General features: G+C 60.7%; 50 protein-coding genes and 1 pseudogene (2 of these 51 only partly in view). 23 read left to right on the top strand and 28 right to left on the bottom strand.

Features of this window, described 5'->3' with window-relative positions; all coding sequences use genetic code 11:
• A protein-coding gene (locus DNK50_RS11570; RefSeq protein WP_099587417.1) for a plastocyanin/azurin family copper-binding protein crosses the window boundary here: on the bottom strand, positions 1-117 show its 5' end (the start). Its footprint begins 396 nt before the window's first position; the window shows 117 of its 513 coding nt (coding positions 1-117); it begins with the start codon at positions 115-117; the stop codon falls past the left edge of the window.
• A gap of 156 nt (positions 118-273) precedes the next feature.
• Here DNK50_RS11570 and DNK50_RS11565 point away from each other — a divergent pair, with 156 nt between their 5' ends.
• Positions 274-954 carry a heavy metal response regulator transcription factor gene (locus tag DNK50_RS11565; RefSeq protein WP_099587418.1) on the top strand — a complete coding sequence of 227 codons (681 nt, stop codon included), beginning with the start codon at positions 274-276 and terminating at the stop codon, positions 952-954.
• On the top strand, positions 951-2,306 hold the full coding sequence (locus DNK50_RS11560) for a heavy metal sensor histidine kinase (protein WP_112196922.1): 1,356 nt from the start codon (positions 951-953) through the stop codon (positions 2,304-2,306). Before DNK50_RS11565 ends, DNK50_RS11560 begins: the two co-directional genes overlap by 4 nt.
• Positions 2,307-2,359: 53 nt before the next feature.
• Here the strand turns inward: DNK50_RS11560 and DNK50_RS11555 are convergent, their stop codons facing one another.
• Genes DNK50_RS11555 through DNK50_RS11545 form a run of 3 tightly spaced genes read right to left on the bottom strand, consistent with a single transcriptional unit; the run spans position 2,360 to position 5,606 of the window.
• Positions 2,360-3,604, bottom strand: a complete 1,245-nt coding sequence (locus DNK50_RS11555; protein ID WP_099587419.1) for a lipoprotein-releasing ABC transporter permease subunit — start codon at positions 3,602-3,604, stop codon at positions 2,360-2,362.
• 60 nt (positions 3,605-3,664) lie between these two features.
• A complete protein-coding gene (gene lolD, locus DNK50_RS11550; protein ID WP_024074097.1) occupies positions 3,665-4,348 on the bottom strand; it encodes a lipoprotein-releasing ABC transporter ATP-binding protein LolD in 684 nt (227 codons plus the stop codon).
• Positions 4,349-4,355: 7 nt separating this feature from the next.
• Positions 4,356-5,606, bottom strand: a complete 1,251-nt coding sequence (locus DNK50_RS11545) for a lipoprotein-releasing ABC transporter permease subunit (RefSeq protein WP_099587420.1) — start codon at positions 5,604-5,606, stop codon at positions 4,356-4,358.
• 94 nt (positions 5,607-5,700) lie between these two features.
• Here DNK50_RS11545 and DNK50_RS11540 point away from each other — a divergent pair, with 94 nt between their 5' ends.
• Positions 5,701-6,279, top strand: a complete 579-nt coding sequence (locus DNK50_RS11540; protein ID WP_112194098.1) for a PilZ domain-containing protein — start codon at positions 5,701-5,703, stop codon at positions 6,277-6,279.
• A gap of 44 nt (positions 6,280-6,323) precedes the next feature.
• Positions 6,324-7,046 (top strand): glycerophosphodiester phosphodiesterase family protein, encoded by a 723-nt coding sequence (locus DNK50_RS11535; RefSeq protein WP_099587422.1) that lies wholly within the window; start codon positions 6,324-6,326, stop codon positions 7,044-7,046.
• A gap of 42 nt (positions 7,047-7,088) precedes the next feature.
• Here the strand turns inward: DNK50_RS11535 and sthA are convergent, their stop codons facing one another.
• Positions 7,089-8,483, bottom strand: coding sequence for a Si-specific NAD(P)(+) transhydrogenase (sthA, locus tag DNK50_RS11530; RefSeq protein ID WP_003189670.1), 1,395 nt, complete (start codon positions 8,481-8,483; stop codon positions 7,089-7,091).
• A 214-nt stretch (positions 8,484-8,697) separates the two neighbouring features.
• Between sthA and DNK50_RS11525 the strand changes: the two genes are divergently transcribed.
• Complete coding sequence (locus tag DNK50_RS11525) at positions 8,698-9,231, top strand: chalcone isomerase family protein (RefSeq protein ID WP_099587423.1); 534 nt, start codon at positions 8,698-8,700, stop codon at positions 9,229-9,231.
• Positions 9,232-9,405: 174 nt separating this feature from the next.
• Here the strand turns inward: DNK50_RS11525 and DNK50_RS11520 are convergent, their stop codons facing one another.
• Positions 9,406-10,869 (bottom strand): glyceraldehyde-3-phosphate dehydrogenase, encoded by a 1,464-nt coding sequence (locus tag DNK50_RS11520; protein ID WP_099587424.1) that lies wholly within the window; start codon positions 10,867-10,869, stop codon positions 9,406-9,408.
• A 340-nt stretch (positions 10,870-11,209) separates the two neighbouring features.
• Here DNK50_RS11520 and mfd point away from each other — a divergent pair, with 340 nt between their 5' ends.
• The 3 genes from mfd to DNK50_RS11505 are packed head-to-tail and all read left to right on the top strand — an operon-like array spanning position 11,210 to position 17,937.
• Positions 11,210-14,659, top strand: a complete 3,450-nt coding sequence (gene mfd, locus DNK50_RS11515; RefSeq protein ID WP_112194096.1) for a transcription-repair coupling factor — start codon at positions 11,210-11,212, stop codon at positions 14,657-14,659.
• 11 nt (positions 14,660-14,670) lie between these two features.
• Entirely contained in the window at positions 14,671-15,237 is a 567-nt protein-coding gene (locus DNK50_RS11510) for a CsiV family protein (protein WP_099587426.1), read from the top strand.
• Positions 15,238-15,246: 9 nt separating this feature from the next.
• The gene (locus tag DNK50_RS11505; protein WP_112194095.1) at positions 15,247-17,937 is read left to right on the top strand and encodes a DEAD/DEAH box helicase; all 2,691 of its coding nucleotides are present in this window, start codon (positions 15,247-15,249) and stop codon (positions 17,935-17,937) included.
• An 80-nt stretch (positions 17,938-18,017) separates the two neighbouring features.
• Here DNK50_RS11505 and nagZ read toward each other — a convergent pair whose 3' ends face one another.
• Together nagZ and DNK50_RS11495 are read right to left on the bottom strand one after the other, a co-directional pair.
• Positions 18,018-19,028, bottom strand: coding sequence for a beta-N-acetylhexosaminidase (nagZ, locus tag DNK50_RS11500; RefSeq protein WP_099587428.1), 1,011 nt, complete (start codon positions 19,026-19,028; stop codon positions 18,018-18,020).
• Between the two features lie 144 nt (positions 19,029-19,172).
• A complete protein-coding gene (locus DNK50_RS11495) occupies positions 19,173-19,880 on the bottom strand; it encodes a TetR/AcrR family transcriptional regulator (RefSeq protein WP_099587429.1) in 708 nt (235 codons plus the stop codon).
• A gap of 263 nt (positions 19,881-20,143) precedes the next feature.
• Between DNK50_RS11495 and lexA the strand changes: the two genes are divergently transcribed.
• Together lexA and sulA are read left to right on the top strand one after the other, a co-directional pair.
• On the top strand, positions 20,144-20,752 hold the full coding sequence (gene lexA, locus DNK50_RS11490; RefSeq protein ID WP_017137423.1) for a transcriptional repressor LexA: 609 nt from the start codon (positions 20,144-20,146) through the stop codon (positions 20,750-20,752).
• Between the two features lie 10 nt (positions 20,753-20,762).
• Positions 20,763-21,236 (top strand): SOS-induced cell division inhibitor SulA, encoded by a 474-nt coding sequence (gene sulA, locus DNK50_RS11485; RefSeq protein ID WP_099587430.1) that lies wholly within the window; start codon positions 20,763-20,765, stop codon positions 21,234-21,236.
• A gap of 107 nt (positions 21,237-21,343) precedes the next feature.
• Here sulA and DNK50_RS11480 read toward each other — a convergent pair whose 3' ends face one another.
• The 7 genes from DNK50_RS11480 to DNK50_RS11445 all read right to left on the bottom strand — a co-directional run bounded on the left by DNK50_RS11480 (position 21,344) and on the right by DNK50_RS11445 (position 29,808).
• Complete coding sequence (locus tag DNK50_RS11480) at positions 21,344-21,577, bottom strand: hypothetical protein (RefSeq protein ID WP_032889274.1); 234 nt, start codon at positions 21,575-21,577, stop codon at positions 21,344-21,346.
• Between the two features lie 118 nt (positions 21,578-21,695).
• A complete protein-coding gene (locus tag DNK50_RS11475) occupies positions 21,696-22,217 on the bottom strand; it encodes a DUF6586 family protein (RefSeq protein ID WP_099587431.1) in 522 nt (173 codons plus the stop codon).
• Between the two features lie 248 nt (positions 22,218-22,465).
• The gene (gene topA, locus DNK50_RS11470) at positions 22,466-25,087 is read right to left on the bottom strand and encodes a type I DNA topoisomerase (RefSeq protein ID WP_095184112.1); all 2,622 of its coding nucleotides are present in this window, start codon (positions 25,085-25,087) and stop codon (positions 22,466-22,468) included.
• Between the two features lie 114 nt (positions 25,088-25,201).
• Entirely contained in the window at positions 25,202-25,438 is a 237-nt protein-coding gene (locus tag DNK50_RS11465; protein WP_112194093.1) for a DUF1653 domain-containing protein, read from the bottom strand.
• A gap of 97 nt (positions 25,439-25,535) precedes the next feature.
• Positions 25,536-26,711 carry an acetyl-CoA C-acyltransferase FadA gene (gene fadA / locus DNK50_RS11460; RefSeq protein WP_112194091.1) on the bottom strand — a complete coding sequence of 392 codons (1,176 nt, stop codon included), beginning with the start codon at positions 26,709-26,711 and terminating at the stop codon, positions 25,536-25,538.
• Positions 26,712-26,740: 29 nt separating this feature from the next.
• Positions 26,741-28,888, bottom strand: a complete 2,148-nt coding sequence (fadB, locus tag DNK50_RS11455) for a fatty acid oxidation complex subunit alpha FadB (protein ID WP_112194089.1) — start codon at positions 28,886-28,888, stop codon at positions 26,741-26,743.
• 482 nt (positions 28,889-29,370) lie between these two features.
• Positions 29,371-29,808: a hypothetical protein gene (locus DNK50_RS11445; protein WP_112194085.1), complete on the bottom strand. Its 438-nt coding sequence runs from the start codon at positions 29,806-29,808 to the stop codon at positions 29,371-29,373.
• A gap of 105 nt (positions 29,809-29,913) precedes the next feature.
• On the opposite strand from DNK50_RS11445, the gene DNK50_RS11440 reads away from it, so the two are divergent.
• The gene (locus DNK50_RS11440) at positions 29,914-30,354 is read left to right on the top strand and encodes a universal stress protein (protein ID WP_099587437.1); all 441 of its coding nucleotides are present in this window, start codon (positions 29,914-29,916) and stop codon (positions 30,352-30,354) included.
• A gap of 182 nt (positions 30,355-30,536) precedes the next feature.
• Here the strand turns inward: DNK50_RS11440 and DNK50_RS11435 are convergent, their stop codons facing one another.
• Positions 30,537-32,456 carry an ATP-binding cassette domain-containing protein gene (locus tag DNK50_RS11435; RefSeq protein ID WP_099587438.1) on the bottom strand — a complete coding sequence of 640 codons (1,920 nt, stop codon included), beginning with the start codon at positions 32,454-32,456 and terminating at the stop codon, positions 30,537-30,539.
• Positions 32,457-32,669: 213 nt separating this feature from the next.
• Between DNK50_RS11435 and DNK50_RS11430 the strand changes: the two genes are divergently transcribed.
• Positions 32,670-34,598 (top strand): transglycosylase SLT domain-containing protein, encoded by a 1,929-nt coding sequence (locus DNK50_RS11430; RefSeq protein WP_112194083.1) that lies wholly within the window; start codon positions 32,670-32,672, stop codon positions 34,596-34,598.
• Positions 34,599-34,663: 65 nt separating this feature from the next.
• Here the strand turns inward: DNK50_RS11430 and DNK50_RS11425 are convergent.
• Both DNK50_RS11425 and DNK50_RS11420 read right to left on the bottom strand, forming a co-directional pair.
• Positions 34,664-35,431: pseudogene (locus DNK50_RS11425) on the bottom strand (Fic family protein); the annotation flags it as partial.
• A 63-nt stretch (positions 35,432-35,494) separates the two neighbouring features.
• The gene (locus DNK50_RS11420; protein ID WP_162633372.1) at positions 35,495-37,270 is read right to left on the bottom strand and encodes an ABC transporter transmembrane domain-containing protein; all 1,776 of its coding nucleotides are present in this window, start codon (positions 37,268-37,270) and stop codon (positions 35,495-35,497) included.
• A 236-nt stretch (positions 37,271-37,506) separates the two neighbouring features.
• Here DNK50_RS11420 and DNK50_RS28925 point away from each other — a divergent pair, with 236 nt between their 5' ends.
• A complete protein-coding gene (locus DNK50_RS28925) occupies positions 37,507-37,680 on the top strand; it encodes a PA1571 family protein (protein ID WP_032888780.1) in 174 nt (57 codons plus the stop codon).
• Positions 37,681-37,733: 53 nt separating this feature from the next.
• Here DNK50_RS28925 and pdxB read toward each other — a convergent pair whose 3' ends face one another.
• Positions 37,734-38,876: a 4-phosphoerythronate dehydrogenase PdxB gene (gene pdxB, locus DNK50_RS11415; protein WP_112194079.1), complete on the bottom strand. Its 1,143-nt coding sequence runs from the start codon at positions 38,874-38,876 to the stop codon at positions 37,734-37,736.
• A 165-nt stretch (positions 38,877-39,041) separates the two neighbouring features.
• Here pdxB and DNK50_RS11410 point away from each other — a divergent pair, with 165 nt between their 5' ends.
• Positions 39,042-40,436, top strand: coding sequence for an MATE family efflux transporter (locus DNK50_RS11410; RefSeq protein ID WP_112194077.1), 1,395 nt, complete (start codon positions 39,042-39,044; stop codon positions 40,434-40,436).
• On the opposite strand, the gene tusA is transcribed toward DNK50_RS11410, so the two are convergent.
• Entirely contained in the window at positions 40,433-40,684 is a 252-nt protein-coding gene (gene tusA, locus DNK50_RS11405) for a sulfurtransferase TusA (protein ID WP_099587443.1), read from the bottom strand. The two genes, DNK50_RS11410 and tusA, sit on opposite strands and share 4 nt — an antisense overlap.
• 13 nt (positions 40,685-40,697) lie before the next feature.
• Complete coding sequence (gene rlmM, locus DNK50_RS11400) at positions 40,698-41,774, bottom strand: 23S rRNA (cytidine(2498)-2'-O)-methyltransferase RlmM (protein ID WP_099587444.1); 1,077 nt, start codon at positions 41,772-41,774, stop codon at positions 40,698-40,700.
• Between the two features lie 190 nt (positions 41,775-41,964).
• On the opposite strand from rlmM, the gene acnA reads away from it, so the two are divergent.
• Positions 41,965-44,706: an aconitate hydratase AcnA gene (acnA, locus tag DNK50_RS11395; protein WP_112194076.1), complete on the top strand. Its 2,742-nt coding sequence runs from the start codon at positions 41,965-41,967 to the stop codon at positions 44,704-44,706.
• 259 nt (positions 44,707-44,965) lie between these two features.
• Here the strand turns inward: acnA and DNK50_RS11390 are convergent, their stop codons facing one another.
• Together DNK50_RS11390 and cysK are read right to left on the bottom strand one after the other, a co-directional pair.
• Complete coding sequence (locus tag DNK50_RS11390) at positions 44,966-45,904, bottom strand: aspartyl/asparaginyl beta-hydroxylase domain-containing protein (RefSeq protein WP_099587446.1); 939 nt, start codon at positions 45,902-45,904, stop codon at positions 44,966-44,968.
• 85 nt (positions 45,905-45,989) lie between these two features.
• Positions 45,990-46,964, bottom strand: a complete 975-nt coding sequence (gene cysK / locus DNK50_RS11385) for a cysteine synthase A (protein WP_099587447.1) — start codon at positions 46,962-46,964, stop codon at positions 45,990-45,992.
• 125 nt (positions 46,965-47,089) lie between these two features.
• Here cysK and DNK50_RS11380 point away from each other — a divergent pair, with 125 nt between their 5' ends.
• The 3 genes from DNK50_RS11380 to DNK50_RS11370 all read left to right on the top strand — a co-directional run bounded on the left by DNK50_RS11380 (position 47,090) and on the right by DNK50_RS11370 (position 50,295).
• A complete protein-coding gene (locus DNK50_RS11380; RefSeq protein ID WP_112194074.1) occupies positions 47,090-48,166 on the top strand; it encodes a DUF748 domain-containing protein in 1,077 nt (358 codons plus the stop codon).
• Between the two features lie 105 nt (positions 48,167-48,271).
• Positions 48,272-49,117 carry a MoxR family ATPase gene (locus DNK50_RS11375; protein WP_112194072.1) on the top strand — a complete coding sequence of 282 codons (846 nt, stop codon included), beginning with the start codon at positions 48,272-48,274 and terminating at the stop codon, positions 49,115-49,117.
• A complete protein-coding gene (locus tag DNK50_RS11370; protein WP_099587449.1) occupies positions 49,117-50,295 on the top strand; it encodes a VWA domain-containing protein in 1,179 nt (392 codons plus the stop codon). Before DNK50_RS11375 ends, DNK50_RS11370 begins: the two co-directional genes overlap by 1 nt.
• Before the next feature lie 74 nt (positions 50,296-50,369).
• On the opposite strand, the gene DNK50_RS11365 is transcribed toward DNK50_RS11370, so the two are convergent.
• The 3 genes from DNK50_RS11365 to DNK50_RS11355 are packed head-to-tail and all read right to left on the bottom strand — an operon-like array spanning position 50,370 to position 52,255.
• A complete protein-coding gene (locus DNK50_RS11365) occupies positions 50,370-50,912 on the bottom strand; it encodes a DUF2937 family protein (RefSeq protein ID WP_032888750.1) in 543 nt (180 codons plus the stop codon).
• Between the two features lie 11 nt (positions 50,913-50,923).
• On the bottom strand, positions 50,924-51,700 hold the full coding sequence (locus DNK50_RS11360; protein WP_024074057.1) for a class II glutamine amidotransferase: 777 nt from the start codon (positions 51,698-51,700) through the stop codon (positions 50,924-50,926).
• A 21-nt stretch (positions 51,701-51,721) separates the two neighbouring features.
• Positions 51,722-52,255 carry an MFS transporter gene (locus DNK50_RS11355; protein WP_099587450.1) on the bottom strand — a complete coding sequence of 178 codons (534 nt, stop codon included), beginning with the start codon at positions 52,253-52,255 and terminating at the stop codon, positions 51,722-51,724.
• A 24-nt stretch (positions 52,256-52,279) separates the two neighbouring features.
• On the opposite strand from DNK50_RS11355, the gene DNK50_RS11350 reads away from it, so the two are divergent.
• Positions 52,280-54,322, top strand: a complete 2,043-nt coding sequence (locus DNK50_RS11350; protein WP_112194070.1) for a S9 family peptidase — start codon at positions 52,280-52,282, stop codon at positions 54,320-54,322.
• Between the two features lie 59 nt (positions 54,323-54,381).
• Positions 54,382-54,855 (top strand): cyclic nucleotide-binding domain-containing protein, encoded by a 474-nt coding sequence (locus DNK50_RS11345; protein WP_099587452.1) that lies wholly within the window; start codon positions 54,382-54,384, stop codon positions 54,853-54,855.
• Here the strand turns inward: DNK50_RS11345 and DNK50_RS11340 are convergent.
• On the bottom strand, positions 54,852-55,130 hold the full coding sequence (locus DNK50_RS11340) for a hypothetical protein (protein WP_032888738.1): 279 nt from the start codon (positions 55,128-55,130) through the stop codon (positions 54,852-54,854). The genes DNK50_RS11345 and DNK50_RS11340 overlap by 4 nt on opposite strands.
• A gap of 78 nt (positions 55,131-55,208) precedes the next feature.
• Here DNK50_RS11340 and DNK50_RS11335 point away from each other — a divergent pair, with 78 nt between their 5' ends.
• Positions 55,209-55,895, top strand: coding sequence for a spermidine synthase (locus DNK50_RS11335; protein WP_112194068.1), 687 nt, complete (start codon positions 55,209-55,211; stop codon positions 55,893-55,895).
• Between the two features lie 85 nt (positions 55,896-55,980).
• On the opposite strand, the gene DNK50_RS11330 is transcribed toward DNK50_RS11335, so the two are convergent.
• Positions 55,981-56,901, bottom strand: a complete 921-nt coding sequence (locus DNK50_RS11330; protein WP_112194066.1) for a ParB/Srx family N-terminal domain-containing protein — start codon at positions 56,899-56,901, stop codon at positions 55,981-55,983.
• A 101-nt stretch (positions 56,902-57,002) separates the two neighbouring features.
• Here DNK50_RS11330 and DNK50_RS11325 point away from each other — a divergent pair, with 101 nt between their 5' ends.
• Positions 57,003-57,377: a YajD family HNH nuclease gene (locus tag DNK50_RS11325; protein WP_003210675.1), complete on the top strand. Its 375-nt coding sequence runs from the start codon at positions 57,003-57,005 to the stop codon at positions 57,375-57,377.
• A gap of 96 nt (positions 57,378-57,473) precedes the next feature.
• Positions 57,474-57,671 carry the 5' end (the start) of an RNA methyltransferase gene (locus DNK50_RS11320; protein WP_003189607.1) on the top strand. Its footprint extends 270 nt past the window's final position, so only the first 198 of its 468 coding nucleotides appear in the window; its start codon is at positions 57,474-57,476; its stop codon lies off the right edge, out of view.

Below are 57,671 nucleotides of genomic sequence, written 5' to 3'. Positions count from 1 at the left end.
GGCCTTGTCAGCCGCAGCGGGTTGACCAAACGCGTAGGTATGGGCGGCATCCGCCATCGCATTGAAACTCAACGCCAACAGGCAACCCGCCAACAACAGGGGTGTACGCAACGTCATCTTCGTTCTCCAAAAATATAAAACCAGCCTGCGCGGCACTTTAAGATTACGCCGCTGCCAGCCAGCTGACTGCTAGATTACAACTTTGTCAGGTTGCGCCCTTGCCCTCGCCTCCACGGTATAAAGCCCCTCGTCACCCGCTGCCAAGAGTTGCCCATGAAACTGCTGATCGTCGAAGACCAACCGAAAACCGGCCATTACCTGCGCCAGGGCTTGGCCGAGGCGGGATTTACCACCGAACTGGTGGCCGACGGCACCAGCGGCCAGCACCTCGCGCTGACTGGCGACTACGACCTGCTGATCCTCGATGTGATGCTGCCTGGCCGCGATGGTTGGCAGATCCTGCAAGCCGTGCGCAGCGCGGGCCTGGATATCCCGGTGCTGTTCCTCACCGCCCGCGACGCGGTAGAAGACCGCGTGCATGGCCTTGAGCTGGGCGCCGATGATTACCTGGTCAAGCCGTTTGCCTTCTCCGAACTGCTCGCGCGGGTGCGCAGCCTGTTGCGGCGCGGCAGCAGCGCACCGCAGGAAACCGCCCTGCAACTGGCCGACCTGCGTCTGGACCTGATTCGCCGCCGGGTCGAACGGGACGGCCAACGCATCGACCTGACCGCCAAGGAGTTCGCCCTGCTGGAACTGCTGCTGCGCCGCCAGGGCGAAGTGCTGCCCAAGTCGCTGATCGCCTCCCAGGTGTGGGACATGAACTTCGACAGCGACACCAACATCATCGAAGTGGCGATCCGCCGCCTGCGCCTCAAGGTCGATGACAGCTTCCCGACTAAACTGATCCACACCGTGCGCGGCATGGGCTATGTGCTGGAGGAACGTTGCAATTGATCAAGCACCTGTCCCTCGCCAGCCGCCTGGCGCTGTTGTTTGCCGCCTGCACGGCGGTGGTCTCGCTGATTGCAGGGGTGCTGTTCAATCAAGCCAGTGAGGCGCACTTTATCGAGTTGGACCAGCAGCAACTCGACAGCAAACTGATGGCGTTGCGCAGCACTTTGCAGGGCGTAGACTCGCTGCAAGGTTTCAGCCAACGTGAGGCGCAACTGCGCGCTGAGCTCAACCGACAGCCCGACCTTGCACTACGCATTACCTACGCCGGCCAGCGCTGGCTGGACGATGCGCCGAGCGTCACCCTGCCCTCCGCGCCTGGCCTGCATAACCTGCAAAACGCCGGCACCGACTACCGCGTCTACAACGCGCCCCTCAACGCTGGCCAAGCCGACTCACCGCAACTGAGCCTGATGCTCGACATCACTCACCATCAACATTTCTTGCAACGCATGCAGCATTTGATCTGGCTCACGGTCGGACTCTGCGCCCTGGCCACCGCGCTCCTCGGCGCCTGGGCTGCACGCAGCGGGTTACGGCCGTTGCGGCGCATGGGTGAAGTGGCCGCCAGTGTGTCGGCCCACTCCCTCACCCAACGCCTGCCTCAGCAGCATATGCCGATGGAACTGGCTGAGCTGGCCCAGGCCTTCAACGCCATGCTGGGACGACTGGACGATGCGTTCCAGCGCCTGTCGGCGTTCTCTGCCGATATCGCCCATGAGCTGCGCACGCCGCTGTCGAACCTGCTGACCCAGACCCAGGTCATCCTCACCCAGCCGCGGCCGCTGGAGGACTACCGCGAGGCGCTGCACAGCAACCTCGAAGAGCTGCAATGGATGGCGCAACTGGTCAACGACATGCTGTACCTGGCCAAGGCGGATCATGGTTTGTTGGTGCCCAAGCGCGAACCTTTGGCACTGGCTGATGAAGTGGAGGCGTTGTTGGAGTTTTTTGCGTTGCTGGCGGAGGACGCGCAGGTCTCGCTGGTGCGCGAAGGCACTGCCCATACAGCGGGAGATCGCGGCATGTTGCGCCGGGCCTTGTCGAACTTGCTGGATAACGCGCTGCGGTTTACCCCGGCAGGCGGCGAGGTGCGTGTGCGCATGAGCGAAGATGAACGGGGTGCGAAACTGACCGTGGAGAATACCGGCGCAGGCATCCCGGCGAATGTGCTGCCGAGGCTGTTTGATCGGTTCTACCGGGCCGATCCGGCACGGCATGAAGGCAGCAGCGAGCACGCGGGGCTGGGGCTGGCGATTACCCAGTCGATTGTGCGGGCGCATGGGGGGAGGATTTTTTGTGAGTCCGAGGCGGGGGTTACTCGGTTTGTGATTGAGTTGCCCAACCAGGATTGATGCAAGCTGGGCGGGCGCTATCGGGGGCAAGCCCCCGATAGCGGTCTAAAACACTAGGAGTATCTCAAGGCATGCGCCGGCTCAATCTTCGCCGCCCGATACGCCGGATACAACGTCGCCAAAAAGCTCAACACAAAGCCCGCCGTGCAGATCAGCAGCACATCCCCACCCTGCAGCTCCGAAGGCAGGTTGCTGACGAAATACACATCAGAACTGAAGATATGCTGCCCGCTCACCCGCTCGACCCAGCCCACCAGTTCGCTCACGTTCAGCGCTGCAATCACGCCCAACACGCCGCCGATCAAGGTGCCGACAATGCCAATCACAGTGCCCTGCACCATGAAGATCGCCATGATCTGCCGGGGCGTGGCACCAATGGTGCGCAGGATCGCGATGTCCGCGCCTTTGTCGTTTACCACCATGATCAACGTAGCGATGATGTTGAACGCCGCCACGGCAACGATCATCAGCAACAACAGGCCGATCATGGTCTTTTCCATCTTCATCGCGCTGAACAGGCTGCCCTGGGTGTGGGTCCAGTCATCCGCCTTGTAGGCCGCGCCGAGGCCGGTGGCAATGTCCGTCGACACCTTGGGCGCCGCGTACAAATCCTTCACGGCCAGACGCACGCTCTGCACCTGGTTCGGCTGCCAATGCTGGATTTCCGCCGCGTCAGCCATGTGGATCAACGCCATGGAGCCATCCAGCTCGGCGCCGACCTTGAAGATCCCGACCACGTTCAAGCGCTGCATACGCGGGGTGATACCCCCTGGCGCGGTACTGATTTCCGGCACGATCAGCGTGAGCTTGTCGCCCACATTCAAGCGAAAACGCCGTGCAGTGATTTCGCCGACCACCACGCCGAACTCGCCGGGCTTCAGGTCTTCGAGTTTGCCCTGCACGATGTGCTGGGCCACGATCGACACCTTGCCTTCCTGGGCCGGGTCAACGCCGCTGATCTCGATCGGCTGCATGGCGCCCTTGTAGGAAAACATGCCGTCCATCTGCGTGAATGGCACCGCAGCGGTGACTTGTGGATTCTTCATCGCGGCGGCGGCCACCGGCTGCCAATCATCAATCGGGTTCACACCGACGATAGTGGCGTGGGGCACCATGCCGAGGATGCGCGAGCTCATTTCGCGCTGGAAGCCGTTCATCACCGACAGCACCACGATCATCGCCAACACGCCCAGGGCGAGGCCGATCATCGAGGTCATCGAGATAAATGAAACAAAACGATTGCGGCGCTTGGCGCGGGTATAGCGCGTGCCGATGAAAATCGATAACGGTCTGAACATTCGCGGGCACCGCCTGAAAAATTGAAAAAGCCCGACGCCAGGCGTCGGGCTTGAAACGGGTCAGATGGCGACCAGATGACCTTCCTGCAGGTGCAGCACGCGGTCCATCTGGCGGGCCATGCTCATGTCATGGGTCACCACCAGGAACGCGGTGCGCATCTGGGTGCTCAGTTCCAGCATCAAGTCCTTGATGCCTTGGGCGGTGTGGGAGTCGAGGTTGCCGGTGGGCTCGTCGAGCATTACCAAGCCTGGGTTGTTCACCAGGGCGCGGGCAATTGCCACACGCTGGCGCTCGCCGCCGGACAGCTCGGCCGGCTTGTGCTCCAGGCGATGGCCGAGGCCGACGCGCTCCAGCAGCGCCTTGGCACGCTGACGGGCTTCAGGGATCGCAGTCTTGCCGATCAGCAGCGGCATGCACACGTTCTCCAGGGCGGTGAATTCCGGCAGCAGGTGGTGGAACTGATACACAAAACCCAACGAACGATTGCGCAGTTGGCCTCGGGCCTTTTCATTCAAGGCCGACAACTCTTCGCCGGCCAGCCACACGCTGCCCTGGGACGGCGTATCAAGGCCGCCCAACAGGTTCAGCAAGGTACTTTTGCCGGAGCCGGAACTGCCGACGATCGCCACGCGTTCGCCCGGATGCAGTTCCAGTTGCAGGTTGGACAGCACCACCACCGACTCCGGGCCTTCCTCGTAGGATTTGCCCAGGTTGCGGCAGCTCAGGATTGCTTTTTCACTCATGCCCGATTCACTCATAACGTAAGGCCTGTGCTGGCTGGGTACGTGCCGCGCGCCAGGCTGGATACAGGGTGGCAAGGAAACTCAGGACCAACGCAGCGCCGCCCACCATCAACACGTCCTGGGCCTGAACCTGGGACGGCAAGTAGTCGATGAAGTAGACGTCGGCGTTGAGGAACTTGTGGCCGATCACTTTCTCTAGCAACGCGATGGCGGCGCTGACGTTCAGCGCGGCCAGAATGCCCACCGCGGTGCCGATCAAAGTGCCGACCACGCCGATCACGGTGCCTTGCACCATAAAGATCGCCATGATCTGCCCCGGCGTGGCGCCAAGGGTACGCAGGATGGCGATATCGCCTTTCTTGTCGTTCACCACCATCACCAGCGTGGAGATGATATTGAACGCGGCGACAGCGACGATCAGCAGCAGCAGTAGGCCGATCATGGCTTTTTCCATGCGGATGGCCTGGTACAGGTTGCCGTGGGTACGGGTCCAGTCACGGGCGTAATACTGGGTTTCACCCAAGTGCTGGGCAATGTCCCAGGCGCCGCGCGGGGCGTCGAACAGGTCGCTGAACTTCAGGCGCAGGCCCTGCACCTGGTCCGGCTGCCAGCGCTGCAGGCGGGCCAGGTCGGTGAGGTTGGTCAGGCCGAGGTAGCCGTCGATTTCGCCAGCGCCCACGTGGAAGGTGCCGATCACGGTAAAGCGCTTCATGCGCGGGAACATGCCGGCCGGGGTCACGGTGACTTCCGGCGCGACGAAGGTCAGCTTGTCGCCAAGGCCCACGCCGAGCTTGGCCGCCGCCTTGTCGCCGATCACGATGCCGAAGCTGCCGGGGGCCAGGTCGTCGAGTTTGCCCTGCAACATGAACTTGTCGATGATCGACACGTTACGTTCCTGGGCCGGGTCGATGCCATTGAGCAGGATCTTCTGCACCTTGCCATCATGGGTCAGCAGCCCCTGCATCTGGGTAAACGGCGCAACGGCGACGACCTTGGGGTTCTGCTTGACCTTGGCGGCCAGGCTTTGCCAGTCGTTAATCGGCTCACCGGACTCGATGGTCGCGTGGGGCACCATGCCCAGCACGCGGGTGCGCATCTCATGATCGAAGCCGTTCATCACCGACAGCACCACAATCATCACGACCACGCCCAAGGCGAGCCCGATCATCGAGGTCAAGGAAATGAACGACACAAAATGATTGCGGCGCTTTGCACGGGTATAACGCGTGCCAATAAATACGAAGAGAGGTCTGAACATGTCGGGGCTTGTTCGGAGGAAAAGAAGACGTCCCGGTGGCGGGGTCTGGTAAGCAGCTTTACACTCTGACCATTACCGTTACCTGGGGTTCGCCATGTCGACATTAGATGAAGAAGAGCGCCGCGAATACTACCGTATCGACGACATGATCGCACTCCAAATCAAAAGCCTGTCGGCCCCCGAAGCGGCGAGCAAGGAAGTGTTGCTGGATGATTCCCCGCTGTTCAACCTGCTCAGTGAGCTGCACCTGAGCGAGTTCGAAGCCCAGCACCTGCTGCGCCAACTGAGTGAAAAGGACCGCACCCTCGCCGCCTTCCTGCGTGTGCAGAACAAACGCGTGGACCTGCTCAGCCAGATCATGGCGCGCGGCCTGCTGGACGAGGTGGGCGCACCGCAGCCGGTGATCATCTCCGAAGGCGGCATCGACTTCCAGCACCCTGCCCCGCTGGCCACCGGCATCCATCTGGCGGTCAAGCTGGTACTGATGCCCCAGGCGCTCGGCCTGCTGCTGCGGGCGCGGGTCACCCATTGCGATCCCAAGGGCGATGGCTTTGACGTAGGCACGGAATTCGAGTCCATGACCGATGCCCAGCGCCAATTGCTGGCCCGCTACATCCTGCAGAAACAGGCCCAGGAACGCCGCCTGGCGCGGGAACAAAGCGACGATCTCTGAATTCGTATTCACTCCGCCAGCCAGCCTGGCGCATAGGAGCAACTGTGACCCTGATTTACGGCCACCGCGGTGCCAAAGGCGAAGCACCGGAAAACACCCTGACCAGCTTCCAGGAGTGCCTCAAGCACGGCGTACGCCGCTGCGAACTGGATCTGCACCTGTCCATGGACGGCGAGCTGATGGTCATCCACGACCCGACCCTCAAGCGCACCACCGACCGGCGCGGCAAGGTCGTCGAGTATTCGGCGGCAGACCTGGTGAAGATGGACGCCCGCAAAGGCGGCCCAGGCTGGGTCAAACCCTGCCCGATCCCACGTCTGGAAGAGCTGTTCGAACAATGCGACTTCGATCACTGGCAACTGGAAGTCAAAAGCGCCTCGCGCACCCGCGCCGCAACTACGGTGCTGGCAATCCGCGAGATGGCGGTACGTTTCGGCTTGATGGACAAGGTCACCGTGACCTCAAGCTCGCGGGAAGTGTTGAAAGCGGCGGTTGATCTCACCCCGGACCTGTCACGTGGACTGGTGGCCGAATACGCCTGGCTCGACCCGCTGAAGGTCGCGCAGAACTATGGCTGTGAGTATCTGGCGTTGAACTGGACGCTGTGCACCCCTGAACGTCTGGAGAAAGCCCAGCGCCAGGGTCTGCATGTGTCGGTGTGGACGGTCAACGAACCTGCGCTGATGCGCAGGCTCGCCGACTTCGGCGTAGATAGCCTGATTACAGACTTTCCCGGTTTGGCCACTGCCACTCTCGGGAATTACTGAAATCGGTCTCCCCGGCCGGCTCAGGCCACCGGCCGGAGCCGCTCAAAAAAGCCGATTGAGGCCATCGTAGGCCGCTACCCGATAGGCTTCAGCCATGGTCGGGTAGTTGAACGTGGTGTTCACAAAATACTTGAGGGTATTTTGCTCGCCCGGCTGGTTCATGATGGCCTGGCCGATGTGCACGATCTCCGAAGCCTGGTAGCCGAAGCAATGCACGCCGAGCACTTCCAGGGTCTCGCGATGGAACAGGATCTTCAGCATGCCCTGGGGCTCGCCGGCGATCTGCGCACGCGCCATGCTCTTGAAGAACGCCTTGCCCACTTCGTAAGGCACCTTGGCCTTGGTCAGCTCGTGCTCGTTCTTGCCGATCGAGCTGATCTCGGGAATCGTGTAGATCCCGGTCGGTACGTCGTTCACGTAGCGCCAGCTGCCATTGTCGACAATGCTGCCAGCGGCCGAACGGCCCTGGTCATGTGCCGCACTGGCCAGGCTTGGCCAGCCGATCACGTCACCAGCGCCGTAAATGTTCGGCACGCAGGTGCGGTAGTTCTCATCCACTTCGATCTGGCCACGACTGTTGACCTTGACCCCGATGTTTTCCATGCCCAGCTTGTCGGTGTTGCCGGTACGACCGTTGCACCACAGCAAGGCGTCGGCCTTGATCTTCTTGCCGGATTTGAGGTGCAGAATCACACCGTTATCCAGGCCTTCGACCCGCTCGTACTCTTCGTTGTGGCGCACGGTGATGTTGTTGTTGCTGAAGTGGTAGCTCAACGCCTGGGAAATTTCCGAGTCGAGGAAGCTCAGCAACTGGTCGCGGTTATCCACCAGTTCCACCAATACACCCAGGCCGCTGAAGATCGAGGCGTATTCACAGCCAATCACGCCGGCGCCGTAGATGATCAGTTTGCGCGGGGTGTGGCCCAGGCTCAGGATGGTGTCGCTATCGTAGATACGCGGGTGGTGGAAATCGATGTCCGCCGGACGATACGGACGCGACCCGGTGGCAATGATGATGTGCTTGGCCACCAGCTTCTCGACCACACCGTTGGCGCAGACCACTTCGACGGTTTGCTCGTCGGCAAAACTGCCGGTGCCGAAGAACAGGTCGACGCGGTTACGGGCGTAGTAGCCGGTACGCGAAGCCACTTGTTTGGAGATGACTTTCTCGGCGCTCTTGAGCACGTCCGGGAACGAGAACCAGCGCGGCTCACCAATGGCCCGGAACATCGGGTTGGTGTTGAACTGCATGATCTGGCGGACCGAGTGACGCAAGGCCTTGGACGGGATGGTACCCAGGTGGGTGCAGTTACCGCCGACCTGGCGACGGCTATCGACCATCGCCACCTTGCGCCCTGCCTTCGCGGCGTTCATCGCCGCACCTTCTCCAGCCGGGCCGGAACCCAGTACCACCACGTCGTAGTTGTAGACAGCCATGCGTACTCCTCAGAACAGGCCAGGCGTACGGTTGGACGCCTGGCTAAATCATGCCGCGGCCAGCGGTCATGAAGGACAATTTGGCTCAAGTGTGTGAACCGGGGCACAGTCTATATAAGGGTCAACGCCGCGCACATTAACCCTTGGTCGCGTCGTAGGCCAGTCTTGCCATACTACATGACGCAAATCAGCGCCAATTTCAGGATGAGCCATTATGCGACAACTCTTTATCTGTTTGATGCTGATGATGTCGATCACGGCTCACGCCAATGACGCCGACCGACTCAAGCAGGCTGATTTCCCCGCACAGTTCGAGGGCCTGGCCCGCAAAAACCAGGCGGTGCTCACCTACCTGTGGGCCGATGTGTACGCTGCCGCGTTGTATGCCTCTGCGGATGTGAGCGCCAGACAGGCCTGGTCACAACAACAGGACCTGCGCCTTGTGCTGTATTACTTTCGCGACATCGACCGCAACGATGTGATAAAGGCCGCCACCGCGACGTTGGAGCGCCAGCAAGCCAGTGCTCGTTTGAAGCCTGAGCTGGATCAACTGCATGCGCGCTTTCGCAATATCCGCAGCGGGGATCGTTACGCCCTGGATTTTCGGTCGGGGCGCGGTTTGAACTTGGAGATCAATGGCCAGGTGGTGTTCAGCAGTCGAGATACTGAATTGGCGAAAGCCTATATGGGTATCTGGCTGGCGCCGAAGGGGTTGTCGGACAGCTTGCGCGGGCAGTTGCTCAATTGATGCGTCGGCTGAACGACCGCTATCGGTGGCAAGCCCCCGCCCACACTTGAATATATTCACAAATCAAACTGTGGGAGGGTGCTTGCCCCCGATGAGGCCCTCACAGACAACACAAAACCCACAGCCATAAAAAAGCCCCGAACCAGTCGGGGCTTTTTCATCTACTGCTGATGCTTAGCGCGGAAACGCAGGCGGGTTGACCCCGGCCATGTCTTCCATCACACGAACCACTTGGCAGCTGTAGCCGAACTCATTGTCGTACCACACGTACAGCACAACACGGTTGTCCTGGCTGATGGTTGCTTCGGCATCCACCACACCGGCGTGGCGCGAACCGACGAAGTCGGTGGATACCACTTCCTGGGAATTGACGAAGTCGATTTGCTTATGCAGATCGGAGTGCAGCGCCATGTAGCGCAGGTACTCGTTCATCTCTTCACGGCTGGCGGCAGTCTCAAGGTTCAGGTTGAGAATGGCCATCGACACGTTTGGCGTAGGAACGCGGATCGCGTTACCGGTCAACTTGCCGGCCAGCTCAGGCAGCGCCTTGGCAGCAGCGGTAGCAGCACCGGTCTCGGTGATAACCATGTTCAGCGCGGCGCTACGGCCACGGCGATCGCCTTTGTGGAAGTTGTCGATCAGGTTCTGGTCGTTGGTGTACGAGTGAACGGTTTCGACGTGACCGTTGACGATGCCGAACTTGTCGTTCACAGCCTTGAGCACCGGCACGATGGCGTTGGTGGTGCAGGAAGCGGCAGAGACGATCTTGTCGTCAGCGGTGATTTCACCGTGGTTGATGCCGTGCACGATGTTCTTCAGCTTGCCCTTGCCAGGCGCGGTCAGAACAACGCGATCAACACCAGGGCAAGCCAGGTGCTGGCCCAGGCCTTCGGCATCACGCCATACGCCGGTGTTGTCCACCAGCAGGGCGTCCTTGATGCCGTACTGGGTGTAATCCACCTCGGACGGGTTCTTCGCGTAGATCACCTGGATCAGGTTACCGTTGGCGGTGATGGTGTTGTTTTCTTCGTCAATGACGATGGTGCCGTTGAACGGACCGTGTACCGAGTCGCGGCGCAGCAGGCTGGCGCGTTTGGTCAGGTCGTTGTCGGCGCCTTTGCGCACAACAATGGCACGCAGGCGCAGGCCGTCGCCGCCACCGGTTTTTTCGATCAGGATACGCGCCAGCAGGCGGCCGATACGACCGAAGCCGTACAACACAACGTCAGTGCCTTTGCGGGCTGCTGCGTTTTGCTGGCCAACCACATCGGCCATTTCTTCACGCACGAACTGCTCGGCGGTGCGGCCGGCGCCTTCCTTGCGGAATTTGTACGCCAACTTGCCCAGGTCTACCGAGGCCGCGCCGAGCTTGAGCTCGCTCATGGCCTTGAGCAGTGGGAATGTTTCGTGGACGGAGAGTTCGCTGTCGTCGGCAGAGCGATGGCGCGCAAAGCGGTGCGCCTTGAGAATCGCGATGACGGACTGGTTGATCAGGCTGCGGCCATAGATCGAGCTCACCACATTGTTATTGCGGTACAGCTGACCGATAAGCGGGATCATCGCTTCTGCGAGTGCTTCACGGTCGATCCATTCACCAAGACACTGGTCGGGCTTCTGAGTCACGGGAACCTTCCACATGTAGGGGCTGAAAAAAGGGGCTACATTATGCCGCCCGACCGCCCTCGTCGCAATGCGCGCCAGCCAACAAAAAGTCCTTGCTAAAAAATACCGCCCCGCTGCAGCCCAGTAAATACGCGGGTTCCAGAAGGCCACTAGTTGGACGAGTCGTCCGACTTGTCCGTAACCCTCCTAAACATTCGCGCTTTTTGGCACTACATATTGAGTCAAAACACGCCATTGTTTGTCTTAGCCACTACATTTCCTACAAACCGTAATAGGCACAGTCAGCAACTGACAGGCGGCACCTTGGCCCGTTACAATTACCGACTTTGTCGCAACGCTTGGAGCTCAACCTTCCGTGCCCGTTCTGCGTCTACCGCTACTCCCTGCCGCGGCAGGTAAACAGCACTGGGGCAATCTGCCCGGTGCCGCCCTGAGCCTGGCCATTGCCGAGGCTGCCAGCGCAGCCAAGCGCTTTACCCTGCTGCTCACCGCCGACAGCCAAAGTGCCGAACGGTTGGAGCAGGAGCTGAGCTTCTTCGCCCCCGATTTGCCGGTGCTGCATTTTCCCGACTGGGAAACCCTGCCCTATGACCTGTTCTCACCGCACCAGGACATCATCTCCCAGCGCATCGCCAGCCTGTACCGTCTGCCGGAACTGGCCCACGGCGTGCTGGTGGTGCCGATTACCACGGCGCTGCATCGCCTGGCCCCGACCAAGTTCCTGCTGGGCAGCAGCCTGGTGCTGGATATCGGCCAGAAGCTCGACGTGGAACAGATGCGCACGCGCCTCGAAGCCAGCGGCTACCGCTGCGTGGACACGGTGTACGAGCACGGTGAGTTCGCGGTGCGCGGTGCGCTGATCGACCTGTTCCCGATGGGCAGCAAGTTGCCGTACCGCATCGACCTGTTCGATGACGAAATCGAGACCCTGCGCACCTTCGATCCGGAAAACCAACGCTCCATCGACAAGGTCGACTCGGTCAAGCTGCTGCCCGCACGGGAATTCCCGCTGCAAAAGGACGCGGTCACCCGCTTCAAGGCGCGCTTTCGTGAACGCTTCGATGTCGACTTCCGTCGCTGCCCGATCTTCCAGGACTTGAGCAGCGGGATTACCCCGGCCGGTATCGAGTACTACCTGCCGTTGTTCTTCGACGAAACCTCGACCCTGTTCGACTACCTGCCCCAGGACACCCAAGTGTTCTCGCTGCCGGGCATCGAGCAAGCCGCGGAAAACTTCTGGAACGACGTGCGCAACCGTTACGAAGAGCGCCGCGTCGACCCGTCCCGTCCACTATTGCCGCCGGCCGAGCTGTTCCTGCCGGTGGAAGACTGCTTCGCCCGCCTGAAAAACTGGCCGCGCGTGGTGGCCAGCCAGCAGGATGTGGAAGCCGGAAGCAGCCGTGAGCGCTTCCCGGCGGCAACGCTGCCGGACTTGGCGATTCAAGCCAAAGCCACGCAGCCCCTGGAGGCCTTGTCCAACTTCATCAGTGACTTCCCAGGCCGCGTGCTGTTTACCGCCGAGTCCGCCGGCCGCCGTGAAGTGCTGCTGGAGTTGTTGGAGCGCCTGAAGCTGCGGCCAAAAACCGTCGACAGCTGGCCGGATTTTGTAAAAGGCAAAGAGCGCCTGGCGATCACCATCGCCCCACTCGACGAAGGCCTGCTGCTGGATGACCCGGCGCTGGCGTTGATTGCCGAGAGCCCACTGTTCGGCCAGCGCGTGATGCAGCGTCGCCGTCGCGAAAAACGTGCCGACGCCAACAACGACGCAGTCATCAAAAACCTCACCGAACTGCGCGAAGGCGCACCGGTGGTGCACATCGACCACGGCGTGGGTCGCTACCTCGGCTTGCAGACCCTGGAGATCGATAACCAGGCCGCCGAATTCCTCACCATGGAATACGCCGAGGGCGCCAAGCTCTACGTGCCGGTCGCCAGCCTGCACCTGATTGCCCGCTACACCGGCAGCGACGACGCCCTGGCGCCGTTGCACCGCCTGGGCTCCGAGACCTGGCAGAAGGCCAAGCGCAAGGCTGCCGAGCAGGTTCGCGATGTTGCCGCCGAGCTGCTCGACATCTATGCCCGCCGCGCCGCCCGCGAAGGCTATGCCTTCGCCGACCCGAAAGCCGACTACGCCACCTTCAGCGCCGGCTTCGCGTTCGAAGAAACCCCGGACCAGCAAACCACCATCGAAGCCGTGCGCGCCGACATGCTCGCGCCCAAGCCGATGGACCGCCTGGTGTGTGGCGACGTGGGTTTCGGCAAGACCGAAGTGGCCATGCGCGCCGCCTTTATCGCCGTACACGGTGGCCGCCAGGTCGCGATCCTGGTGCCGACCACCCTGCTCGCCCAGCAGCACTACAACAGCTTCCGCGACCGCTTTGCCGACTGGCCGGTGACCGTCGAAGTGATGAGCCGCTTCAAGTCGGCCAAGGAAGTGAACGCTGCCGTCGCCGATTTGGCCGAAGGCAAGATCGACATCGTGATCGGCACGCACAAGCTGCTGTCGGACGACGTAAAGATCAAGAACCTGGGCCTGGTGATCATCGACGAAGAACACCGCTTCGGCGTGCGCCAGAAAGAGCAGCTCAAAGCCCTGCGCAGTGAAGTCGATATTCTTACGCTCACAGCAACGCCGATCCCACGCACGCTGAACATGGCGGTGTCGGGCATGCGCGACCTGTCGATCATCGCCACGCCGCCGGCGCGCCGCCTCTCGGTGCGCACCTTCGTCATGGAGCAGAACAAAAGCACGGTAAAAGAAGCCCTGCTGCGGGAATTGCTGCGCGGCGGCCAGGTGTATTACCTGCACAACGACGTGAAAACCATCGAGAAATGCGCCGCCGACCTCGCCGAACTGGTGCCGGAAGCGCGGATCGCCATCGGCCACGGGCAGATGCGCGAACGTGAACTCGAACAGGTGATGAGCGACTTCTATCACAAGCGCTTCAACGTGTTGATCGCCTCGACCATCATCGAGACCGGTATCGACGTGCCGAGCGCCAATACCATCATCATCGAGCGCGCCGATAAATTCGGCCTGGCGCAGTTGCACCAACTGCGTGGCCGCGTCGGTCGCAGTCACCACCAGGCCTACGCCTACCTGCTGACGCCGCCGCGCCAACAGATCACGTCCGACGCCGAAAAGCGCCTGGAAGCGATCGCCAACACCCAGGACCTCGGCGCCGGTTTTGTACTGGCCACCAACGACCTGGAAATCCGTGGCGCCGGCGAACTGCTGGGCGACGGCCAGAGCGGGCAGATCCAGGCAGTGGGTTTCACCCTCTATATGGAGATGCTCGAACGTGCGGTGAAAGCCATCCGCAAGGGCGAGCAACCGAACCTTGACCAACCCTTGGGCGGCGGTCCGGAAATCAACCTGCGCTTGCCGGCGTTGATTCCCGAAGACTACCTGCCGGACGTGCACGCACGGCTGATCCTGTACAAGCGCATCGCTTCGGCCACCGACGAAGAAGGCCTCAAGGACTTGCAGGTTGAGATGATCGACCGCTTCGGCCTGCTGCCGGAACCGACCAAGAACCTGGTGCGCCTGACCCTGCTTAAATTGCAGGCCGAGCAGCTCGGTATAAAGAAAGTCGACGCTGGGCCGCAGGGCGGGCGTATTGAGTTCGAAGCGCAGACGCCGGTAGACCCGTTGGTGCTGATCAAGCTGATCCAGGGCCAGCCCAACCGCTACAAGTTCGAAGGGGCTACGCTGTTCAAGTTCATGGTGCCGATGGAACGCGCCGAAGAACGCTTTAATACCCTGGAGGCGCTGTTTGAGCGCCTCATCCCGAAATCTGTTTGAAGGACGCCCCAATGCGCCTGTTCCGCATGCTGAGCTTGTTGTTGGTGGTCTTGGCGCCTTCGGCATTTGCCGACAGCCCCTACCAGGTAGAAATGATCCTGGTGCGCCAAAATGCGGAACCGGTGATCAACAGCCGCGCCGCGCCGGAAAACTGGGATGCCGGGGCCGTGCGCCTGGGCGATAAAATGAGCCCGCCGCGCCTGAACAACATCGTCGACAAGCTCAGCGCCGATAACAGCTACACCGTGCTGGCGCACAAGGCCTGGGAACAGAACCTCGGCGAACAACCGGTCAAAATCGCGATCACCGACGGCCAGGAACAGTTCGGCCAGTTCCCTATCGAGGGCACGCTGAACCTGCAACTGGGGCGTTTTACCGATATCGACGCGCAATTCTGGGTCAATCAGTTCGACAGCAACGGCAGCGTGATTGCCAGCGAGCACCTGAACCAGACCGACGTGCGCACCAAGAACAACCAGCTCAACTACCTGGATGGTGGTCACCTCGCACTGCTGATCAAGATCACTTCGCTGACCGCCAAGCCGCCCAGCGCACCCCCGCCTGACATTCAGGACTGATCCAGCGCCATGCCCCAGACGTCGTCGTTGACCAAACCCCTGGCCCCTTCGTGGGCCAATCGCTTCAAAGAGCAGAGCCTGGAGCGCGGGCGACGTTATGCGCTGGAGAATCGGGTACGCATCGTCGAATCCGGTGACAGCACCATCATCGCCAACTGCGAAGGCTCGGGCGGCAACGTTTACCGACAGACCATCTCGCTGCGCGAATCGGCCAAGGGCTCGCTGATCCTGGTGGACAGCCGCTGCACCTGCCCGGTGCATACCAATTGCAAACATATCGCCGCCGTCTTGCTCAAGGTCCAGGAAACCCTGGCCTACCCGGCCGCCGCCCAGGATGCCGAGCTGCTGGAGAAGCTCCAGGCTGTGCTGGACAACCGCGTGGTGTTACCGCAGGTGGTGATGGAAGACGTGCTGCCGATCCCGCGCCTGTGGCTGGCGAGTGTCGAGTTCAGTGCGTTCGAACCGCGCAACGGCAGGATGCAGCGCTATATCCAGCACCGTGCGGCGCTGTCGTTCAACTACTTGGGCCACTATGTCAGCGGGCAAAAGAACGCCGACATTATCGTACGCCAGGAAACCCAGAGCCTGCGCATCAAGCGCCACCCGGGGCTGGAACAACCCTATCGCGAACAACTGCGCCTGCTGGGCTTCAAGATCGCCACACGCCAGAGCAAGGCACTGCCGGAAAGCGCTGGCGAGCTGTTCGAGATGGTCAATGACAGTGCCTGGCTGAACTTCACCCTCAACGTTTCGCCCACTTTGCGCACCGAAGGTTGGGAGTTGCAGATCGATGAGGATTTCGGTTTCGACCTGAGCACGGTGGACGACTGGTACGCCACCGTCGACGAAGGGCCGGAGCGCGACTGGTTTGACCTGGAACTGGGGATCATCGTCAACGGTGAACGGCTGAGCCTGTTGCCGATTCTGCTGAACCTGATGCGCTCTCACACCGAGATTCTCAACCCGGAGAAACTCGCACGCCGTCGCGATGACGAACTGATCCTGGTGAACATTCCTGGCCTGCCCAACGGCCACGGCCCACTGCAAGTGGCATTGCCTTACGGACGCCTGAAGCCAGTACTGGCGACGCTTGGCGAGTTTTACCTACAGGAAGCCGGCACCACCACGCTGCGCCTGGCCAAGGCCGATGCGATTCGGTTGAACCCGCTGGAAGACCTGCCGCTGCAATGGGAAGGCGGTGAGAAGATCCGCAACTTTGCCCAACGTCTGCGGGATATCAAGGACTTCACCTGCGTCGCGCCCGAAGGCTTGAACGCGACTTTGCGCCCGTACCAGCTGGAAGGCCTGAGCTGGATGCAGTCGCTGCGCCAGCTGGACGTCGGCGGGATTCTTGCGGATGACATGGGCCTAGGCAAAACCCTACAGACCTTGGCGCATATCCTCAGCGAAAAGATCGCCGGGCGCCTGGATCGACCGTGCATGGTGGTGATGCCCACCAGCCTGATTCCTAACTGGCTCGACGAGGCAGCCCACTTCACTCCGCAACTCAGGGTGCAAGCCCTGTACGGCGCGACACGTAAGAAACATTTCGCCAATCTGCAGGAATATGACCTGCTGCTTACCACGTACGCGCTGCTGCCAAAGGACATCGACACCCTCGCTGCCCTGCCCTTGCATGTGCTGATCCTCGACGAAGCCCAATACATCAAGAACCCGTCGAGCAAAGCGGCCCAGGCAGCGCGTGAGTTGAATGCACGACAGCGCCTGTGCCTGAGTGGCACGCCGCTGGAAAATCATCTGGGCGAGCTGTGGTCGCTGTTCCACTTCCTGCTGCCGGGCTGGCTGGGCGACGTAAAAAGCTTCAACCGTGACTACCGCGTGCCCATCGAAAAGCGCGCCAGCGAAGTGCGATTGCAGCATCTCAACGGTCGGATAAAACCCTTCCTGCTGCGCCGCACCAAGGAACAAGTGGCGACAGAATTGCCGCCCAAGACCGAAATCATCCACTGGGTCGACCTCAACGAAGCCCAGCGCGATGTGTACGAAACCATGCGCCTGGCCATGGACAAGAAGGTCCGCGACGAGATCACCCGCAAAGGTGTGGCGCGCAGCCAGATCATCATCCTTGAAGCGCTGCTCAAGCTGCGCCAGGTGTGCTGCGACTTGCGCCTGGTCAACGACGCCACCCTGCCCGCCCGTGGCAGCAGCTCGGGCAAGCTCGACAGCCTGCTGGACATGCTCGACGAGCTGTTTGCCGAAGGCCGGCGGATCCTGCTGTTTTCCCAGTTCACCTCGATGCTGAGCCTGATCGAAGTCGAACTGAAAAAGCGCGGCATTGCCTACGCACTGCTCACCGGCCAAACCCGGGATCGGCGCACGCCGGTGAAGGACTTCCAGAGCGGCAAGTTGCAGATTTTTCTGATCAGTTTGAAGGCCGGCGGTGTAGGCCTGAACCTCACAGAAGCAGACACGGTGATCCACTACGACCCGTGGTGGAACCCCGCAACGGAAAACCAGGCGACCGACCGTGCGTATCGCATCGGGCAAGAGAAGCCGGTGTTCGTCTACAAGATGATTGCCCGAGGCACGGTGGAAGAGAAAATCCAGCACCTGCAAAAAGAAAAGTCCGATCTGGCGGCGGGTGTGCTGGATGGACGAACCACCGGGGATTGGCAGTTGGGCAACGAGGATATTGAAGCGTTGTTTGCGCCGCTGCCCAATAAGCAAGAGAAGCGCTGACTGGCGGATCGCCATCGGGGGCAAGCCCCCCACATACAAATGTGAGAGGGGGCTTGCCCCCGATAGAAGCGACTCAGTCTTCAGTCGATCAGCTGGGCATCCCGCAACGCCCTAAGCGCTGCCAACCAGCGCGGATCCTGCTTGTACTCCGCCGAAGCAATCCCTTGCCCGCGCATCCGCGCAATACGGGCAGACGGTGTGACCTTCATCCGCTGCGCCGCAGTCAGAGCAAGCTCGGCTGCTGCACGATCATTGCACACCAGCCCCATGTCACAACCGGCCGTCAATGCCGCTTCGATACGACTGGCCGCATCGCCAACCACATGGGCACCAGCCATGGACAGGTCATCGCTGAAAATCACGCCGTCAAATTGCAGCTCGCCGCGCAGGATGTCCTGCAACCATCGGCGCGAGAAGCCGGCGGGCTGGGCGTCAACCTGTGGGTAGATGACGTGCGCCGGCATCACTGCTGCCAACTGCTTGCTCAGGCGTGCGAAAGGCACCAGGTCATTGGCGCGAATCTGTTCCAGGCTGCGTTCGTCATTGGGAATGGCGACGTGGGAATCGGCCTCAGCCCAACCATGACCCGGAAAGTGCTTGCCCGTGGCGGCCATACCGGCGCTGTTCATGCCACGAATAAAGGCGCCCGCGAGCACGGCGGCACGCTCGGGATCGCCCTCGAAGGAACGGGTGCCGACCACGGCGCTGCGCTGGTAGTCCAGGTCGAGTACCGGGGCGAAACTCAGGTCCAGGCCGACGGCAAGCACTTCCGTGGCCATGACCCAGCCGCACTGCTCGGCGAGGTATTCAGCGTTGGAGTTGTCCGCCAGTGCGCGCATGGCCGGCAGGCGCACAAATCCCTGGCGCAGGCGCTGTACACGACCGCCTTCCTGATCGACGGCCAGCAGCAGGTCTGGGCGCACGGCACGAATCGCCGCACTCAACTCCCGCACCTGGCGCGGGTGCTCGATATTGCGCGCAAAAATGATCAGGCCGCCCACTTCAGGCTGGCGCAACAAGTGGCGATCCTCGGCCGTCAGCCAGGTACCGGCAACGTCGACCATCAAAGAACCTTGCAGGGCAGCAGTCATAAACCTTCCTTAAATAACGCAAACAACCCGTTGCCCTTGCTTCACGCGATAAGCGCAGCAAGCACAACGGGTTGCGAGTAAATAGCTGAATTCGACATGGCGGCTAGCTTAGCGGATGCAAGCTGCCGCGCACACCCGGCACCGTCAAACCTTGGCGGGGGCTGGTGCAGATTTGCTGCGTGGGCGCAGTTGCGCGGCGGCCATGCCAGGGTCGGTCACGCCGGTCTCGGCGCGCATGCCGGCGGCGAGAAACGGCACCATCAGGCGCATGACCTGTTCGATGGAGGTGTTAACGCCGAAATCGGTCTCGGCAATCGCACGCAATGCCTTGATCCCGGACATGCTGAACGCTGCCGCACCGAGCATGAAGTGCACGCGCCAGAACAGTTCGATAGGAGGAATACGCGGCGCCGCTTCGTTGACCAGCAACATGTAGCGACGGAAAACCTTGCCGTACATGTCTTCCAGGTAGCGCCGCAAGTGGCCTTGGCTCTGGCTGAACGCCAGGCCTAGAAGCCGCATGAAGATCGACAGGTCGTTACCGCTGCGAGGCTGAACCACCAGGGCCTGCTCGACGAGGATCTCCAGCAGCTCTTCGAGGCTGGGTTTGTGGTCGGCCTTGGCTTGACGACGCTCAAGTTCACGATCGAGACTGGCGCAGAACGGCCCCAGGAAGCGCGAGAACACCGCCTGGATCAGGGCTTTTTTCGAGCCGAAATGGTAGTTCACGGCAGCGAGGTTGACCCCGGCCTTGCTGGTGATCAGCCGCAATGAAGTTTCAGCAAATCCTTTTTCCGCGAACAATTGCTCGGCAGCATCGAGAATGCGTTCAACGGTTTCCGACTGGGCCATGACTACTCCGCCTGACAAACACTTGTTTGAAACATACGTTTCAGGGTGTGTCTTGTCAAGCCTGCGGGTTCGCTTTCCGGCCGGGTAGTCATCTATTTCATCACTATTTAATCACATCCTTACGGGTCTGTAGGCAGCGCTATCTCTGCGCTGTAGGAAGGATGGCGAACGACCGTCCAGCGGAGGCGAACAAAAGGATGATTGCCAAGCGCAGTCCACTGTATATAATCCCAGTCACTGTATAAAAAGACAGAGCGATCAACATGCTAAAACTGACGCCACGCCAAGCTGAGATTCTGGCTTTTATCAAGCGCTGCCTCGATGACAACGGCTACCCGCCGACACGAGCCGAAATTGCGCTGGAACTGGGGTTCAAGTCCCCAAATGCCGCTGAAGAACACCTCAAGGCCCTCGCTCGCAAAGGCGCGATCGAGATGACGCCCGGTGCCTCGCGCGGTATTCGTATCCCTGGCTTCGAAGCCAAGGCCGACGAATCGACACTCCCGATCATCGGCCGTGTTGCCGCTGGTGCGCCGATCCTGGCACAGCAGCACGTCGAGGAGTCCTGCAACATCAACCCCACCTTCTTCCATCCGCGTGCCGACTACCTGTTGCGGGTACACGGCATGAGCATGAAAGACGTGGGCATCTTTGATGGCGACCTGCTGGCCGTCCACACCACCCGCGAAGCCCGTAATGGCCAGATCGTCGTCGCTCGCATCGGCGATGAAGTCACCGTTAAACGCTTCAAGCGCGAAGGCAGCAAGGTCTGGCTCATGGCTGAGAACCCTGAGTTCGCTCCAATTGAAGTGAACCTGAAAGATCAGGACCTGGTGATCGAAGGCTTGAGCGTCGGCGTCATTCGCCGCTAGAGGAGGCACCATGCAGCTCATACACACCCCACAACACACTCAACTGTCGCTGTTCGAGGCCTTTATGGCCCAACCCCTTTCGCCCATTCTCAAGGAAACGGTCGAGGCGCCCTGGAGCGCCGAACCCGAGGCGTTCAGTGAACTGTCGTTGCGCGGTGCGGCTGGGAGCTGCCTGAGCCTATTGGCGCCGATTCTTCGTGATCTGAGCGAAGAGCAGGATGCACGCTGGCTGACCCTGATCGCCCCACCCGCCAGCCTGACCCAGGCCTGGCTACGGGACGCCGGTCTTAACCGTGAGCGTATCCTGCTGCTACAACCGCGTGGTGCGCAAAGTGCGCAGCAGTTGACATGTGAGGCGTTACGCCTGGGTCGTAGTCATACGGTGGTGAGCTGGCTGAACCCGCTGAATGCGGCAGCCAAGCAGCAATTGGTCAGCGCAGCACGCACGGGCGATGCACAGAGTTTGAATATTCGATTGGGATAAAAGGCCAGGCCTTATAAGGGAACGGAGCGGGCTTCTGTGGTGAGCATGCTCATTATGGTGAGCCCGCTCACCACAGAAGCCCGCTCACCACAACAGCGAATCCACATTCAGTGGAGAACCCGCGAACCATCCTCTTTTTCCGGTTCGCCTTCCGCCAGGCGGCCAGCCATCTGCACGCCCACGCTTAACATGGCTTTTGCCACTTCCACATGTTGGCCTTGCAGGAACGCTTTTGCGTCCTCAGAAAAATCCAGGATAACCAGAGAACCCTCGTCCTCAGCCCGGCGCAGCTCGATTCGGCCGTCAGGCAACTCAACAATTTCCAGAAAGGACGTCGGCATAAAAGTCTGTTCTCCACCAAAGGCCGGGATTATATCAGTCATCCTCCCAGCCTCGTTGAGGTTCTGGCGAGGTTTCTTTACAGCTTGATGAACGGTGCTTTCTGCGCCCGCCCAAGCTTCAACACTCGTTCAGGCCTTCACGAAAGCGCAGCGCCATCTTTTTCAGCTCCTGACGCCAGCCTTCCAACTCTTCCCGGCTCAGCGGCTTCGGCTCGTCCTCTTCCAGCGCAATTGCCACGATCAACGGCTGAGTCACATCCCCCTTAGGTACGTGGGGAACACGCGGCGGCTGGAACATATCGGCATGGGCCTTGAGCAGGCGCGCCACCCAGCTGTCCGGGCTCTGGGCCATTTCTACCAGTTCCGACAGTTCAGGAATCGCCATGCTCTCCAGCACTTCACGGTTCATGATCATTTCCGCACGGGGCGAACCGGCCTGTGGCAAACGGTAGAAGCCAGCGATTTCATGACACAGCCCCAGCAACGCGCCGTACAGGTGAAATAAAGCTGCTTCACGCCCCGCCTGGACCAACGCGATAGCATTCATCTCCTTCCCTTCCTCGGCACGGCCAAGGGCTTCCAGGGACAAACCCGCGAAGTAAATTTTCTGATTGGTACGGGTATAGAGTTCGTTGGCCATGACGGCAAATCTCCACAACGAATAGGCGTGATGCTGGCTCAACAGTGTCACGGATCAGCCGAGTCGACTGCAAGTGCCATGTACGGCTGCTTACGTGAGAAGGAACTTCACTTACACAAACACGCCGATGCAAATGTGGGAGGGGGCTTGCTCCCGATAGAGGTCTATCAGCCGACATGTGTATGACTGATGCACCGCTATCGGGGGCAAGCCCCCTCCCACATTGGATCTTCGGCGTATTCGGCGGATCAAGCGCCCTGGCGCTTGTCTTCGACCTTCCACTTGCCGCCGTCGTAGAACGCTTTCCAGCCAGTAGGCTTGCCGTCCACTTCGGTCTGCACGTACTGCTCCTTGGTCTTGCGGCTGTAGCGGATCACGGCTGGACGACCATCCGGGTCCTTCTTCGGCGCTTCACACAGGAAGTGGTACTTAGGATCGATCTCGTCCTTGTGCGGCACGATCTCCAGCACCAGCGGCGCACGGGTCTCGCGGTTTTTCGGGAACTGGCTCGCTGCCAGGAACAACCCCGAGGCGCCGTCACGCAGGATATAAGTGTCGTTGACCTTCTCGCACTTGAGTTCAGGCATCTTCACCGGGTCCATCTTCGGCGGCGCTGCGTCACCGCTTTTCAGCAGTTTGCGGGTGTTCTTGCAGGTCGGATTGGTGCAGCCGAAGAACTTGCCGAAACGGCCGGTCTTGAGCTGCATCTCGCTGCCGCACTTGTCGCATTCCAGGCTCGGACCTTCGTAGCCCTTGATGCGGTAAGTGCCCTCTTCGATCTCGTAGCCGTTGCAATCCGGGTTATTACCGCAGATGTGCAACTTGTGCTTCTCGTCCAGCAGGTAGGCGTCCATCGCCGTGCTGCAGATCGGGCAACGGTGCTTGCCACGCAATACCAGCGACTCGGATTCACCCTCGTCGTCGGCGGCGATTTCATCACCAGGGACCAGGTTGACCGTGGCCTTGCAGCGCTCTTTCGGCGGCAGGCTGTAGCCCGAGCAACCGAGGAACACGCCGGTGGACGCGGTACGAATCTGCATCGGACGGCCACAGGTCTGGCACGGGATGTCAGTCATCACCGGCTGGTTGGCACGCATGCCGCTCTCAGGGCTTTCAGCTACCTCAAGTTTCTTCTTGAAGTCGCCGTAGAACTCGTCGAGTACGTTTTTCCAGTCGCGTTCGCCCTGGGCCACGTCATCGAGGTTCTCTTCCATGCCGGCGGTAAAGCCGTAGTCCATCAGGTTGGAGAAGCTCTCGGACAGGCGCTCAGTCACGATGTCGCCCATCTTTTCCGAATAGAAACGACGGTTATGCAGCGCCACATAGCCACGGTCCTGGATGGTCGAGATGATCGCCGCATAGGTCGAAGGACGGCCGATACCGCGCTTTTCCATCTCCTTGACCAGGCTGGCTTCCGAATAACGCGCCGGCGGCTTGGTGAAGTGCTGGGACGGGTCGAGCTTGATCAGCTTCAACGTGTCGCCCTGGGCCATGTCCGGCAACACATCGTCGTCACCCGGCTTGGCGATTTGCGGCATTACGCGGGTGTAACCGTCGAACTTGAGGATACGGCCCTTGGCACGCAGCTCGAAGTCACCAGCACCCACGCTGACGGTCGTCGACAGGTATTGCGCCGGCAGCATCTGGCAGGCCAGGAACTGGCGCCAGATCAGCTCGTAGAGGCGCTCAGCGTCGCGCTCCATGCCGCTCAGCTTGCTTGGCTCGGTGTTGGCATCGGAAGGACGAATCGCTTCGTGAGCCTCCTGGGCGCCTTCCTTGCTGCTGTAGACGTTCGGCTTTTCCGGCAGGTACTTCTTGCCGAACTCGCTTTCAATATACGTGCGCGCCATCGCCACCGCGTCTTGCGACAGGTTGGTGGAGTCAGTACGCATATAAGTGATGTAGCCGGCTTCGTACAGACGCTGGGCCATCATCATGGTTTTCTTCACACCAAAGCCCAGGCGGTTGCTCGCGGCCTGTTGCAGGGTGGAAGTAATGAAGGGTGCCGACGGCTTGCTGCTGGTCGGTTTGTCTTCGCGCTTGACGATGCTGTAGCTGGACGCCTTGAGCTTTTCCAGCGCGGCCATGGCCTGGGCTTCGTTCAGCGGCTTGAAGGCTTCGCCTTTCTCGCGGGCCACTTCAAAACGGACGTTGTTGCCCTTGGCAGTACCGAGGTCGGCGTGGACTTCCCAATATTCCTCAGGGTTGAACGCACGGATCTCGCGCTCACGCTCCACCACCAGCTTGACCGCTACCGATTGCACACGGCCGGCGGACAGGCCACGGGCGATCTTCGCCCACAGCAGCGGCGAGACCATGTAACCCACGACGCGGTCGAGGAAACGACGGGCCTGTTGGGCGTTGACGCGGTCAATATCCAGTTCACCTGGCTTGGAGAAGGCTTCCTGGATGGCTTTCTTGGTGATTTCGTTGAACACCACACGCTTGTAGCGGCTGTCGTCACCGCCAATGGCTTCCCGCAGGTGCCAGGCAATGGCTTCCCCTTCGCGGTCCAAGTCCGTTGCGAGATAGATGGTGTCAGCATCCTTGGCGAGCCGGCGCAGCTCTTCGATGACCTTTTCCTTGCCCGGAAGGATTTCGTACTTGGCCTTCCAGCCATGATCCGGGTCCACACCCATGCGCGAGACCAGCTGCTTGCGCGCTTTCTCTTTTGGCGTGAGCACCGGGCCTTCGCCCGCAGCCGCCTTGCCGCGCTTGGCGGCAGGCTCCTTGCTGGCGCTAGCCGAACCGCTGGTGGGCAGGTCTCGGATATGGCCGATACTCGACTTCACCACGTACTCGTTACCCAAGTACTTGTTGATGGTCTTGGCCTTAGCCGGGGATTCCACAATGACCAGCGATTTGCCCATGGATCGGAAAATTCCTGAATTCGAGAAGTGAAAGGCAGTTGGCGCCTGACGCGGCAACGCTATATATAGTGGCAACAAGGTGAGGTCAAGCGCAGCATTCTGCGCGGCCTGCCGTTATTGCCCTGAAAAAAGACTGGGTTCGGCCTGGACCAAAGCAAAGCGCGGGACCTGTTCGCCGTCAACTTCGACGGTCTCCAGGAACATGCTCAAGGGGCGCACCCAAAAGCCGTATTCACCATACAGCGCTTGGTAGAACACCACTTCTTCTTCAGTTTCAGAGTGCCGTGCCACATTAAAAACGCGGTACTGCGGCCCCTTATAATGTTGGTAGAGCCCTGGTTCAACTTTCATGCTCTGGCCCTCTTACAAAATTTGTTAAAAAAAAAATACAAGACCACCCAAAAACAAAAACCGGGGCACTGGGCCCCGGCTTCCGTCAACTCAACGCTTAGACGCGTTCGAAGACGGTGGAAATGCCTTGGCCGAGACCAATGCACATGGTGGCAACCCCAAGGTTGCCGCCATTTTGCTTCATCACGTTAAGCAAAGTGCCGGAAATACGTGCACCGGAGCAACCGAATGGGTGGCCCAGGGCAATCGCACCGCCGTGCAGGTTAACCTTCTCATTCATCTTGTCGAGTACTTTCAAATCTTTCAGCACTGGCAGGGCCTGTGCGGCGAAAGCTTCGTTGAGCTCGAAGAAGTCGATATCAGAGATGGTCAGGCCCGCGCGCTTCAAGGCTTTTTGTGTGGCCGGTACTGGACCATAGCCCATGATTGCCGGGTCCACACCCGCCACGGCCATCGAACGGATCACCGCCAGTGGCTGGATGCCCAGGTCCTGGGCACGCTGCGCCGACATCACGATCATGCATGAAGCACCATCGGTGATTTGCGACGAAGTGCCGGCTGTCACGGTGCCGCCCTTTGGATTGAAGGCAGGTTTCAAGGCTGCCAGGCTTTCCAGGGTGGTATCCGGACGAATGGTTTCGTCGTAGTCGAACAGTTTCAGGAAACCGTTCTCGTCGTAGCCGTTCATCGGGATGATTTCATCCTTGAACTTGCCTTCCACCGTCGCCTTGTGGGCGAGTTGGTGGGAGCGTACGCCGAACGCGTCCTGGGCTTCGCGGGTGATGCCGTGCATTTTGCCGAGCATTTCCGCGGTGAGGCCCATCATGCCCGAGGCTTTCGCCGCGTAGAGGGACATGTGCGGGTTAGGATCAACGCCGTGCATCATGCTGACGTGGCCCATGTGCTCCACACCACCGACCACGAACACATCACCGTTGCCGGTCATGATCGCCTGGGCGGCGGTGTGCAGCGCGCTCATCGACGAACCGCACAGGCGGCTGACGGTCTGGCCCGCCGCAGTGTGCGGGATCTGGGTCATCAAGGAGGCCATGCGCGCGATGTTCCAGCCCTGCTCCAGGGTCTGGTTGACGCAGCCCCAGATCACGTCCTCGACTTCGTTCGGGTCGACCTTGACGTTGCGTTCCAGCACTTTGCTGATCAGGTGCGCGGACATGTCTTCAGCGCGGGTGTTGCGGTGCATGCCGCCCTTGGAGCGGCCCATCGGCGTGCGACCGAAGTCGACAATCACCACGTCTCTTGGATTCAAGCTCATAAATATTCTCGCTCTAGTCGTCTGGGCGCTTAACCGAAGAAGCTCTGGCCATTCTTGGCCATTTCACGCAGCTTCGCGGTCGGGTGGTACAGCGGGCCCAGATCAGCGTATTGATCAGCCAGGGCAACGAATTCAGCCACACCGATCGAGTCGATGTAACGCAGCGCACCGCCACGGAATGGAGGGAAGCCAATACCGTACACCAGGCCCATATCGGCTTCGGCGGCGGTCTCGACGATGCCGTCTTCCAGGCAGCGCACGGTTTCCAGGCACAGGGCGATCATCATCCAGTTGATGATGTCCTCGTCGGACACCTCACGCTGTTCGTAGATGACCGGCGCGAGCACTTCGTGCACCGATGGATCGGCGACTTTCTTCTGCTTGCCCTTCTTGTCCGCCTCGTAGGCGTAGAAGCCCTTGCCATTCTTCTGGCCCAGGCGCTTGGCCTCGTACAGCGCGTCGATCGCCGAGCGGCGGTCGTCTTTCATGCGGTCCGGGAAGCCTTCAGCCATTACGTCGCGACCGTGGTGGCCGGTGTCGATGCCGACCACGTCCATCAGGTACGCCGGGCCCATTGGCCAGCCGAATTTTTCCATGACTTTGTCGATACGCACGAAGTCCACACCGGCGCTGACCAGCTTGGCGAAACCGCCGAAGTACGGGAACAGCACGCGGTTGACCAGGAAGCCCGGGCAGTCGTTGACCACGATCGGGTTCTTGCCCATTTTCTTGGCGTAGGCCACGGTGGTGGCAACGGCCAGTTCGCTGGACTTCTCGCCACGGATCACTTCCACCAGCGGCATCATGTGTACCGGGTTGAAGAAGTGCATGCCGACGAAGTTTTCCGGACGCTTAAGAGCCTTGGCCAGCAGCGAGATGGAAATGGTCGAGGTGTTCGACGCCAGGATCGTGTCGTCTTTGACGTGGCTTTCAACTTCAGCCAGTACCGCCTGCTTGACCTTCGGGTTCTCGACAACGGCCTCGACTACCAAGTCGACATGGCCGAAATCGCCGTAGGACAGCGTAGGACGAATGCCGTTAAGCACTTCGGCCATTTTTGCAGCGGTCATGCGACCTTTATCAACGCGACCTACCAGCAGCTTGGCCGCTTCGGCCAGGCCTTGCTCGATACCGTGCTCGTTGATGTCCTTCATCAGGATCGGCGTGCCTTTGGACGCCGACTGATAGGCGATACCGCCGCCCATGATACCGGCGCCGAGTACGGCGGCCTGTTTCACGTCCTTGGCGATTTCGTCGTAGGCCTTGGCCTTTTTCTTCAGTTCCTGATCATTCAGGAACAGGCCGATCAGGCTTTGGGCCGCCGAGGTTTTCGCCAGTTTGACGAAGCCTGCCGCTTCTACTTCCAGTGCCTTGTCGCGACCGAAGTTCGCGGCTTTCTGGATGGTCTTGATCGCTTCAACCGGCGCCGGGTAGTTCGGGCCGGCCTGGCCAGCCACGAAACCTTTGGCGGTTTCGAACGACATCATTTGTTCGATGGCGTTGAGCTTGAGTTTTTCCAGCTTCGGCTGACGCTTGGCCTTGTAGTCAAATTCGCCGCTGATGGCGCCCTTGATCAGGTCAAGTGCAGCTTCGGCCAGTTTGTCCGGGGCAACCACGGCGTCGACAGCACCGACTTTCAGCGCGTCTTCAGCACGGTTTTCCTTGCCTGCGGCAATCCATTCGATGGCGTTGTCGGCCCCGATCAGGCGCGGCAGACGTACGGTGCCGCCGAAACCTGGGTAGATGCCCAGCTTGACTTCAGGCAAGCCGATCTTGGCAGTGGCCGACATGACGCGGAAGTCTGCGGCCAGGCACATTTCGAAGCCGCCGCCCAGCGCGATGCCATTGATCGCGGCAACGGTCGGTACGTTGAGGTCTTCGAAATCGCTGAAAATCTTGTTGGCTTCGAGGTTGCCAGCCACCAGCTCGGCATCGGGCAGCTTGAAGTTGTCGACGAATTCGGTGATGTCAGCGCCGACGATAAACACGTCCTTGCCGCTGGAAACGATCACGCCCTTGACCGAAGCATCTGCTTTGATGGTGTCTACGGCCTGACGCAGTTCGTTCAGGGTTAGACGGTTGAACTTGTTGACGGACTCACCCTTGAGGTCGAATTTCAATTCGACGATGCCACTTTCAAGAGCCTTAACCGTGATGGCTTTACCTTCGTAAATCATCAACTGATCTCCACGATATGGAAGCTGAACAGTACACATTGGACGCTGGCCTCTGGTTGGACACTGGCCGCTAGGTCAATGCTCACTCCAATCCGCCAGGCACACCCGCCAATGCGATAGTCGGGATGCATGTATGAGCGGTCTGACAGACAAACGCTCAATTCATACGCCCGTTTGATTTGGGTACGCCACCTTCATCCAATTCCAGGCAATTGTCAATCGCTCGAAAGGCTAGGAAAAACGCGACTTTCCAGTCATTTCAGAACCCCAACCATAGGCCCACGCTTCGCCAATATTCAAATATTCACGAAATCAATTATAGGAAAGATGTGGGAAAAGACTGTACAGAACGGGATATCCGGCTAGGCTAGCCGCAACCGTAACGCGCCTGGATGAACATCCGACGCGGCAACCAGAGATTTACCGGCCTGCCTGGCCAACTCCAGCCCGATGATGATGTCGGGCTTTTTATTGCCTGGCTTTCATGCCAACGCCTTGAGCAGTGCATCAATGGCGAGCAGATCACTCGCTTCGCCCTTCTCGCCCCAATACAGGGCGATCATCTGCTTGTCAGCCTCGACTTTGTAGACGTTGGCCGGCAGCGTTGCAAAATACGGCAACAACTTCTCGTCCTCACAGACTTCGCGCCACTGGTTGACCCACATCCCCGGCTCCAATTGCAAGTAGCTCCAGATGGCCGGCGTGCTGCCACGCCGTGGCCGGCAGTACTGCGCGCAGGGGCTCGGCGGCTCCTGTTTGAGCCAGTGCGGCCACTCCTGGGGTGCCAACTGCATGGCCAGCCCGATGCGGCGCGCCTCCATGCGCAGGGCCATCCGCCCGCTCTGATGGCGCGACGGGCGCAGCCATGCCAAAGGGCTCAGAACCACCACAAGGATTGACACCACTATCCAGACCGTCATATGTGTACTCCCGAATTTCTAGATGAGCGGATTTGACCGGATACAACCCGATCCGCTTGAAAGCAGCCATACTTAATTTATTGCAGTCCCCTGGAGGAACGCCTCATGCCCTACCAACATATTCTGGTCGCTGTCGACCTGACCGAAGAGTGCGATCCAGTGATCAAGCGCGCGCAGGAATCTGCATTGGCCAATGGCGCCATACTGTCGCTGGTGCATATCGTCGAGCCCATGGCCATGGCCTTTGGCGGTGACGTGCCGATGGACCTTTCCCAGTTGCAGCAACAACAATTTGACCAGGCCAAGGAGCGCCTGGATCGTTTGATTCTCAAATACCCGCACCTGAAAAAGGAAGACTGCCACCTGACATACGGCCAACCGCGCCAGGAAATCCATCACCTGGCCAAGGAAAAGGCTTGCGACTTGATCGTGGTGGGTAGCCATGGTCGTCACGGCTTGGCGTTGTTGCTGGGTTCTACTGCCAATGATGTACTGCACGGCGCGCCGTGCGATGTGCTGGCCGTGAAGCTTGTAAAAACCTCATAAGGCGAATGAGGACCAAATGTGGGAGGGGGCTTGCCCCCGATAGCAGTCTGTCAGTTGATACATTTGGAGACTGATACACCGCCATCGGGGGCCAGCCCCCTCCCACATTTGAACTGCATTTCATATGAAAAACCCGGTGTTCATACTAGTGAACACCGGGTTTTTTATTGCATGCGGATCACTCAGGCATCCAGCTCGGCCCAACGCTCCATCAACACTTCCAGTTCCTGGTTCAGCGCCTCCAGGGAAGCAATGACCTTGGCAGTTTCCGCTGCCGGACGCAGGTAGAAACCCGCATCAGCCATGTCCGCTTCAACAGCAGCAATCTGCTTTTCCTTGGCGTCGATATCACCCGGCAACGCTTCCAGCTCGCGCTGCAGCTTGTAGCTGAGCTTCTTCTTGGCCGCCGGCGCAGCTTCGGGTGCAGGAGCCGCGGCGGCAACCGGTGTTACCACCGCCGAGGTCAAGTCGGCCTTGCCGGACTTGCTCTCGGTCACGCCCAACAGGCGCGGTGAACCGCCCTGGCGCAGCCAGTCCTGATAACCACCGACGTATTCGCGAACCTTGCCTTCACCTTCGAAGACCAGGGTGCTGGTAACCACGTTGTCGAGGAATGCCCGGTCGTGGCTGACCATCAGCACGGTGCCGTTGAAGGTCAACAGGACCTCTTCCAGCAGTTCGAGGGTTTCTACGTCGAGGTCGTTGGTTGGTTCGTCGAGTACCAGCAGGTTGGCCGGCTTGCTGAACAGCTTCGCCAGCAGCAGGCGTGCGCGCTCACCACCGGACAACGCTTTGACCGGCGTACGTGCACGCTGCGGGCTGAACAGGAAGTCGCCCAGGTAACTCAACACATGGCGGCTCTGGCCGTCGATATCGATAAAGTCGCGGCCTTCCGCCACGTTGTCGATCACGGTTTTTTCCAGGTCCAACTGATGGCGCAACTGGTCGAAGTAGGCCACGTCGATGCGCGTGCCCTCTTCGACTTTACCACTGGTCGGTTGCAGGCCATTAAGCATCAGCTTGAGCAAGGTGGTCTTGCCGGTACCGTTGGCGCCCAGCAGACCGATACGGTCGCCGCGAGCCAGGACCATGGAGAAGTCCTTGATCAGGAACGGGCCATCCGGGTGATGGAAGCTGACGTTCTCCAGCACCATCACCTGCTTGCCCGACTTGTCGGCGGTATCCAGCTGGATATTGGCCTTGCCGGTACGCTCGCGACGTTCGCTGCGCTCAACGCGCAGGGCTTTCAGCGCGCGTACACGGCCTTCGTTACGGGTGCGGCGGGCCTTGATGCCCTGGCGGATCCAGACTTCTTCCTGGGCCAGCTTTTTATCGAACAGGGCGTTGGCGGTTTCTTCAGCCGACAGCGCCGCTTCCTTGTGCACCAGGAAGCTGGCGTAGTCGCCGTTCCAGTCGATCAGGCCACCACGGTCCAGTTCGAGGATGCGCGTGGCAAGGCTCTGCAGGAAGGCACGGTCGTGCGTGATGAACAGCACGGCGCCCTGGAAGTCCTTGATGGCTTCTTCAAGCCAGGCAATGGCGCCGATGTCCAGGTGGTTGGTGGGCTCGTCGAGCAGCAGCAAATCCGGTTCGGACACCAAGGCCTGGGCCAGCAGCACGCGGCGACGCCAGCCGCCGGACAGTTCGGCGAGGGTCTTGTCGGCAGGCAGTTGCAGGCGGCTCAGGGTGCTGTCGACCAGTTGCTGCAGGCGCCAGCCGTCACGGGCTTCGAGGTCCTGCTGGACGTGCATCAGCTTGTCCAGGTCTTCCTCGGTGACGCAGTTCTGCGCCAGGTGATGGTATTGCGCAAGCAACTCGCCCACGCCGTCCAGGCCTTCGGCAACCACGTCGAACACTGTCCGTCCGTCGGCCACCGGCAATTCTTGCGGCAATTCGCCAATCTTGAGGCCTGGGGCGCGCCAGACAGAGCCGTCATCGGGCTTCTGGTCGCCTTTGACCAGCTTCATCATGCTGGACTTGCCGGTGCCGTTGCGGCCGATGATGCACACCCGCTCACCACGGGCGATCTGCCAGGACACCTTGTCCAACAACGGCATAGCGCCGAAAGCAAGGGACACATCGCTGAATTTGAGCAGGGTCATACGCTTCTCCAAAAACTGGGCGCGCATTCTACCTGACTTGAGGGTGGGATGCGGCCAGCATTTTCAAGGCCGACACGTTCTGTAGGACATTTCCGGTAAACCTGAACGAACCGGCCGGCAAAGCTTTCGCCGGTCGCTGGCAAAAGGCTAAGCTAGGGGCAATCAGCGTCGGCGGTGCCGACGCTAGTCGTGATTTCTCTGCACGGACGTCTCATGCGCAGTCGCCTTTTCAACTTTTTATCTTGTCTGCTTCTTTCCGCCACCGCCGTTCAATCCGCCCAGGCCGTGGACCTCACCACCCAACGTCAATATTACGATGAAGCCAAGCGCGCACTGGCCAAGGGCGATACCGGCCCCTATATGCAATACAGCCAGGCCCTGGCCGACTACCCGCTGACGCCGTACCTGGCCTACGACGAGCTGACCGCGCGCCTGAAAACCGCGAGTAATCAGGAAATCGAGCAGTTTCTCGCCAAAAACGGCGACCTGCCCCAGGCCAACTGGATGAAGCTGCGCTGGTTACGCTGGCTGTCCGAGCGTGGCGATTGGCAGACCTTTGAAAAGTACTACGACCCCAAACTCAATTTCGTCGAACTGGACTGCCTGCACGGCCAATACCAGCTCACCCACAACCTGAAGGCCGAAGGCTACAAGACCGCCGAAAAGCTGTGGATGACCGGCAAATCCCAACCCGCCGCCTGTGATGCCACCTTTGGCCAGTGGGCCGCCGACGGCCAACTCACCGAACAGAAAATCTGGGACCGCACCAAGCTCGCCGCCGAAGCGCGCAACTACGCGCTCGCCAACAGCCTGGTGAAAACCCTGCCGACCCTCGGCGCCCAAGGCCGCCTGATGGTGGATGTGGCGCAAAAGCCCGACATGCTCAGCGATCCATCGCGCTTCCAGCCGGCCACCGAGGCTATGTCTGACGCCGTGGGCCTGGGCCTGCGTCGCCTGGCCCGCCAGGACCCGGACAAGGCCATGGCCCTGCTCGACGGCTACGCCAGCAGCATGCACTTCTCCCGTGACGAAAAAGTGTCGATCGCCCGCGAAATCGGCCTGACCCTGGCCAAGCGCTTCGACCCACGCGCCCTTGAGGTGATGACCAAGTACGACCCCGAGCTGCGCGACAACACCGTCTCCGAGTGGCGCCTGCGCTTGCTGTTGCGCCTGGCACGCTGGGAAGATGCCTACCAGTTGACGCGCAAACTCCCACAAGACCTGGCCACCACGAACCGCTGGCGCTACTGGCAGGCCCGCAGCCTGGAACTGGCCGAGCCGAAGAACCCGCAAGCCCTGGTGCTCTACAAGAACCTGTCGCGGGAGCGGGACTTCTACGGATTCCTCGCGGCTGATCGCTCCAAAGCCCCGTACCAACTGAACAACAAGCCGCTGGTGATGAGCCAGGCGCTGGTCAATAAAGTCCGTAACACCCCCGGCGTACGCCGCGCCCTGGAGTTTTACGCCCGTGGGCAGATCGTGGACGGTCGCCGCGAGTGGTACCACGTCAGCCGCCACTTCAACCGCGATGAGATGGTCGCCCAAGCCAAGCTGGCGTACGACATGAAGTGGTACTTCCCGGCGATCCGCACCATCAGCCAGGCCCAGTACTGGGACGATCTGGACATCCGCTTCCCGATGGCCCACCGCGACACCCTGGTGCGTGAAGCCAAGGTTCGTGGCCTGCATTCGAGCTGGGTATTCGCCATCACCCGCCAGGAAAGCGCCTTTATGGACGATGCCCGCTCCGGCGTTGGCGCCAGCGGCCTGATGCAACTGATGCCCGGTACCGCCAAGGAAACCGCGCGCAAATTCAGCATCCCCCTGGCCTCCCCGGCCCAGGTGTTGGACCCCGACAAAAACATCCAACTCGGCGCCGCCTACCTGAGCCAGGTGCACAGCCAATTCAACGGCAACCGCGTACTCGCCTCCGCCGCCTACAACGCCGGCCCCGGCCGAGTGCGCCAGTGGTTGCGCGGTGCCGATCACTTGAGTTTCGATGTATGGGTGGAGAGCATCCCATTCGACGAAACCCGCCAGTACGTGCAGAACGTGCTGTCTTATTCAGTGATCTACGGGCAAAAGCTCAACTCGCCACAGCCGCTGGTGGATTGGCATGAGCGGTATTTTGATGATCAGTAACACTTGAAACGGAAAGGAAAAATGCCCGCATTGAAAAATGCGGGCATTTTTTATGAGCCTGCCCGAGGCTCGCTTTGCACGGCTTCAGCCAAGGCCAGGCTCAACGCCTGCAGCATGAACTCAACGAAGGGCGTGGCCTCGGCCTGCCGGTCTGCAGTTGAAAGCGCGGCATAGTAAGCGTCCTGCTGTTCACGAATAACCGCTTCCACTGGCAGGTAGGCCAATACAGGACGCCATTGGCTGAGAATCAGCGTTTGCCAGAGCCGTCCCATGCGCCCATTACCATCGGCAAAAGGGTGGATAAATTCAAACTCATAATGGAATACACAGCTGGCGATCAACGGGTGCCAATCGGAAACCGACAACCATTGGAGCAGGTCATCCACCAGATGCGTTACACGGCTCGCGGGCGGAGCCATGTGTACCAATTGCTCGCCACGATAGATACCAACACCCGCCTGCCGAAACCGTCCGGCATCGTCGATCAAGCCATACATCAGCAGTTCGTGAGCCTGCAACACATCCGCGCGATTACTCGGCAGCCACTGCGGCATTGCCTCGTAGGCAGCAAACGCATTACGCACTTCCTGGATTTCTCTAGGCAGCCCCAATACTCGTCGGCCTTCCAGAACAGCAGTCACCTGCTCGACGCTGAGGGTATTGTTCTCGATCGCCAATGAGGCCTGAATCGTACGGATTCGATTACCCCGCCTGAGCTGTGGCGTCTGACGGGTGTCGTCACCGACTGAGAGCTGACCAATCTGCTCACTGATATCAGCCACCAGGGCCAGCATCTTTGTGGTCAGTGTCAACGGAGGTTGATAGCGGCTCATGTCCTCATCCAGATCAATAGCGAAAGATTGCATAATGCCTTAAGGAGCAAGCACACCGCAGCTTCATTCCATATCCCCACCAGCACTGAACTGCAACGCCGCCAACCGCGCATACAGCGGATTGCTCGCAATCAGCTGCTGATGCGTGCCCACCGCCACCAGCTTGCCCTGGTCCATCACGGCGATCCGATCAGCATTCTTCACCGTGGCCAGGCGATGGGCGATCACCAGCGTGGTGCGCCCTTGCATCAGTTGCGGCAAGGCTTGCTGGATCAGGTGTTCACTCTGGGCATCGAGGGCGCTGGTGGCTTCGTCCAGCAGCAGGATCGGTGCGTCCACCAACAAGGCGCGGGCGATGGCCAGGCGCTGGCGCTGGCCGCCGGAGAGGCCCTGGCCACCGTCGCCCAGGTGAGTCTGGTAGCCGTTCGGCATTTGCAGGATGAAATCATGGGCGTGGGCGATGCGCGCAGCGGCTTCGACCTGCTCGCGGGTCGCGCTCGGGTTGCCGTAGCGGATGTTTTCTTCGACGCTGCCGAAAAACAGCGCCGGGCTCTGGGACACCAAGGCGAAATGGCGGCGCAGATCCAGGGGGTCGAGTTCGGTCAGCGGGTGACCTTCGAGCAGTATGCGGCCGTGCTGGGGGTCGTAGAAACGCAGCAGAAGGTCGAAAATGGTCGACTTGCCCGCGCCGGAGGGCCCGACCAAGGCCAGGGTTTCGCCGGGGTTGATCGTCAGATTCAAGCCGTCGATGGCGTAGCTGTCGGGTCGTGACGGGTAGGAAAAACGCAAGTCCTGCAGCTCCATACGCCCACTGACCCGCGCCGGCAACTGCACCGTGCCTGCGGCCGGCGCCTGGATTTCGTTAGTCGACTGCAACAGCTCACCAATGCGCTCGGCTGCACCGGCGGCACGTTGCAGCTCACCGAGCACTTCGCTCAGGGTGCCGACGGCGCTGCCGACGATCAGGCTGTAGAACACAAACGCCGCCAGTTCGCCGCCGGAAATACGCCCACTGATCACGTCCATGCCGCCCACCCACAGCATCACGCCCACGGCACCGAGCACCAGCATGATCACCAAGGTGATCAGCCAGGCCCGCTGGGCAATACGTTTACGCGCCGTGGCAAAGGCTTCTTCGACGGTCACGGCAAAGCGTTGTTCGTCCTGGACCTGGTGGTTGTAGGCCTGCACGGTCTTGATCTGGCCGAGGGTTTCGGACACATAACTGCCCACATCGGCGATCCGGTCCTGGCTCAGGCGCGACAGGCTACGCACGCGGCGACCGAAAATCAGGATCGGTGCCAGCACCAGCGGCAGCGCCACCACCACGATACTGGTGAGCTTGGGGTTGGTGACGAACAGCAGCACAATGCCGCCGATGACCATCAAGGCATTGCGCAGGAACAGCGACAGCGACGAGCCGATCACCGATTGCAACAAGGTGGTGTCGGTGGTCAGCCGCGACTGGATTTCGGAGCTGCGGTTGTTCTCGTAGAAGCCGGGGTGCAAGTAGATGAGGTGGTTGAACACCTGCCGACGAATATCCGCCACCACCCGCTCGCCAATCCAGGACACCAGGTAAAACCGTGCAAAAGTACCCACCGCCAGGCCCAGCACCAGGATCATGAACAGGCCGATGGACTGGTTGAGCAGGTGCGGCGACTGGGTCATGAAACCCTGGTCCACCAGCAGGCGGATGCCCTGCCCCATGGACAAGGTGATGCCGGCGGTGACGATCAGCGCCAACAGGGCGCCCAGCGCCTGCCAGCGATAGGGCGCGATAAAGCGGCTGGCCAGGCGAATTGCGCGGCGTTGACGGACTGAGAACATGGAGGGCATTACCGATGAGGGGTCTATACCTCAACATTGGGGGAACTTGGGTAAATAACAATGAGTCAGGTTAATTATGCCCGCCGATGCTGGCCCCTAGAGGCTATCGGTCTAACACCCGGCTGGAAATCGACAGCGGTTTCTGGTGGACTGGATGTTCGAACCGGTGGTCGTGCAGGGAGTTGTCACAGCGCGGTCACGCGGGGGGTTCAAAGTAGGTACACAACCTGATGAGGAGACAGGCCATGACCTTGCAAAACAGTAGCGATGCCAAGATTGAAGTGATCCGCCAACCCCAGCAGTTGCCTTGCTCCGTCATCGACGCCCAAGGCCATGAGGTTCAGATCACCGAAGAGATGATCCAGCAAGCGTGCCGCGAACTGGAAGAAAAACTGGTCAAGCCTGCCCAGCAAGGCTGAAACGCCCAAGCTCTTTCAGACCCGGCCGCGATGGCCGGGTTTTTTATGGGCGCTTAAATAGCCACTGCGCCCAATGCGGACACAATCTTCGACAGCGCCTCCGACTCCCCATTGATACGTACCTTCAAGCCCTCGATCTCCCGACGCTCCGGGTAATGCTTGCGCAGCAGGTCGAACGCCTTACGCTGTTCTTCCACAGTTCCCACCAGGCTGCGACGGAAATCCGCATCATCCCGGCGCGGGTCGTACACGCTGCGGCACAAGGTCGCCAGCGCCCAGGCGGGGTCGGTCGAAGCATTCAGGTGCACTTCAGACAACCACGACGCCGGCAACAGTTCGCTCAAGTGGATGCTCGGTGCCTGGCCCAGGTACGCGCAAAACGCCTGGTAGATCTGCGCCGTGCCGCGCTGACGGCCTTCCAGGCTGTAACCGGCGATATGCGGCGTGGCCAGCACGCACAAGTCGGCCAGGTCCGCATCCACTTCGGGCTCGCCTTCCCATACATCCAGCACCGCTTGCAGGTCTTCGCGCGCCAGCAACACCTCGCGCAGGGCAGCGTTGTCCACCACCGGGCCGCGGCTGGCGTTGATCAGCCAGGTGCCGGGCTTGAGCTGCTCCAGGCGCTGGCGGTCGAACAAATGCCAGGTCGAGCCATTGCCGGACTTGGTCAGCGGCGTGTGCAAGCTGATCACGTCGCTCTGCTCGACGATCTGCGCCAGGCTCACGTAGTCGCCGTCTTCGGCGATCTGCCGTGGCGGGTCGCACACCAGCACGTTCCAGCCCAGGCCCTTGAGCACCTTGACCAGGCGCCCGCCCACTTCACCGGCACCGACGATGCCGTAAGTACGCTTATTGAGGTCGGCGCCTTCGATCTCGGCGAGGGTCTGCAGGCTGCCCAACACGTAGTCCACTACCCCACGGGCATTGCAGCCGGGGGCGCTGGACCACTGGATACCGGCTTGCTTGAAGTAGTCCAAATCCAGGTGGTCGGTGCCGATGGTGCAGGTGCCGACAAAGCGCACGTTGGAGCCCTCCAGAAGCGCGCGATTGACGTTGCTCACCGAGCGCACCAGCAGCACATCCGCCTGCTCGACCGTGGCGCGGTCAAGAGAACGGCCGGGCACCCGGCGAATCTCGCCAAATCCTTGGAAGAAGGCATCGAGCAGCGGGATATTTTCGTCGGCAACAATCAGCATGGCAGGCTCCTTTGGCGGACCCGCAGTGTACAGGCTTGCGTGGATTCAATGTGGGAGGGGGCCTGGCAGGTTGCTTACAAATCCCCAACACAGGTTTTTTCCTGACCATTGCGTCAGGGCGTAGAATCCGCCGTCCTTGCGCTCCTCTCAATTGGACACCTGTACGTGAACACTGCCACCACCGCCCTCACCCGCCCCGCCCGCATCAGCCGGGAAGTGCGCGACCTGCTGACGCTCGCCCTGCCGATCATGATCGGCCAACTGGCCACCACCGCCATGAGTTTTGTCGACGCGGTCATGGCCGGGCGGGTCAGCCCCCAGGATCTGGCGGCGGTGGGCCTGGGCAACTCGATCTGGATCCCGGTGTACCTGCTGATGAGCGGCACGCTGCTGGCCACCACGCCGAAAGTCGCCCAGCGCTACGGGGCAGGCCAGTTCAACGAGATCGGGCCGCTGGTGCGCCAGGCGTTGTGGCTGGCGGTGGTCGTGGGGATCATCGGCGCATTGCTGCTGCTGTGCGCCGAACCGATCCTGCATGCCATGAAGGTCGAGCCCGACCTGATCGAACCATCCATGGGCTACCTGCACGGCATCGCCGCCGGGATGCCGGCGATTGCGCTGTATTACGTGCTGCGCTGTTTCAGCGACGGCCTGGGCCGCACGCGGCCGAGCATGGTCATGGGCCTGGTCGGCCTGGCGCTGAATATTCCGCTGAACTACATCTTCATCTACGGCCACTTTGGCGTGCCGGCCATGGGCGGCGTGGGCTGCGGCTGGGCCACGGCCATTGCGATGTGGGTGATGATGCTCGGCCTGGCCGTCTGGACGCGCTGGGGCCCGGCCTATCAGAGCAGTGAATTGTTCAAACGGTTTGACTGGCCGCAATGGGCAGTCATCAAGCGTGTGCTGGGGATTGGCCTGCCGATTGGCGTCGCGATCTTCGCCGAATCGAGCATTTTTGCGGTAATCGCCCTGTTGCTCGGCAGCCTGGGCGCCACGGTGGTGTCCGGGCATCAGATCGCACTGAACGTCAGCTCGCTGGTGTTCATGATCCCCTACTCCCTGAGCATGGCCGTCACCGTGCGCGTCGGTCAGGCCCTCGGCCGTGGCGAGGCACGGGAAGCACGCTTCGCCGCCGGTGTCGGCATGGGCACCGCGCTGGCGTATGCGTGCCTGTCGTGCAGCCTGATGCTGTTGTTCCGTGAGCAGATCGCGACGATCTACACCCCGGACCCAGTGGTGATTCACTTGGCTTCGACGCTGATTGTGTTCTCGGCGCTGTTCCAGTTCTCGGACTCGATCCAGGTCACGGCAGCCGGCGCCTTGCGTGGCTACCAGGACACCCGCGTGACCATGGTGCTGACCTTGTTCGCCTACTGGGGCGTGGGGCTGCCGGTGGGTTATGCCCTGGGGCTGACCGACTGGCTCGGCGCCCCAAGCGGCCCCAGCGGTTTGTGGCAAGGGCTGATCGTGGGCCTGAGCTGTGCGGCGGGGATGTTGCTGGTACGCCTGGCGCGCAGTGCACGCCGGCGTATCCGGGCGGACAAGGCGCGGGGTTAGTCGGCCTTCTTGCGAATCCAGTACAGATAAGTGCCAGCCTGTTCCTGCTGATCCACCAGTTCGTGGTCCAGGAACACGCAGAACTTGGGAATATCGCGGCGGGTCGACGGGTCCGTTGCGATCACCTTGAGCAAACCGCCCGCCGGCAGGTCGCGGATGTGCTGGTGCAGCATCATCACGGGTTCCGGGCAGTTGAGGCCGGTGGCATCGAGAATGCCGTCGACAGGGCTTTCGTTGATATCGCTCATTGATGACTCCTCGTTAACGGGCCTTGGTTTTCTTCGCATCCACCAGGCGGCGCAGGTGGCAGGTCACTTCCTCACGGTCGTGGTACAGCTGCTTGCAGCCGATTTCCACGCGAATGCCGCGGGCCTTGAAGCCCTCTTCGATACGCTCCAGCAGGCGTTTGACTTCGGCATAGCGCTGCTTCATCGGCAACTTCAGGTTCACCACCGCCTCGCGACAATGCCCCTCGCCGATCCAGGTTTCCAGCAACGCGGCGTTGCGCGCCGGTTTCTCGACGATGTCGCACACCATCCAGTCCACCGGCTGCTTGGGCACGAAGGTGAAGCCGTCGGCCATCAAGTGCTGTACCAGGCCGGTGTCCATCAGGCTTTCGGCCATGGGGCCGTTGTCGATGGCGGTCACCAGCATGCCACGGTTGACCAGTTGCCAGGTCCAGCCGCCCGGCGCAGCGCCGAGGTCGACGCCAGTCATGTCGCCGTGCAGGCGCTCGTCCCATTGGTCGCGGGGGATAAAGTGGTGCCAGGCCTCTTCCAGCTTCAACGTCGAACGGCTTGGCGCGTCACGCGGGAACTTCAGGCGCGGGATGCCCATCGGCCACATGGCCGAATTGTTCGACTCGGCCAGGCCCATGAACACTTCGCGGCCGCTCTTGAAGGTCAGCAGCAGGCGCGGCTTGCTCGGGTCGTCCACCAGCTTGCCGGCACCCAGCAGGGCTTTGCGCAGGTGCACTTCAAATTTCTTGCAGAAGTTCGACAGTTCCTTGCCATCGTTGGTGTCAACCATCTCCAGCCACAGGCTGCCGCACACCGGGAATTCGCGCAGGTGAGCGAGGATCACGCTGATGCGGTCGGTTTCCGGCAGGTCGATAAACACCCCGCGCGCCCACTGCCGGGGGAAGATCAGCTCGGCAAAGCGTTGGCCGTGCATCAGGCGCTGGGCGCCGTCTTCTTCGGTGCAGACAAATTCGGCGCAGGCGCTGCCGGTCTTGGCCTTGGCGTAGCCGGAAACGTTCAGGCGCGCAGCGAGGTCCGCGATCTCGGAACAGACTTCGCCTTCAAAACCCGGGCGGCAGTGCATAAAAAGGGTGTTCATTGAATCTCCTGGCAACTGGCTTGCTCTATCGCAATGCCTGTCATGAAAACGCGCGCATGATAGCCGAGTTCGGAACCTTGGACTTGCCCATAGAGTCCAGTTATTAGCCTGCTAATGAAAACGGGGCTAGTTTGATAGCTCTGTTCGTCCCGTCAGGTCCGTAGCCGTGCGGACCATAAGGAGTCGCGTCATGTCATCGCTTGATAGCCTGAGAACCCTTAAAACCCTGCAAATCGACGACAAAACCTACCACTACTTCAGCCTGCCCGAAGCCGCCAAGAGCCTGGGCGACCTGGACAAGCTACCGATGTCGCTCAAGGTGCTGCTGGAAAACCTGCTGCGCTGGGAAGACAACAAGACCGTCACCGGCGCCGACCTCAAGGCCATTGCCGCCTGGCTCAAAGAGCGCCAGTCCGACCGTGAGATCCAGTACCGCCCCGCCCGCGTGCTGATGCAAGACTTTACCGGCGTACCCGCCGTGGTCGACCTGGCCGCCATGCGCGCCGCCGTGGCCAAGGCCGGTGGCGACCCGCAGCGCATCAACCCGCTCTCCCCGGTGGATTTGGTGATCGACCACTCGGTGATGGTCGACAAGTTCGGCAATGCCGATGCCTTCGAGCAAAACGTCGATATCGAGATGCAGCGCAACGGCGAACGCTACGCCTTCCTGCGCTGGGGCCAGAGCGCCTTTGACAACTTCAGCGTGGTGCCGCCGGGCACCGGCATCTGCCATCAGGTCAACCTGGAGTACCTGGGCCGCACCGTGTGGACCAAGGACGAAGACGGCCGCACCTACGCCTTCCCCGACACCCTGGTCGGCACCGATTCCCACACCACCATGATCAACGGCCTTGGCGTACTTGGCTGGGGCGTGGGTGGCATCGAAGCGGAAGCGGCAATGCTCGGCCAGCCGGTGTCGATGCTGATCCCGGAAGTGATCGGCTTCAAGCTCACCGGCAAACTCAAGGAAGGCATCACCGCCACCGACCTGGTGCTGACCGTGACCCAGATGCTGCGCAAAAAAGGCGTCGTCGGTAAGTTCGTTGAGTTCTACGGCGACGGCCTGGCCGATCTGCCTCTGGCTGACCGCGCCACCATCGCCAACATGGCCCCGGAATATGGCGCCACCTGCGGCTTTTTCCCGGTGGATGAAGTGACGCTGGACTACCTGCGCCTGTCCGGCCGCCCGACAGAAACCGTGAAATTGGTCGAGGCCTACACTAAAGCTCAAGGCTTGTGGCGTATTGCCGGCCAAGAACCGGTGTTCACCGACAGCCTGGCCCTGGACATGGGCAGCGTCGAAGCCAGCCTTGCCGGGCCGAAACGTCCGCAGGACCGCGTGGCGCTGCCGAATGTCGGCCAGGCCTTCAGCGACTTTCTCGACCTGCAATTCAAACCCACCAACAAGGAAGAAGGCCGCCTGGAAAGCGAAGGCGGCGGCGGTGTCGCCGTGGGCAATGCCGACCTGGTGGGCGAAGCAGATTACGAATACGAAGGCAACACCTACCGCCTGAAAAACGGCGCGGTGGTCATCGCCGCGATTACGTCGTGCACCAATACCTCCAACCCCAGCGTGATGATGGCCGCCGGGCTCGTGGCCAAGAAAGCCGTGGAAAAAGGCCTGACGCGCAAGCCGTGGGTCAAAAGCTCCCTGGCGCCCGGCTCCAAGGTGGTCACCGACTACTACAACGCCGCCGGCCTCACCCACTACCTGGACGCGCTCGGTTTTGATCTGGTGGGCTATGGCTGCACCACCTGCATCGGCAACTCCGGGCCATTGCCCGAGCCGATTGAAAAAGCCATCCAGAAGGCCGACCTCACCGTGGCCTCGGTGCTGTCGGGCAACCGCAACTTTGAAGGCCGCGTCCACCCACTGGTGAAAACCAACTGGCTGGCTTCGCCGCCGCTGGTGGTCGCCTATGCGCTGGCCGGCACGGTGCGCATCGACATCAGCAGCGAGCCGCTGGGTAACGACAAGGACGGCAAGCCGGTCTACCTCAAGGACATCTGGCCGAGCAGCCAGGAGATCGCTGACGCGGTGGCGCAGGTCAGCACTGGCATGTTCCACAAGGAATACGCCGAGGTGTTTGCCGGCGACGCGCAATGGCAGGCCATTGAAGTGCCTCAGGCTGCGACGTACGTGTGGCAGAAGGATTCCACCTACATCCAGCATCCGCCGTTTTTCGACGACATTGCCGGCCCGTTGCCGGTGATCGAGGACATCAAGGGCGCCAACGTGCTGGCCCTGCTGGGGGATTCGGTGACCACCGACCACATCTCCCCCGCCGGCAATATCAAGGTCGACAGCCCCGCCGGCCAATACCTGCGCGAGCAAGGCGTGGAACCGCGGGACTTCAACTCCTACGGCTCACGCCGGGGTAACCATGAAGTGATGATGCGCGGCACCTTTGCCAATATCCGGATCCGCAACGAAATGCTCGGTGGCGAAGAAGGCGGCAACACGCTGTACATCCCCACCGGCGAAAAAATGGCGATCTACGATGCGTCGATGAAATACCAGGCGTCGGGCACCCCGCTGGTGGTGGTTGCGGGGCAAGAGTACGGCACCGGCTCCAGCCGCGACTGGGCGGCCAAGGGCACCAACCTGCTGGGCGTCAAGGCGGTGATCGCCGAGAGCTTCGAGCGAATTCACCGTTCCAACCTGGTGGGCATGGGCGTGCTGCCGTTGCAGTTCAAACTCGATCAGAACCGCAAGACGCTCAAGCTCAGTGGCAAGGAGAAGATCGACATTCTTGGGCTGAGCGAGGTGGAGATCGTGCCGCGCATGAACCTGACGCTGGTGATTACGCGAGAGGATGGCAGCAGCGAGAAGGTCGAGGTGCTGTGCCGGATCGATACGCTCAATGAGGTGGAGTACTTCAAGGCGGGCGGGATTTTGCACTACGTGTTGCGCCAACTGATCGCCAGCTAAAGATCACCGGAGATCAAATGTGGGAGGGGGCTTGCCCCCGATGAGCATGGGTATCTACACATCTTTGGTGAAAACGTACCCTTAGCGAACGAGGGTCTTGTGGTGAGCGGGCTTGCCACAGGGTTTTATGCCAGCCTTTAAGAGCTGTGTAGATACCCATGCCCCGATGAGGGTGTGTCAGCTGATAAATCTGTAGCTGACCCACTGTCATCGGGGGCAAGCCCCCTTCCCCATTTTTGACCGCGTTTAAACTTTCAGATCAGCCGAACAGCCATTTCCACAGCAGTACCAGCACGACCACCGCCAACACCGGCCGCGCAATGCGGTAAGCCTTGGGATGTTTGCGCTTCCACTGCTTGACCTGGCCGCTGAACTTGTCGCTGAAGGTCTTGCTCCAGGCATACGCCTGGTTGATCCCGCCCACGCGCTCGTCATCCAGGTTCTGCGGCGCGGTCGCACGGCCCAGTTGCTTGCTGACCCAACGGTTGAGGCGGGTCATCACGCGGTTGCTCAGGGGACGCTCAATGTCGCAGAACAGAATCACACGGGTCTGTTCGGTTTCATTCTTCACCCAGTGCACGTAGGTTTCGTCGAACATCACGTCGTCGCCGTCGCGCCAGGCGTATTCCTGGCCGTCGACGAAGATGCGGCAGGCATCGGAGTTGGGCGTGGACAGCCCCAGGTGATAACGCAGGGAACCGGCAAACGGGTCGCGGTGCGGGTTGAGGTGGCTGCCGCCCGGCAACAGCGCAAACATCGCGCCCTTGACGTTGGGAATGCTGCTCACCAGTGCCACAGTTTTCGGGCACAGCGCCTCGGCCGATGGCAGGGGTTTGTCGTACCACTTGAGGTAGAAACGCTTCCAGCCCTTCTTGAAGAACGACCCGAAACCGGCATCGTTGTTCTTTTCGGCGGCGCGGATGTAACCCTCGTCGAACAGGTGCATGGCCTCTTCGCGGATCACCTCCCAGTTGTCCTTGAGCACATCCAGTTCCGGGAACTTGCTGCGGTCCAGATAGGGTTTGGACGGCACCGCCGAAAACAGATACATCAAGGCGTTATACGGGGCGAACAGCGCCGAATGGTTTACGAACTGGCGCAACATCGGTAGACGGGCCTTGCCGCGCAAGTGGACATACAGTGTGCTGCCGATAAACAGCAGCAGCACCGACAGTTTGGCGGCCAAAGAAAAGGTCATGCAGCAACTCCTGGAAATATGCGCCGGGCATCATAAACACTTGGGCCAGTATGCAGAAGGCCCAAGGTATCGGCGCTGACATACATCAAGCCTGGTTTTCCTGCTCGGTGAACAAATCGCTGAACAGCATGCTCGACAGGTAGCGCTCACCGGAGTCCGGCAGGATCACCACGATGGTCTTGCCCTGCATTTCCGGTTTCTCGGCCAGGCGCACGGCCACCGCCATCGCGGCACCGCAGGAGATGCCGCACAGAATCCCCTCTTCCTGCATCAGGCGCAGGGCCATGGCCTTGGATTCGTCGTCGGTCACCAGCTCCACGCGGTCAACCATCGACAAGTCGAGGTTTTTCGGTACAAAACCGGCGCCGATGCCCTGGATTTTATGCGGGCTCGGCTTGATCTCATCGCCAGCCAGCGCCTGTGTGATCACCGGCGACACCACCGGCTCAACGGCCACCGACAGAATCGGCTTGCCCGCGGTGTTCTTGATATAGCGCGATACGCCGGTGATGGTGCCGCCGGTGCCCACGCCCGCTACCAGCACATCCACCGCACCGTCGGTGTCATTCCAGATTTCCGGGCCGGTGGTTTTCTCGTGGATCGCCGGGTTGGCCGGGTTTTCGAACTGGGCCGGCATAAAGTAGGTGGCCGGGTCGCTGGCAACGATTTCGCCGGCCTTTTCGATAGCGCCCTTCATGCCTTTGGCCGGCTCGGTCAGTACCAGCTCGGCACCGAGGGCCTTGAGCACTTTGCGGCGCTCGATGCTCATGGACGCCGGCATGGTCAGCAGCAACTTGTAGCCACGGGCGGCGGCGACAAACGCCAGGCCGATGCCGGTATTGCCCGACGTCGGCTCGACAATGGTCATGCCCGGCTTGAGTTTGCCGGTGCTTTCCGCGTCCCAGATCATGTTCGCGCCGATGCGGCACTTTACCGAGTAACCCGGGTTACGCCCTTCGATCTTCGCCAGGATGGTCACGCCACGCGGGGCGATGCGGTTGATCTGCACCAGGGGCGTGTTACCGATGGAGTGCGCGTTGTCTGCAAAAATGCGGCTCATGACGGGTCCTTGTAGGCAATTTCAAGAAGGCAACAAGGGTATGCCTCGTAGTACAAAGCGTCCAGTCAGAGGAACGTTGCGCGGATCAAGACAGTCCATGTTTCATCTGCAAGGAGAACTGCCCGATGAAACGTCGCTACAGCTGGCCACTATGGACCGTCGCCGGAGTGCTGGTGGTCCTGGTCGCCTTGAGCATCGCCCTGCCCTACCTGGTGCGCAATTATTTGAATGACAAACTCGCCAATATGGGCGATTACCGAGGCCAGGTGACCGACGTGGACCTGGCGCTATGGCGGGGCGCCTACCGGATCAACGGCCTTGAAATCATCAAGGTCGACGGCAAAGTGCCCGTACCGTTCGTCAACGCCCCGCTGATCGACCTGGCGGTGAGCTGGCATTCGCTGTGGTACGACCATGCAGTGGTCGCCAAGGTGCGGTTTATCAAGCCTGAAGTGAACTTCGTCGACGGCGGCGCCAACAAGCAGGCGTCCCAGACAGGTAAGGGCACCGACTGGCGCGAGCAGTTGAGCAAGCTGGCACCCATCACCCTCGATGAAGTGCGCATCGAAGACGGCAAGATCGCCTTCCACAACTTCAGCTCCAAACCTGCGGTAAAAATCGATGCCACTGACGTCAACGCCAGCTTCTACAACCTGACCAACGTGGTCGACGTCAAAGGCAAGCGCGACGCCCGCTTCGACGGCAAGGCACTGCTGCAAGGCCAGGCCCCGCTGGAAGCCAGCGCCACCTTTGACCCACTGAGTAATTTCGAGAACTTCGAATTCCGTTTCCGCGCCAAGGACCTGCAGCTCAAGCGCATGAATGACTTCGCCTCGGCCTACGGCAAGTTCGACTTCAAGGCCGGTAACGGCGACGTAGTGATCGAAGCCCAGGCCGAAAAAGGCCAACTGACCGGCTACATCAAGCCGTTGTTAAGGGATGTGGAAGTGTTTGACTGGCAGCAGGACGTGGAGAACAAGGATAAGAACATCTTCCGCTCGATCTGGGAGGCGGTGGTTGGCACCAGCGAGACGGTGCTGAAGAACCAGCAGAAAAACCAGTTCGCCACCCGCGTCGAGCTCAGTGGCAGCGTACATCAACAAAATGTCAGCGCGTTCTCTGCGTTTTTGGGGATTTTGCGCAATGGTTTTATCCAGGCGTTCAATGCACGTTATGAGCAACCCAAGCCATCGGCAGACTGATATCCCATGTGACCGGCCATTCAGAGACTGAATAACCCGTCTGCGTTCACAGTCGCCGGGGCTGCGCGGTATAGTCGGGGCATTGATGAATGCGAGGAAACACCGATGAAGTTCGAAGGCACCCAGGCCTATGTGGCTACCGATGACCTGAAACTGGCCGTCAACGCCGCCATCACCCTGGAGCGGCCGTTGCTGGTCAAGGGCGAACCGGGCACCGGCAAGACGATGCTCGCCGAGCAACTGGCCGAATCCTTCGGTGCCAAGCTGATCACCTGGCACATCAAGTCCACCACCAAGGCCCACCAGGGCCTCTACGAGTACGATGCGGTCAGCCGCCTGCGCGACTCGCAGTTGGGCGTGGACAAGGTGCACGATGTGCGCAACTACCTGAAGAAGGGCAAGTTGTGGGAAGCGTTCGAGTCCGAAGAACGGGTGATCCTGCTGATCGATGAAATCGACAAGGCCGACATCGAGTTCCCCAACGACCTGCTGCAAGAACTCGATAAGATGGAGTTCTACGTCTACGAAATCGACGAGACCATCAAGGCCAAGAAGCGCCCGATCATCATCATTACCTCCAACAACGAAAAAGAGCTGCCGGACGCATTCCTGCGCCGTTGCTTCTTCCACTACATCGCCTTCCCCGACCGCACCACCCTGCAGAAGATCGTGGATGTGCACTACCCCAACATCAAGAAAGACCTGGTCAGCGAAGCCCTCGACGTGTTCTTCGACGTGCGCAAAGTCCCGGGCCTGAAGAAAAAACCGTCCACCTCCGAACTGGTCGACTGGCTCAAGCTGCTGATGGCCGACAATATCGGTGAAGCCGTGCTGCGCGAACGCGATCCGACCAAAGCCATCCCGCCGCTGGCCGGCGCCTTGGTCAAGAACGAGCAAGACGTGCAATTGCTGGAGCGTCTGGCGTTCATGAGCCGTCGCGGTAATCGCTGATGTTGCTCAACCTGTTCAACGAGATGCGCGCCGCCAAAGTGCCGGTGTCGGTGCGCGAGTTGCTCGACCTGATCAACGCGCTCAAGCAGCGCGTGACCTTCGCCGACATGGACGAGTTCTACTACTTGGCCCGGGCGATCCTGGTCAAGGACGAGCGGCATTTCGACAAGTTCGACCGTGCCTTCGGCGCCTATTTCAACGGCCTGGAAAAGCTCGACGACCATTTGCAGGCGCTGATCCCCGAAGAGTGGCTGCGCAAGGAATTCGAGCGTTCGCTGAGTGACGAAGAACGCGCGCAGATCCAATCCCTCGGCGGCCTCGACAAGCTGATCGAAGAGTTCAAGAAACGCCTGGAAGAACAGAAAGAACGCCACGCCGGCGGTAATAAATGGATCGGCACCGGCGGTACCAGCCCGTTTGGCTCCGGTGGCTACAACCCCGAAGGCATCCGCGTCGGTGACGCCGGCAAGCGCCAGGGCAAGGCGGTGAAAGTCTGGGACCAGCGCGAGTACAAGAACCTCGACGATCAGGTGGAACTGGGCACGCGCAACATCAAGATTGCACTGCGCCGCCTGCGCAAATTCGCGCGCCAGGGTGCCGCCGACGAGTTGGACATCGACGGCACCATCGACCACACCGCCCGCGACGCCGGCTTGCTGAATATCCAGATGCGCCCGGAACGGCGCAATACCATCAAGCTGTTGCTGCTGTTCGATATCGGCGGCTCGATGGATGCCCACGTGAAAATCTGCGAAGAGCTGTTCTCCGCCTGCAAGACCGAGTTCAAACACCTGGAGTACTTCTACTTCCATAACTTCGTGTATGAGTCGGTGTGGAAGAACAACCAGCGCCGCACCTCGGAGCGCACTTCCACCCAGGACCTGCTGCACAAGTATGGCGCCGACTACAAAGTGATTTTTATCGGCGACGCATCGATGGCGCCGTATGAAATCACCCAGGCCGGCGGCAGCGTCGAGCATTGGAACGAAGAGCCGGGCTATGTGTGGATGCAGCGTTTCATGGCCAAGTACAAGAAGCTGATCTGGATCAATCCGTATCCGAAGGACACTTGGGACTTTACGGCGTCGACGGGGATTGTGCGGGAGTTGGTGGAGGATCAGATGTACCCGCTGACCCTGCGCGGGCTGGAAGAAGGCATGCGCTTCCTGTCCAAATAAACGCCGATCCCCATAATGCAGGAGATCTAATGCGGGAGGGGCAAGCCCCCTCCCACCTTGGACCGGGTTGGGCGTTAAAGACCTTTCAGGTCCCGCTCTTCAATCGGCCGGCTCTGGCGCAGGCGCTTGCCGCCCAACACCACCCAGTCGATCAGGCGGAACAGGCATTCCAACCCAAACGACAGCAGCATCGCCCCGCCCAGGCCCCAGCCCATGGCTTCAGGGGTCAGCAGGATCTGGTAGCTGTAGCCGTTCCAGGTTTCCTGGCGGATATCCGGGTCGGCAGCCACCGCCACTTGCAAGGCGCGGATGTACCACGGGCCTTGCATGGCCTGGAATTGCTTGTCCAGCGCCACCTGGCGATCAAGCATCGCGCCCAGGCTATTGGCGTCGCTCTGGAACACGGGGTCGTCACTGGCGCGGTAATGCGCCACCAACGCTTTCAAATCACCGTTGAAGAACTGCCGCGCAGTGGTTTCAAACCCGCTCAGCCCCGTCTGGGCCTCGATCAGGTGGGCTTCGACGCGCTTGGCATAGTCGTTGATAAAACCCGGCACTTGCACGCCGACCAACAGGCCAATGGCAAACAGCACCAACCGCAGATAGCTGAGCAACATAGTCGATATCCTTACTCAGTAATGCCCTGGCTGACGCATTCACCGCGTCGCCACAGGCTCCATTGGCCCGGTTCGTAACGGGTCCAGTTTTCGTTGTCGGTCAACGGTTCGGTGGCGATCACCGTCACTACATCATTGGGTGTGGTTTCGGCCTGGAAATCGACGATCACGTCGACATCCTTCAACCGCGCCGGGCCGAACGGGGCACGCCGGGTGATCTGCGCCAACTTGGTCGAGCAGTAGCAGAACAGCCAGTCGCCATCGCTGAGCAGGCAGTTGAACACGCCTTTGCTGCGGTATTCGGCACAGGCGGCGATCAGGTCGGGCAGCATCTGCTCGATGTCCACCGGCTCGGGAAAGGCCTCGCGCACGCGGTTGAGCAAGTCGCAGAAGGCTGCCTCGCTGTCGGTATCGCCGACCGGGCGGTAGAACGTGGCGCGCGGGTTGAAGTCCGCCAATTGGCCATTATGGGCGAAACACCAGTTGCGACCCCACAGTTCACGCACGAACGGGTGGGTATTGGCCAGACTCACTTTGCCCACGTTGGCCTGGCGGATATGGCCGATCACCACTTCACTCTTGATGGGATACCGCTGCACCAGCAGCGCGACTTCCGATTCACTGCTCGCGGCCGGGTCCTGGAACAGGCGCAGGCCACGGCCTTCGTAGAAGGCGATACCCCAACCGTCGCGGTGGGGGCCGGTGCGCCCACCGCGCTGCATCAGCCCGGTAAAGCTGAACACGATATCGGTGGGGACGTTGGCACTCATGCCCAATAATTCACACATGCCAGGGCTCTCGCTGCAACGTTAAAGGCGCGGTTCGACCCGCATGCCGCTGACAGGCGCCGGACGGCGGAATGGCTCGTCGTCTTCTTCCACCGCTTCAGCGGCCAGGGCTGCATCGGTGGCGGCCTTGCGCTCACGACGCGCATTGGCGGCGCGCTCGATGGGCCAGCGGATCAACACGATCACCAGGTACACGCCAAAGGCGATCATGGTGTACATGAACAAATCGGAAATCGCCCGCCAGGCGTTGTTGCCGACCTTGAGCACCAGGTCCAGGGCGGTAATGGCCACGGCCGGTGCGAACTGGGTCTTGACCGGGTCGACGATGGTCGGGCTGAACAGCAACACGGCCATCAGCAATTGCAGCGGCTCGCGCAGCCAGCGCCAGATCCAGCGCGTCATGCGCCACCACACCAACAGGCAGCCCAAAGCGGCGAAGGCGTAAAGGCCCCAAGCGGTCAGATAGTCGTTCTCGGTCATGGTGTCCATGGCAAGGCTGGCAAAGAGGCGGCTATGATAACGGCTTTTGCGTGTCGCGGCTGCAAAGCCTGCCACCGTCCGCCAGATAGAGAATAATCCATGCCTGTATCGCGCCCCCCGATTGCCCGCAAGGCCCCAGGCCAGGATCCTTACGCCTGGCTGCAAGAACGCGACAGCACTGAAGTGCTCGATTACCTCAAGGCCGAAAATGCCTGGCAGGAAGCCCAGCTCGCCGATCAGGCAGACTTGCGCGAAAGCCTGTTTGAAGAGATCAAGGGCCGCATCCTCGAAACCGACCTGTCGCTGCCCTCCCCGTGGGGCCCGTACCTCTATTACACCCGCACCACCGCCGGTGACGAGTACGCCCGGCACTACCGCTGCCGCCGTCCGGCCGATGACAGCAACCAGGTCGACGACAGCAGCGAAGAGCTGTTGCTGGACCCGAACGAACTGGCCAATGGCGGCTTTTTCTCCCTCGGCGCGTTCAGCATCAGCCCCGACCACCAGCGCCTGGCCTACAGCCTGGACACCAGTGGCGATGAGATCTACACCCTGTTCGTGAAGGAATTGGCGACGGGCAAGGTCAGCGAACTGGAGTTCCAGGACTGCGACGGCAGCATGACCTGGGCCAACGACAGCCTGACCCTGTTCTTCGGCGAACTGGACGACACCCACCGTCCGCACAAACTGTATCGCTATCGCCTGGACGGCACGGCAGCGCAGGAAGTGTTCCACGAGCCCGACGGGCGTTTCTTCCTGCATTGCTACCGTTCCAGCTCCGAGCGCCAGTTGCTGCTGGCCCTGGGCAGCAAGACCACCAGCGAAGTCTGGGCGCTGGACGCCGACCAGCCGCACCTGGCCTTCACCTGCCTGGCGCCTCGGGTCGAGGACCACGAATACGACGTCGACCACGGCCAACTGAATGGCGCGTGGACCTGGTTTATCCGCAGCAACCGGGATGGCATCAACTATGCGCTGTTCGTTGCAACCGACATTGGCGATGTGCCCACCGAGGATGAGTGGCAAAACCTGATCCCCCACAGCGATGACGTGATGCTCGACGGTGTGAGCCTCAATACCGGCGCCATGACCCTGAGCCTGCGCATCGGTGGCCTGCCGGTGATCGAAGTGCACCCGCAGGGCCTGCCCGCGTATCGCGTGCAATTGCCCGACGCCGCCTACAGCCTCTACGTACAGAACAGCCTGGAATTCGTCAGCGACAAAATTCGCCTGCGGTATGAGGCCCTCAATCGCCCGGCCCAGGTGCGTCAGCTGGAACTGGCCAGCGGCGCGCAACAGGTGCTCAAGGAAACTCCGGTATTGGGCGTGTTCAACGCCGACGACTACGTGAGCCAACGCCTGTGGGCTACCTCTGCCGATGGCACCCAGGTGCCGATCAGCCTGGTGGTCAAGCGCGACCAGCTCGGCAAAACCACGCCGCTTTACCTGTATGGCTACGGCGCCTACGGCCAAAGCCTCGACCCGTGGTTTTCCCACGCGCGCCTCAGTCTGCTCGACCGTGGCGTCGCGTTTGCGATTGCCCACGTGCGTGGCGGCGGCGAGCTGGGTGAAGCCTGGTACCGCAACGGCAAGCAGGAACACAAGCAGAACACCTTCAGTGACTTTATCGCCTGCGCCGAACACCTGATCGCCCAAGGCTTGACCACCGCCAAGCAACTGGCCATCAGCGGCGGCAGTGCCGGCGGCCTGTTGATCGGCGCGGTGCTCAACCAGCGTCCGGAGTTGTTCCAGGCGGCGATTGCCGAAGTGCCGTTCGTCGATGTGCTCAACACCATGCTCGACCCGGATCTGCCGCTGACCATCACCGAGTACGACGAGTGGGGCAACCCCGAAGAGCCCGAGGTGTATGAGCGCATCAAGGCCTACGCGCCTTACGAAAATGTCCAGGCCCAGGCCTACCCGCATCTGCTGGTGATCGCCGGCTACAACGACAGCCGCGTGCAGTACTGGGAAGCCGCCAAGTGGGTGGCCAGGCTGCGTGACACCAAAACCGACAACAACCTGCTGTTGCTCAAGACCGAACTGGGCGCCGGCCATGGTGGGATGAGCGGTCGTTACCAGGGATTACGTGACGTAGCGCTCGAATATGCATTTGTGTTCAAGGCGCTGGGGTTAATTTAGGAACTTAGTGCGGCGGTTCTGTCTGAACACAGGACCGCTTACCGATTGATGGACCAGTCATGCCACAACCGACTTTACTGAACGATGAAATCCGCGACATGCTCATGGACTGCGGCCTGTTCGACCCTCTGTTGCCGGAGGATTTTCACGTCGCCGCCGGCTACTTCAATATCAGCAGCATTGCCCAGGACGAAGCGATTTTCCTCGAAGGCGATGCCGGCACCTTTATGTGCATCATCCACAGCGGCCAGGTGGCGGTGCAGAAAACCAATCACGACGGCCAGCGCCTGACCATCGCCACCCTGCGCAGTGGTCGGGCCTTTGGTGAGATGGCGGTACTTGACGGCGAGCGGCGCTCCGCCAGTTGCGTGGCGGCCAGCGACTGCGTGTTGTTGAACCTGGGCAAGGACTCCCTGGAAAAAATGCTCAACGAAACACCACGGGTGGCCGCCAAGATCATCCGGGCGATTGCGATTGCCTTGTCCAAGCGCCTGCGCATGGCGGATGGGCAGTTACTGTCCCAACCGTTTTAACCGCCGGGGGTTTTCGGTTTGCTGTCGTTCTGCTGCAGGCCGGGCACCGTCTGGTCCTTCGGTGGCGTCGGCAGCACGATGGGCGCCAAGGGCGGCGAGCCGTTGGTCTTGGGCAGCGCTGGCGGGCTGACCTGGGGATACAGCGTCGGCGTCGGCGTGCCCGGCGCACCTGGGGTTGGCGCGGGCGCGACCGGTACGGTTTGCAACTCCTGAGCCTGCGCCGCACCCAATGCGAGCGCGCTCAACACAATGACCGTTAGAATGCTGCACTTCATCGATGGCTCCATGGCCTGACCGGAATGTCGTAAGGCTACTCCCAACCGCGCAAGAATGCCCTTCCCAATGAGATTTCCATGAAACGTTTCGTTCTGCTGGACACCACCCCGATCCCCGACAACGGCGGTGCCTTGTGCCTGTTCGAATACGGCGAGGATTTTGTCATCAAGATCCAGGGCGGTGACGGCGGCCAGTTGATGAACACGCGCATGCACGGCTCCGAAGATGCGCTGGCAGAGATCCCCTGCCGCAAGGTTGCCGGTCGTCCGGGGTCTCGGGTGTTGATTGGTGGTCTGGGCATGGGCTTTACCCTGGCCTCGGCGCTCAAGCATCTGGGCAAAACCGCCGAAGTGGTCGTGGCCGAACTGGTGCCGGGCGTCGTGGAATGGAACCGTGGGCCGCTGGGGGAAAAGTCCGGCCGTCCACTGCTGGACCCGCGCACCGTGATCCGTCTGGAAGACGTGGCCAAGGTGCTGCAAGCCGAGCCCCAGGGCTTTGACGCGATCATGCTGGATGTGGACAACGGCCCCGAAGGCCTGACGCAAAAAGCCAACAGCTGGCTCTACTCCGCCGGCGGCCTCGCAGCCTGCGCCAAGGCCTTGCGGCCCAAGGGCGTGCTGGCGGTGTGGTCGGCAAGCGCCGACAAACTGTTCAGCGACAAACTGCGCAAGGCCGGTTTCAAGGCCGAGGAAGTGCATGTGTTTGCCCATGGCAACAAGGGCACGCGTCACACCATCTGGATTGCGGAAAAGCTCAAGGGCTGAGCATGCGTCCCCGACAGCGTAAATCTAATGTGGGAGGGGCGGTGCGACGATTCGACTTGCCCCCTCCCACATTTTTGATCCCTGGTCAGTTGTGGGATTTGCGGTAGTCGATGACATACGGCACTTTTTTATCGAAGGTCTTTTCCAACTCATCGCGATCCAGTTTGCTCATGCCGCCCAGTTGCTGCGCAGTGAAACCGCTGTCCCCGACCTGTGAGCCGGGCGCCAGGCTGACCATGCGCTTGGCCACCGCTTCGATAGCGGCCTTGTAGCCGCCTTTTTTATTCAGGTCGTACTGGCCCAGATCAATCTGCGTGCGCAGCCAGTTGCCCCAATAGAACTCCAGAAATTCCGGTGCGACCTCCCCCACGTCCGGCTTGCCGTAGGCAGCCTTGCGGGTGAAATACACCAGGCTGCGAAAGGTGTCGTCCTGCAGGTTCTTGAACCCCAGGTGGGCCGGCAGTTGCGCAGGCGGCAGGGTCTGGCCCTGATTGTCCTTGAGCCAGACCTTGCGGGCCGCTTCCATACGCAGCCAGAAGGTCGCAAGGTCTGGGTTGCTGCTGAAATCGTCGGTCACCCTTACCCACATTTTCAATCGAGGGCCGGCCCCCGGCGTTTCCCACAGGGTGGTGAAGCTATGATGACCATCGGTCAGGTACAACTGGCCGCCGGGGCCGACCACTACGGTTTTCATATCGTCGGGGTGGGTGCCTATTGGGTCTTTGCAGGTGAAGCTGGTGGGCTGGAGCAGCTTGGCGTTCTTGGGCACCTTGTCGGCCTCGCCCTGACCGTTGGTCTCGCAGTATTCATCGAAGGCTTTGGCAGGTTTGTCGGCAAACAACCCGAGGCTGTAATAGATCTGATCGAAGCCCACTACGGTCTGGGTCGGGTGCAACTGTTCGAGGGCGACCTCGATCACCTGGCCCGGCTGAGGTGTGGAGAACGCCTGGGCGTGAGCCGCCAGGGCGCCGAAGAGCAGTGCAACTGTCCATGTGTGCCAACGCATAGGTTTCAGATCCTTGTGAAATGAATGAACCGATACTACAAACGCCCGCCGACGGCTAGAATCAACGCTATCCGTGACCCACCAAATAGCCAGGAGCCATGATGAGCTCGACCAACCCGCCCTCCCACACCGCCAAGCTGGACCGCATCCTGGCCGATGCCCAGCGCGACCGGGAAATGGGCTACCGCGACAAAGCCCTCAAAATGTACCCCCACGTGTGCGGCCGCTGCGCCCGCGAATTCGCCGGCAAGCGCCTGAGCGAACTCACCGTACACCACCGTAACCACAATCATGATGACAACCCCCAGGACGGCTCCAACTGGGAGTTGCTGTGCCTGTATTGCCACGACAACGAACACTCGCGCTACACCGACCAGCAGTACTTCGGCGAAGGCTCCACCAGCAGCCCGACGATTGCCAAGGCGACGCACAACCCGTTTGCGGCGTTGGCGGGGTTGATGAAGAAGGACGACTGAAAGCTGTAAGTTGGGAGCTGCAAGAAAAAGCCGCCCTGCTTTTAACTTGCAGCTCGTAGCTTGCCGCTATAATGCTGCCTTTTTAAAGGCACTCCCGTGGGCAATAAACGCTACAGCTGCATCGGCCTGTATAACCCCAAATCCCCCGAAAACGTCGGCTCGGTCATGCGTGCCGCCGGCTGCTACGGCGTGGCCTCGGTGTTCTACACCGGCGTGCGTTACGAGCGCGCCCGGGACTTCATTACCGACACCAAGAAGGTCCATCACGACATTCCGCTGATCGGCATCGATGAC

Origin of the sequence: Pseudomonas sp. LG1E9 (assembly GCF_003290225.1) — a bacterium.
Taxonomy (GTDB): Bacteria; Pseudomonadota; Gammaproteobacteria; order Pseudomonadales; family Pseudomonadaceae; genus Aquipseudomonas; species Aquipseudomonas cyclaminis.
This window is presented reverse-complemented; position numbering and strand designations above follow the sequence as displayed.

Bases quoted from the DNA above. Each gene is read 5' to 3' on its own strand.
- DNK50_RS11565 (WP_099587418.1), top strand. From the start codon at position 274: ATGAAACTGCTGATCGTCGAAGACCAACCGAAAACCGGCCATTACCTG.
- DNK50_RS11555 (WP_099587419.1), bottom strand. From the start codon at position 3,604: ATGTTCAGACCGTTATCGATTTTCATCGGCACGCGCTATACCCGCGCC.
- lolD (WP_024074097.1), bottom strand. From the start codon at position 4,348: ATGAGTGAAAAAGCAATCCTGAGCTGCCGCAACCTGGGCAAATCCTAC.
- DNK50_RS11545 (WP_099587420.1), bottom strand. From the start codon at position 5,606: ATGTTCAGACCTCTCTTCGTATTTATTGGCACGCGTTATACCCGTGCA.
- DNK50_RS11540 (WP_112194098.1), top strand. From the start codon at position 5,701: ATGTCGACATTAGATGAAGAAGAGCGCCGCGAATACTACCGTATCGAC.
- sthA (WP_003189670.1), bottom strand. From the start codon at position 8,483: ATGGCTGTCTACAACTACGACGTGGTGGTACTGGGTTCCGGCCCGGCT.
- DNK50_RS11525 (WP_099587423.1), top strand. From the start codon at position 8,698: ATGCGACAACTCTTTATCTGTTTGATGCTGATGATGTCGATCACGGCT.
- DNK50_RS11520 (WP_099587424.1), bottom strand. From the start codon at position 10,869: ATGTGGAAGGTTCCCGTGACTCAGAAGCCCGACCAGTGTCTTGGTGAA.
- DNK50_RS11510 (WP_099587426.1), top strand. From the start codon at position 14,671: ATGCGCCTGTTCCGCATGCTGAGCTTGTTGTTGGTGGTCTTGGCGCCT.
- DNK50_RS11505 (WP_112194095.1), top strand. From the start codon at position 15,247: ATGCCCCAGACGTCGTCGTTGACCAAACCCCTGGCCCCTTCGTGGGCC.
- nagZ (WP_099587428.1), bottom strand. From the start codon at position 19,028: ATGACTGCTGCCCTGCAAGGTTCTTTGATGGTCGACGTTGCCGGTACC.
- DNK50_RS11495 (WP_099587429.1), bottom strand. From the start codon at position 19,880: ATGGCCCAGTCGGAAACCGTTGAACGCATTCTCGATGCTGCCGAGCAA.
- lexA (WP_017137423.1), top strand. From the start codon at position 20,144: ATGCTAAAACTGACGCCACGCCAAGCTGAGATTCTGGCTTTTATCAAG.
- sulA (WP_099587430.1), top strand. From the start codon at position 20,763: ATGCAGCTCATACACACCCCACAACACACTCAACTGTCGCTGTTCGAG.
- DNK50_RS11480 (WP_032889274.1), bottom strand. From the start codon at position 21,577: ATGCCGACGTCCTTTCTGGAAATTGTTGAGTTGCCTGACGGCCGAATC.
- DNK50_RS11475 (WP_099587431.1), bottom strand. From the start codon at position 22,217: ATGGCCAACGAACTCTATACCCGTACCAATCAGAAAATTTACTTCGCG.
- topA (WP_095184112.1), bottom strand. From the start codon at position 25,087: ATGGGCAAATCGCTGGTCATTGTGGAATCCCCGGCTAAGGCCAAGACC.
- DNK50_RS11465 (WP_112194093.1), bottom strand. From the start codon at position 25,438: ATGAAAGTTGAACCAGGGCTCTACCAACATTATAAGGGGCCGCAGTAC.
- fadA (WP_112194091.1), bottom strand. From the start codon at position 26,711: ATGAGCTTGAATCCAAGAGACGTGGTGATTGTCGACTTCGGTCGCACG.
- fadB (WP_112194089.1), bottom strand. From the start codon at position 28,888: ATGATTTACGAAGGTAAAGCCATCACGGTTAAGGCTCTTGAAAGTGGC.
- DNK50_RS11445 (WP_112194085.1), bottom strand. From the start codon at position 29,808: ATGACGGTCTGGATAGTGGTGTCAATCCTTGTGGTGGTTCTGAGCCCT.
- DNK50_RS11440 (WP_099587437.1), top strand. From the start codon at position 29,914: ATGCCCTACCAACATATTCTGGTCGCTGTCGACCTGACCGAAGAGTGC.
- DNK50_RS11435 (WP_099587438.1), bottom strand. From the start codon at position 32,456: ATGACCCTGCTCAAATTCAGCGATGTGTCCCTTGCTTTCGGCGCTATG.
- DNK50_RS11430 (WP_112194083.1), top strand. From the start codon at position 32,670: ATGCGCAGTCGCCTTTTCAACTTTTTATCTTGTCTGCTTCTTTCCGCC.
- DNK50_RS11420 (WP_162633372.1), bottom strand. From the start codon at position 37,270: ATGCCCTCCATGTTCTCAGTCCGTCAACGCCGCGCAATTCGCCTGGCC.
- DNK50_RS28925 (WP_032888780.1), top strand. From the start codon at position 37,507: ATGACCTTGCAAAACAGTAGCGATGCCAAGATTGAAGTGATCCGCCAA.
- pdxB (WP_112194079.1), bottom strand. From the start codon at position 38,876: ATGCTGATTGTTGCCGACGAAAATATCCCGCTGCTCGATGCCTTCTTC.
- tusA (WP_099587443.1), bottom strand. From the start codon at position 40,684: ATGAGCGATATCAACGAAAGCCCTGTCGACGGCATTCTCGATGCCACC.
- rlmM (WP_099587444.1), bottom strand. From the start codon at position 41,774: ATGAACACCCTTTTTATGCACTGCCGCCCGGGTTTTGAAGGCGAAGTC.
- acnA (WP_112194076.1), top strand. From the start codon at position 41,965: ATGTCATCGCTTGATAGCCTGAGAACCCTTAAAACCCTGCAAATCGAC.
- DNK50_RS11390 (WP_099587446.1), bottom strand. From the start codon at position 45,904: ATGACCTTTTCTTTGGCCGCCAAACTGTCGGTGCTGCTGCTGTTTATC.
- cysK (WP_099587447.1), bottom strand. From the start codon at position 46,964: ATGAGCCGCATTTTTGCAGACAACGCGCACTCCATCGGTAACACGCCC.
- DNK50_RS11380 (WP_112194074.1), top strand. From the start codon at position 47,090: ATGAAACGTCGCTACAGCTGGCCACTATGGACCGTCGCCGGAGTGCTG.
- DNK50_RS11375 (WP_112194072.1), top strand. From the start codon at position 48,272: ATGAAGTTCGAAGGCACCCAGGCCTATGTGGCTACCGATGACCTGAAA.
- DNK50_RS11370 (WP_099587449.1), top strand. From the start codon at position 49,117: ATGTTGCTCAACCTGTTCAACGAGATGCGCGCCGCCAAAGTGCCGGTG.
- DNK50_RS11365 (WP_032888750.1), bottom strand. From the start codon at position 50,912: ATGTTGCTCAGCTATCTGCGGTTGGTGCTGTTTGCCATTGGCCTGTTG.
- DNK50_RS11360 (WP_024074057.1), bottom strand. From the start codon at position 51,700: ATGTGTGAATTATTGGGCATGAGTGCCAACGTCCCCACCGATATCGTG.
- DNK50_RS11350 (WP_112194070.1), top strand. From the start codon at position 52,280: ATGCCTGTATCGCGCCCCCCGATTGCCCGCAAGGCCCCAGGCCAGGAT.
- DNK50_RS11345 (WP_099587452.1), top strand. From the start codon at position 54,382: ATGCCACAACCGACTTTACTGAACGATGAAATCCGCGACATGCTCATG.
- DNK50_RS11340 (WP_032888738.1), bottom strand. From the start codon at position 55,130: ATGAAGTGCAGCATTCTAACGGTCATTGTGTTGAGCGCGCTCGCATTG.
- DNK50_RS11335 (WP_112194068.1), top strand. From the start codon at position 55,209: ATGAAACGTTTCGTTCTGCTGGACACCACCCCGATCCCCGACAACGGC.
- DNK50_RS11330 (WP_112194066.1), bottom strand. From the start codon at position 56,901: ATGCGTTGGCACACATGGACAGTTGCACTGCTCTTCGGCGCCCTGGCG.
- DNK50_RS11325 (WP_003210675.1), top strand. From the start codon at position 57,003: ATGAGCTCGACCAACCCGCCCTCCCACACCGCCAAGCTGGACCGCATC.